The 54,408-nt window shown below is 63.9% G+C and carries 58 protein-coding genes and 3 tRNA genes (2 of these 61 cut by a window edge); 20 read left to right on the top strand and 41 right to left on the bottom strand.

What is annotated here, in order from left to right; translation table 11 throughout:
* Positions 1-353: the 5' portion of a hypothetical protein gene (locus AC58NV_RS09380; RefSeq protein WP_497226885.1), read on the bottom strand. 229 nt of this gene lie to the left of the window's left edge; the window shows 353 of its 582 coding nt (coding positions 1-353); the start codon lies at positions 351-353; the stop codon falls past the left edge of the window.
* 152 nt (positions 354-505) lie between these two features.
* Between AC58NV_RS09380 and AC58NV_RS09375 the strand changes: the two genes are divergently transcribed.
* Complete coding sequence (locus tag AC58NV_RS09375) at positions 506-832, top strand: hypothetical protein (RefSeq protein ID WP_497226884.1); 327 nt, start codon at positions 506-508, stop codon at positions 830-832.
* A gap of 227 nt (positions 833-1,059) precedes the next feature.
* Here the strand turns inward: AC58NV_RS09375 and AC58NV_RS09370 are convergent.
* Both AC58NV_RS09370 and AC58NV_RS09365 read right to left on the bottom strand, forming a co-directional pair.
* Positions 1,060-1,136, bottom strand: a tRNA-His gene (locus AC58NV_RS09370).
* A 176-nt stretch (positions 1,137-1,312) separates the two neighbouring features.
* Positions 1,313-1,810: a GNAT family N-acetyltransferase gene (locus tag AC58NV_RS09365; RefSeq protein ID WP_497227046.1), complete on the bottom strand. Its 498-nt coding sequence runs from the start codon at positions 1,808-1,810 to the stop codon at positions 1,313-1,315.
* Positions 1,811-1,900: 90 nt separating this feature from the next.
* Between AC58NV_RS09365 and AC58NV_RS09360 the strand changes: the two genes are divergently transcribed.
* Complete coding sequence (locus AC58NV_RS09360) at positions 1,901-2,086, top strand: DUF6324 family protein (RefSeq protein ID WP_019294714.1); 186 nt, start codon at positions 1,901-1,903, stop codon at positions 2,084-2,086.
* A gap of 125 nt (positions 2,087-2,211) precedes the next feature.
* Complete coding sequence (locus tag AC58NV_RS09355) at positions 2,212-3,759, top strand: hypothetical protein (protein ID WP_497226883.1); 1,548 nt, start codon at positions 2,212-2,214, stop codon at positions 3,757-3,759.
* Positions 3,760-3,859: 100 nt separating this feature from the next.
* Here AC58NV_RS09355 and AC58NV_RS09350 read toward each other — a convergent pair whose 3' ends face one another.
* From AC58NV_RS09350 to AC58NV_RS09325, 6 genes are all read right to left on the bottom strand, one after another.
* A complete protein-coding gene (locus AC58NV_RS09350; protein WP_497227045.1) occupies positions 3,860-4,342 on the bottom strand; it encodes an MmcB family DNA repair protein in 483 nt (160 codons plus the stop codon).
* A gap of 351 nt (positions 4,343-4,693) precedes the next feature.
* The gene (locus tag AC58NV_RS09345) at positions 4,694-5,023 is read right to left on the bottom strand and encodes a hypothetical protein (RefSeq protein ID WP_497226882.1); all 330 of its coding nucleotides are present in this window, start codon (positions 5,021-5,023) and stop codon (positions 4,694-4,696) included.
* A 170-nt stretch (positions 5,024-5,193) separates the two neighbouring features.
* Positions 5,194-5,676, bottom strand: a complete 483-nt coding sequence (gene nusB / locus AC58NV_RS09340) for a transcription antitermination factor NusB (protein WP_065269835.1) — start codon at positions 5,674-5,676, stop codon at positions 5,194-5,196.
* The gene (locus AC58NV_RS09335; protein WP_019294720.1) at positions 5,673-6,224 is read right to left on the bottom strand and encodes a 6,7-dimethyl-8-ribityllumazine synthase; all 552 of its coding nucleotides are present in this window, start codon (positions 6,222-6,224) and stop codon (positions 5,673-5,675) included. Before AC58NV_RS09335 ends, nusB begins: the two co-directional genes overlap by 4 nt.
* Position 6,225: 1 nt before the next feature.
* The gene (gene ribB, locus AC58NV_RS09330; RefSeq protein WP_497226881.1) at positions 6,226-7,353 is read right to left on the bottom strand and encodes a 3,4-dihydroxy-2-butanone-4-phosphate synthase; all 1,128 of its coding nucleotides are present in this window, start codon (positions 7,351-7,353) and stop codon (positions 6,226-6,228) included.
* A 261-nt stretch (positions 7,354-7,614) separates the two neighbouring features.
* Positions 7,615-8,202: a riboflavin synthase gene (locus tag AC58NV_RS09325; RefSeq protein WP_497226880.1), complete on the bottom strand. Its 588-nt coding sequence runs from the start codon at positions 8,200-8,202 to the stop codon at positions 7,615-7,617.
* Positions 8,203-8,380: 178 nt separating this feature from the next.
* Between AC58NV_RS09325 and AC58NV_RS09320 the strand changes: the two genes are divergently transcribed.
* The 3 genes from AC58NV_RS09320 to AC58NV_RS09310 all read left to right on the top strand — a co-directional run bounded on the left by AC58NV_RS09320 (position 8,381) and on the right by AC58NV_RS09310 (position 12,906).
* On the top strand, positions 8,381-9,658 hold the full coding sequence (locus AC58NV_RS09320; RefSeq protein ID WP_497226879.1) for a capsule polysaccharide biogenesis protein: 1,278 nt from the start codon (positions 8,381-8,383) through the stop codon (positions 9,656-9,658).
* Between the two features lie 95 nt (positions 9,659-9,753).
* Complete coding sequence (locus tag AC58NV_RS09315) at positions 9,754-10,887, top strand: polysaccharide biosynthesis/export family protein (RefSeq protein ID WP_497226878.1); 1,134 nt, start codon at positions 9,754-9,756, stop codon at positions 10,885-10,887.
* Between the two features lie 6 nt (positions 10,888-10,893).
* Complete coding sequence (locus AC58NV_RS09310; protein WP_497226877.1) at positions 10,894-12,906, top strand: capsule polysaccharide biogenesis protein; 2,013 nt, start codon at positions 10,894-10,896, stop codon at positions 12,904-12,906.
* A 44-nt stretch (positions 12,907-12,950) separates the two neighbouring features.
* Here the strand turns inward: AC58NV_RS09310 and ribD are convergent, their stop codons facing one another.
* The 18 genes from ribD to AC58NV_RS09220 all read right to left on the bottom strand — a co-directional run bounded on the left by ribD (position 12,951) and on the right by AC58NV_RS09220 (position 30,044).
* Positions 12,951-14,048 (bottom strand): bifunctional diaminohydroxyphosphoribosylaminopyrimidine deaminase/5-amino-6-(5-phosphoribosylamino)uracil reductase RibD, encoded by a 1,098-nt coding sequence (gene ribD, locus AC58NV_RS09305; RefSeq protein ID WP_497226876.1) that lies wholly within the window; start codon positions 14,046-14,048, stop codon positions 12,951-12,953.
* Positions 14,048-14,515, bottom strand: coding sequence for a transcriptional regulator NrdR (gene nrdR / locus AC58NV_RS09300; protein WP_019294728.1), 468 nt, complete (start codon positions 14,513-14,515; stop codon positions 14,048-14,050). Before nrdR ends, ribD begins: the two co-directional genes overlap by 1 nt.
* A gap of 122 nt (positions 14,516-14,637) precedes the next feature.
* Positions 14,638-15,054 carry a secondary thiamine-phosphate synthase enzyme YjbQ gene (locus AC58NV_RS09295; protein WP_497226875.1) on the bottom strand — a complete coding sequence of 139 codons (417 nt, stop codon included), beginning with the start codon at positions 15,052-15,054 and terminating at the stop codon, positions 14,638-14,640.
* A gap of 53 nt (positions 15,055-15,107) precedes the next feature.
* Positions 15,108-15,533 (bottom strand): hypothetical protein, encoded by a 426-nt coding sequence (locus AC58NV_RS09290; RefSeq protein ID WP_497226874.1) that lies wholly within the window; start codon positions 15,531-15,533, stop codon positions 15,108-15,110.
* A gap of 49 nt (positions 15,534-15,582) precedes the next feature.
* Positions 15,583-15,993, bottom strand: coding sequence for a hypothetical protein (locus AC58NV_RS09285; protein ID WP_497226873.1), 411 nt, complete (start codon positions 15,991-15,993; stop codon positions 15,583-15,585).
* Between the two features lie 342 nt (positions 15,994-16,335).
* A complete protein-coding gene (locus AC58NV_RS09280; protein WP_497226872.1) occupies positions 16,336-16,737 on the bottom strand; it encodes a hypothetical protein in 402 nt (133 codons plus the stop codon).
* A 106-nt stretch (positions 16,738-16,843) separates the two neighbouring features.
* On the bottom strand, positions 16,844-17,140 hold the full coding sequence (locus tag AC58NV_RS09275; RefSeq protein ID WP_366659350.1) for a hypothetical protein: 297 nt from the start codon (positions 17,138-17,140) through the stop codon (positions 16,844-16,846).
* Positions 17,141-17,237: 97 nt separating this feature from the next.
* Positions 17,238-17,768 carry a DUF4166 domain-containing protein gene (locus tag AC58NV_RS09270; RefSeq protein ID WP_497226871.1) on the bottom strand — a complete coding sequence of 177 codons (531 nt, stop codon included), beginning with the start codon at positions 17,766-17,768 and terminating at the stop codon, positions 17,238-17,240.
* On the bottom strand, positions 17,765-18,184 hold the full coding sequence (locus AC58NV_RS09265) for a thiol-disulfide oxidoreductase DCC family protein (RefSeq protein ID WP_497226870.1): 420 nt from the start codon (positions 18,182-18,184) through the stop codon (positions 17,765-17,767). Before AC58NV_RS09265 ends, AC58NV_RS09270 begins: the two co-directional genes overlap by 4 nt.
* Positions 18,185-18,242: 58 nt before the next feature.
* Entirely contained in the window at positions 18,243-18,710 is a 468-nt protein-coding gene (locus AC58NV_RS09260; RefSeq protein ID WP_497226869.1) for a hypothetical protein, read from the bottom strand.
* A 49-nt stretch (positions 18,711-18,759) separates the two neighbouring features.
* Positions 18,760-20,745: an RNA polymerase sigma factor RpoD gene (rpoD, locus tag AC58NV_RS09255; protein ID WP_497226868.1), complete on the bottom strand. Its 1,986-nt coding sequence runs from the start codon at positions 20,743-20,745 to the stop codon at positions 18,760-18,762.
* Between the two features lie 132 nt (positions 20,746-20,877).
* A complete protein-coding gene (gene dnaG, locus AC58NV_RS09250; RefSeq protein ID WP_497226867.1) occupies positions 20,878-22,875 on the bottom strand; it encodes a DNA primase in 1,998 nt (665 codons plus the stop codon).
* A gap of 1 nt (position 22,876) precedes the next feature.
* Positions 22,877-23,215 (bottom strand): hypothetical protein, encoded by a 339-nt coding sequence (locus tag AC58NV_RS09245; protein ID WP_497226866.1) that lies wholly within the window; start codon positions 23,213-23,215, stop codon positions 22,877-22,879.
* 37 nt (positions 23,216-23,252) lie between these two features.
* On the bottom strand, positions 23,253-23,798 hold the full coding sequence (locus AC58NV_RS09240) for a sarcosine oxidase subunit gamma (RefSeq protein ID WP_497226865.1): 546 nt from the start codon (positions 23,796-23,798) through the stop codon (positions 23,253-23,255).
* On the bottom strand, positions 23,791-26,736 hold the full coding sequence (locus AC58NV_RS09235; protein ID WP_497226864.1) for a sarcosine oxidase subunit alpha family protein: 2,946 nt from the start codon (positions 26,734-26,736) through the stop codon (positions 23,791-23,793). The genes AC58NV_RS09240 and AC58NV_RS09235 overlap by 8 nt, the downstream gene beginning before the upstream one ends.
* Positions 26,733-27,002 carry a sarcosine oxidase subunit delta gene (locus AC58NV_RS09230; RefSeq protein ID WP_222507852.1) on the bottom strand — a complete coding sequence of 90 codons (270 nt, stop codon included), beginning with the start codon at positions 27,000-27,002 and terminating at the stop codon, positions 26,733-26,735. The genes AC58NV_RS09235 and AC58NV_RS09230 overlap by 4 nt, the downstream gene beginning before the upstream one ends.
* Positions 27,003-27,092: 90 nt before the next feature.
* Entirely contained in the window at positions 27,093-28,346 is a 1,254-nt protein-coding gene (locus tag AC58NV_RS09225) for a sarcosine oxidase subunit beta family protein (protein WP_497226863.1), read from the bottom strand.
* A 267-nt stretch (positions 28,347-28,613) separates the two neighbouring features.
* Positions 28,614-30,044: a Glu/Leu/Phe/Val family dehydrogenase gene (locus AC58NV_RS09220; protein WP_497226862.1), complete on the bottom strand. Its 1,431-nt coding sequence runs from the start codon at positions 30,042-30,044 to the stop codon at positions 28,614-28,616.
* A gap of 381 nt (positions 30,045-30,425) precedes the next feature.
* Between AC58NV_RS09220 and AC58NV_RS09215 the strand changes: the two genes are divergently transcribed.
* Genes AC58NV_RS09215 through AC58NV_RS09205 form a run of 3 tightly spaced genes read left to right on the top strand, consistent with a single transcriptional unit; the run spans position 30,426 to position 33,148 of the window.
* Positions 30,426-32,000: a TadE/TadG family type IV pilus assembly protein gene (locus AC58NV_RS09215; protein ID WP_497226861.1), complete on the top strand. Its 1,575-nt coding sequence runs from the start codon at positions 30,426-30,428 to the stop codon at positions 31,998-32,000.
* Between the two features lie 8 nt (positions 32,001-32,008).
* Positions 32,009-32,533, top strand: coding sequence for a TadE/TadG family type IV pilus assembly protein (locus AC58NV_RS09210; protein WP_497226860.1), 525 nt, complete (start codon positions 32,009-32,011; stop codon positions 32,531-32,533).
* 3 nt (positions 32,534-32,536) lie between these two features.
* A complete protein-coding gene (locus AC58NV_RS09205) occupies positions 32,537-33,148 on the top strand; it encodes a TadE/TadG family type IV pilus assembly protein (protein WP_497226859.1) in 612 nt (203 codons plus the stop codon).
* A 30-nt stretch (positions 33,149-33,178) separates the two neighbouring features.
* Here the strand turns inward: AC58NV_RS09205 and AC58NV_RS09200 are convergent, their stop codons facing one another.
* Both AC58NV_RS09200 and AC58NV_RS09195 read right to left on the bottom strand, forming a co-directional pair.
* Positions 33,179-33,652, bottom strand: a complete 474-nt coding sequence (locus AC58NV_RS09200; protein ID WP_497226858.1) for a hypothetical protein — start codon at positions 33,650-33,652, stop codon at positions 33,179-33,181.
* A 103-nt stretch (positions 33,653-33,755) separates the two neighbouring features.
* Positions 33,756-34,712, bottom strand: coding sequence for an NAD(P)-dependent oxidoreductase (locus AC58NV_RS09195; protein WP_497227044.1), 957 nt, complete (start codon positions 34,710-34,712; stop codon positions 33,756-33,758).
* A gap of 121 nt (positions 34,713-34,833) precedes the next feature.
* Here AC58NV_RS09195 and AC58NV_RS09190 point away from each other — a divergent pair, with 121 nt between their 5' ends.
* Together AC58NV_RS09190 and AC58NV_RS09185 are read left to right on the top strand one after the other, a co-directional pair.
* The gene (locus tag AC58NV_RS09190; RefSeq protein WP_497226857.1) at positions 34,834-35,709 is read left to right on the top strand and encodes a LysR family transcriptional regulator; all 876 of its coding nucleotides are present in this window, start codon (positions 34,834-34,836) and stop codon (positions 35,707-35,709) included.
* 54 nt (positions 35,710-35,763) lie between these two features.
* Positions 35,764-36,936: a 4Fe-4S double cluster binding domain-containing protein gene (locus tag AC58NV_RS09185; protein ID WP_497226856.1), complete on the top strand. Its 1,173-nt coding sequence runs from the start codon at positions 35,764-35,766 to the stop codon at positions 36,934-36,936.
* Between the two features lie 71 nt (positions 36,937-37,007).
* On the opposite strand, the gene AC58NV_RS09180 is transcribed toward AC58NV_RS09185, so the two are convergent.
* Positions 37,008-38,195 carry an adenylate/guanylate cyclase domain-containing protein gene (locus tag AC58NV_RS09180; RefSeq protein WP_497226855.1) on the bottom strand — a complete coding sequence of 396 codons (1,188 nt, stop codon included), beginning with the start codon at positions 38,193-38,195 and terminating at the stop codon, positions 37,008-37,010.
* A gap of 216 nt (positions 38,196-38,411) precedes the next feature.
* Between AC58NV_RS09180 and AC58NV_RS09175 the strand changes: the two genes are divergently transcribed.
* Together AC58NV_RS09175 and AC58NV_RS09170 are read left to right on the top strand one after the other, a co-directional pair.
* Positions 38,412-39,323 (top strand): pirin family protein, encoded by a 912-nt coding sequence (locus AC58NV_RS09175; protein WP_497226854.1) that lies wholly within the window; start codon positions 38,412-38,414, stop codon positions 39,321-39,323.
* A 70-nt stretch (positions 39,324-39,393) separates the two neighbouring features.
* Positions 39,394-39,696: an antibiotic biosynthesis monooxygenase family protein gene (locus AC58NV_RS09170; RefSeq protein WP_497226853.1), complete on the top strand. Its 303-nt coding sequence runs from the start codon at positions 39,394-39,396 to the stop codon at positions 39,694-39,696.
* A gap of 8 nt (positions 39,697-39,704) precedes the next feature.
* Here the strand turns inward: AC58NV_RS09170 and AC58NV_RS09165 are convergent, their stop codons facing one another.
* Together AC58NV_RS09165 and AC58NV_RS09160 are read right to left on the bottom strand one after the other, a co-directional pair.
* On the bottom strand, positions 39,705-40,184 hold the full coding sequence (locus AC58NV_RS09165; RefSeq protein WP_497226852.1) for a GNAT family N-acetyltransferase: 480 nt from the start codon (positions 40,182-40,184) through the stop codon (positions 39,705-39,707).
* Positions 40,181-40,768 carry a TetR/AcrR family transcriptional regulator gene (locus AC58NV_RS09160; RefSeq protein WP_366659379.1) on the bottom strand — a complete coding sequence of 196 codons (588 nt, stop codon included), beginning with the start codon at positions 40,766-40,768 and terminating at the stop codon, positions 40,181-40,183. Before AC58NV_RS09160 ends, AC58NV_RS09165 begins: the two co-directional genes overlap by 4 nt.
* Before the next feature lie 167 nt (positions 40,769-40,935).
* Here AC58NV_RS09160 and AC58NV_RS09155 point away from each other — a divergent pair, with 167 nt between their 5' ends.
* The 6 genes from AC58NV_RS09155 (at position 40,936) to AC58NV_RS09130 (ending at position 46,009) form a co-directional block, all read left to right on the top strand.
* On the top strand, positions 40,936-41,190 hold the full coding sequence (locus AC58NV_RS09155) for a hypothetical protein (protein WP_497226851.1): 255 nt from the start codon (positions 40,936-40,938) through the stop codon (positions 41,188-41,190).
* 115 nt (positions 41,191-41,305) lie between these two features.
* On the top strand, positions 41,306-42,592 hold the full coding sequence (locus tag AC58NV_RS09150) for a homoserine dehydrogenase (protein ID WP_497226850.1): 1,287 nt from the start codon (positions 41,306-41,308) through the stop codon (positions 42,590-42,592).
* Positions 42,593-42,748: 156 nt separating this feature from the next.
* Positions 42,749-43,735 (top strand): class II fructose-bisphosphatase, encoded by a 987-nt coding sequence (glpX, locus tag AC58NV_RS09145; protein WP_497226849.1) that lies wholly within the window; start codon positions 42,749-42,751, stop codon positions 43,733-43,735.
* A gap of 112 nt (positions 43,736-43,847) precedes the next feature.
* Positions 43,848-45,587, top strand: coding sequence for a single-stranded-DNA-specific exonuclease RecJ (gene recJ / locus AC58NV_RS09140; protein WP_497226848.1), 1,740 nt, complete (start codon positions 43,848-43,850; stop codon positions 45,585-45,587).
* 104 nt (positions 45,588-45,691) lie between these two features.
* Positions 45,692-45,766: transfer RNA gene (locus AC58NV_RS09135), tRNA-Glu, on the top strand.
* A 168-nt stretch (positions 45,767-45,934) separates the two neighbouring features.
* Positions 45,935-46,009: transfer RNA gene (locus AC58NV_RS09130), tRNA-Glu, on the top strand.
* Between the two features lie 138 nt (positions 46,010-46,147).
* Here AC58NV_RS09130 and AC58NV_RS09125 read toward each other — a convergent pair.
* From AC58NV_RS09125 to AC58NV_RS09105, 5 genes are all read right to left on the bottom strand, one after another.
* Positions 46,148-47,200, bottom strand: a complete 1,053-nt coding sequence (locus AC58NV_RS09125) for a diguanylate cyclase domain-containing protein (protein WP_497226847.1) — start codon at positions 47,198-47,200, stop codon at positions 46,148-46,150.
* Positions 47,197-47,784, bottom strand: a complete 588-nt coding sequence (locus AC58NV_RS09120) for a heme NO-binding domain-containing protein (RefSeq protein WP_497226846.1) — start codon at positions 47,782-47,784, stop codon at positions 47,197-47,199. The genes AC58NV_RS09125 and AC58NV_RS09120 overlap by 4 nt, the downstream gene beginning before the upstream one ends.
* A 386-nt stretch (positions 47,785-48,170) precedes the next feature.
* Positions 48,171-49,730 (bottom strand): trimethylamine methyltransferase family protein, encoded by a 1,560-nt coding sequence (locus AC58NV_RS09115; protein ID WP_497226845.1) that lies wholly within the window; start codon positions 49,728-49,730, stop codon positions 48,171-48,173.
* Between the two features lie 231 nt (positions 49,731-49,961).
* The gene (locus AC58NV_RS09110; RefSeq protein WP_497226844.1) at positions 49,962-50,651 is read right to left on the bottom strand and encodes an HAD family hydrolase; all 690 of its coding nucleotides are present in this window, start codon (positions 50,649-50,651) and stop codon (positions 49,962-49,964) included.
* A gap of 57 nt (positions 50,652-50,708) precedes the next feature.
* Positions 50,709-50,993: a DUF3572 domain-containing protein gene (locus tag AC58NV_RS09105; protein ID WP_497226843.1), complete on the bottom strand. Its 285-nt coding sequence runs from the start codon at positions 50,991-50,993 to the stop codon at positions 50,709-50,711.
* A gap of 115 nt (positions 50,994-51,108) precedes the next feature.
* On the opposite strand from AC58NV_RS09105, the gene AC58NV_RS09100 reads away from it, so the two are divergent.
* A complete protein-coding gene (locus AC58NV_RS09100) occupies positions 51,109-52,503 on the top strand; it encodes a diguanylate cyclase domain-containing protein (protein WP_497226842.1) in 1,395 nt (464 codons plus the stop codon).
* On the opposite strand, the gene AC58NV_RS09095 is transcribed toward AC58NV_RS09100, so the two are convergent.
* The 4 genes from AC58NV_RS09095 to AC58NV_RS09080 form a co-directional block, all read right to left on the bottom strand.
* A complete protein-coding gene (locus AC58NV_RS09095; protein WP_366659395.1) occupies positions 52,491-52,982 on the bottom strand; it encodes a GAF domain-containing protein in 492 nt (163 codons plus the stop codon). The two genes, AC58NV_RS09100 and AC58NV_RS09095, sit on opposite strands and share 13 nt — an antisense overlap.
* Before the next feature lie 298 nt (positions 52,983-53,280).
* A complete protein-coding gene (locus AC58NV_RS09090; RefSeq protein WP_497226841.1) occupies positions 53,281-53,748 on the bottom strand; it encodes a periplasmic heavy metal sensor in 468 nt (155 codons plus the stop codon).
* 20 nt (positions 53,749-53,768) lie between these two features.
* Positions 53,769-54,143 (bottom strand): hypothetical protein, encoded by a 375-nt coding sequence (locus AC58NV_RS09085; RefSeq protein WP_497226840.1) that lies wholly within the window; start codon positions 54,141-54,143, stop codon positions 53,769-53,771.
* On the bottom strand, positions 54,136-54,408 hold the 3' end of the coding sequence (locus AC58NV_RS09080; protein ID WP_497226839.1) for an RNA polymerase sigma factor. 309 nt of this gene lie beyond the right edge of the window; 273 of the gene's 582 nt are visible here — the last part of the coding sequence; its start codon lies beyond the right edge, outside the window — the gene reads right to left on this strand; its stop codon occupies positions 54,136-54,138. The genes AC58NV_RS09085 and AC58NV_RS09080 overlap by 8 nt, the downstream gene beginning before the upstream one ends.

Below are 54,408 nucleotides of genomic sequence, written 5' to 3'. Positions count from 1 at the left end.
CTCTCCGGATCGCGGTTCTGGCGGGCGAGCCGTTTCAGCCGCCCTGAAGTGTCCTGCAGAACGCCGCGCACCTCGTCATAGTCGGTGCCCTTGGGGATCCTGTCTGCCGCGGCCTCCAGCCGTTCGGACAAACAATCCACCTGCAGTGCCGAATCACCGGTGGCACGGCAGAAGGCCTTGGCCGCCTCCAGCGTCCCCAGCAGTTCCGCCAGGAAAGCTGGAGAGCCGAATTCATTACCGGGAACCACCACTGTATAGACAACAGGTCCCGGCACCTGGGCCAGCGCAGGCGCCGCAACCAGGGCCAGACAGGAACTTCCTGCAAAAACCGATTTGACGATTACTTTGAACATATTGCTTCCCTCGCAATGCCCCGGAAACCGCTCATGGCTGCAGCGGTCTGCGCGGTATTTTGCCTGCACGCCGTTGCTGTTGTCACGTTTTGTTGCCCGGCTGAAGGCGGTTGGCTAACGTTAACATACCCCTAATCATAAGGTTGTTATTTATGTATACCAGTATCTTGCGGGCTGTCGCACTGACTCTGCCGCTGACGTTTACTGCAGAGGCCGTTTTTGCCCAGGCAGAAACCGCCCTGGAAGCAGCCCAACGCCGCGCGGTCTGCGGGAACGGCGTTCCGGTTTCCGCCACCTACCTTGCAAACGGGTCGCTGCAGGTCACGTGCCGGACCAGCACAACCGGCCTGCCGGAAACCGGTTTGTCCACGGAAACTGCTGCCGGGGTTCTGGCAGGGACCGTGTTCCTAGTTCTTGTTGCCGATGACGACGACGACACTACCACCACCACCACGACCACAACGACCGGGGGCAGCTAAGGGCACTTGAGCATTCTCCAAGACCGGAGGCTGCACATCCGCTCTGACACCAGCCGGGTCCAAAGGGGCCGCCGCAAAACATGCGGCGGCCCCTTTTGCGCAGTCTTTCCGGAAGGCCGGGTCAGGCAGCAATCCAAAAACAGGGCCGACCACAGGCGCAGCCAGGTCCGGCGGCGGCACAAGACGGGCATCCAAGGCCCGGCAACAGCATTTCTGAAGGAGAGAGATGGTACCGCCTCCCCGGCTTGAACGGGGGACCTCTGGATCCACAATCCAGCGCTCTAACCAACTGAGCTAAGGCGGCACTGAGGGGCCATTTATAGCACGCTCCGGAGGCGTGCAAGAGGTTTTTCATCATTCTGTTTCAGAAATCCGCCGGACTGGACAGTCCCCGGCAAGGCCGCTGGCCCGCAGGAAGGATTTCGCGGAAGGTTATCCACAACCGCTTGCATTTGTTCCCAAATTTCGCTCTGCCCGGTTTCAGGCACCGGCTTCCCGGAACGTCAGGCTCCAGGTCTGCTCCACCAGGTCCTGGCCATAGTTGCGCACCGGCCGGCTGTCCTGCAGCTGCCAGCCGAAAGCGCGGTAAAGCGCACACGCCGTGCGGTGGCTTTCATGGGTCTTCAGCATCATGCCGCGGTAGCCGGCGGCACGGGCAAACTCCATGCAGTCGCGCAACAGCCGCTTGCCCAGCCCCTTGCCGCGCGCCTTGGGCGTCAGCAGGAACAGGCGCAGCTGCGCGGTGTCGTCACTCTTCTTCATGCAGAACACCGTTCCCAGCCGCTCCCTGCCGCTGACAGCCATCCAGCCGCGCTCGCAAACCGGATCATGGTCCGCGCAAAAGCCGTGCACGATATCCGCGACCTGCGTCCCGAAACTGCCGTCGAACCCGGCCTCCTGAGCATAAAGATCCTGGTGGCGGGCCACCAGCCATTGCATGTCAGTGGGGGCGAATCGGCGCAGCGTTACATCCATCATGCAGACAGTGTAGCGCAAACCCGGCTTGCGTTTCAGCCTGCGCCGGGCTAGCACCAGCATTCAAGCGGCTGGCCGCCATTGGAGTGCAAGATGGGCATCAATACCGAACGCGACGTGGAAGCAAACATGCAGATCGGGCCGACCGACCAGGGCATGGTGCGGATCTTCATCGAGGCGGGCGGCGTCGAGATCCCGATGGACTTTGATCCGGAAGAAGCCGAAGAGATCGCCGACGAGCTTCGCGCAGCGGCGCAGGCGGCCCGCACAGTCAAATAAGGCAAGCTTTCGGAAAATCCGCCGCTGTTTTCACGCGAATTTTCTGAACTGCAATTTTAACTATTATATCTATCTAAAGCCCCGGGGCTCACCCTCGTGCTCAACCAGTTATCGGAGTGAGTGCCATGGTGAACCTGACGAGCAGTGCAGCAACCCCCTTTTTCTATTCGGCGCAGCTGACCGCTGTGACCAGCACCGCAAGTGCATCGCTGGACGGGATCAACCCCGCCCTTGGCATGACTGCCGATGACTTGCAGCAGGAGGCCAACGGGCTGTTTGGCGGCCAAGGCCGCCGCGGGCCGGAAGGACTGCCGCCGGCGGCACACGGATGGAAAAAGCCGCAGGCGCAGAATGCAGTCGTGAAGCTGGGCGGCACACCCGCGGCCCCTGCCCACGAAGTTCCGCCGAAACCCGGCGCCCCGGCGGCGCAGCCCGCCCCCGAGGCAAACGTTGCGCTGCAGGCCGCGCCCGCTGCTGCAGTCGAGGTTCTGCCGCAGCAGGAGGTAACCCAGGCCAGCGCCGCTGGCCCGGAGGCAAGTTATTATGAAAAGCGCATCTTTGAGATGGCCAAAGCGCTGCATGCCCTGGCGTCCCAGCCCTGGCCGCAAAACGCGGTGGCACTGATCCTGCTGACCGGCCTGCCGGAGGAACAGCCTGCGGCAACCATGCAGCCGGGAACAGAACAGCAACCGGCGGAACAGCCGCAGGCTGCCGCAGCGCCGCAGCAGGGTATCCCCGCTGCCGTGACAGGCACAGCAGCCACGGCGGGCGGCGACACCGTGGAACTGCGTGCCGATGTCATCCGCAGCGTCGCCACCGGCGACGGGGCCGACACCGTGGCACTGGAGGGGCGCATCGTGCAGGGCGTTCACACCGACCGCACGCCCGCTCAGCCTTTTGAAGGACGAGGTTTCGGATACGGGCGCAGGTTCGCACGCATGCAGGGTCACCCGTTCGGGCAGCAGCAGGCGCCCGGGCGCGGACGCTGGCAGGCGCAGTTCGCCAATGCGGATTCGGTCTCGATCCGCGCCCGCCATGCCCGCAATATCAGCACCGGCGGCGGCGATGACGCCATTGCCATCCAGGCAGGCACCCTGCGCGGGGTTCAGGCCGGCAAAGGCGATGACAGCATTGCGGTTGCAGCCACTCTGGTGTCGCGCATTCGCGGCGGCGCCGGCAACGACGTGATCTCTGTCGCGGCTCAGCGCGCCCTGCGCGGATGGCGGGAGGGGTCGGCCGCGGCGTACAATCCTGATGCCCCCGCGGCTGCCAAGATGCGCCAGGCGCTCAGCACCTATGCCCAGGTGAGCGGCGGCAACGGCAACGATCAGATCAACCTTCAGGTGGGAGAAACCCTGGCCGCGCGCGGCGGCAGCGGCGACGACCGCTTCACCCTCCAGGGCGGCACCGTGGCGCTGCAGTACAGCCACGGCGACGGCCACGACACTGTCGAACTGTCAGATGGGGCTAATGCCGTGGTCCAGCTGCGTGAGATGGGGGCCTCGGCCTACAGCGCCGAACGCGATGGCGACACGCTCACGCTGAGCTTCGATACCGGCGGCAGCATCACCTTCACCAATGTGGCCCAAGGCGGCGCCATCGGTGTCGCCACCGGTCCGAACGCCCCGATTGCCCTGCTGCATCAGCCCGCCGCACTGAACGCGATGGCTTGAGCAAGCGGCCCCGCGAAGACCCGCAGGGCGCTGCCCGGCCCAAGTCTGCCGAGGGGCCCGGCACAGCCGGGGCAGCTGCAGGCGCGGGAGCCGCGCCGGATCACCACTCCGGCTGCTCCTCCGCTGCAACACCAAGAAGCTGCCCGTCCTTGCCCGGGCGCGGATCACGCAAGACCTGCAGCCGGCGGACCGCATCCATGGCAAACTTCTGCACCAGCTTCTTGCGCCGGGCCGGCGCCAGCTTTTCCTCAGGTGCCATGCGGATGATTTCTGCGTCGTAGGGATCGGCGATGATCAGCCCGGTGCCGCCGGGCAGCAGCTCGGTCGGGAAATCCATGTCGACGGCCCAAAAGTAACGGTCGCACCATTCCAGGTAACCCTCCCACTTGCTGTCGGACTGGAAATCGGCGCGGCTGGACTTGCACTCGATCACCCACAGCTCCCCCTTGGGGCCCAGCGCCATCACGTCCACCCGCAGACCGCGGGCGGGCACGAATTCCTCCAGCGGCGCATAGCCCAGAGAGCGCAGGTAGCGCGACACCCCGCGGGCAAGTTTCTGGCCAGGCTGCAGATCTTCCATCATGCCGATGAATGTGAACAATTGGGGAACAAATTGCAATCCTGCGCTTTTGCAGAGAAACGCATGAAGACAGCCGCAGCCCCCTTGTAACGGCGCGCCCGGCAGCTTACTTACGGGCTTGGCGGGTTCTGCCCTTCTCGTGACAGGCAGCATTCCGGTGGCCTTAAGCAATTCCGAGGGAGCTGGCTCTGTCCGGATCCTGGTCCGTTTACCTGGCGCCCACCTGTATATACAGGTCCTCGGGAATCAAAGCCGCACGGTTGACTGGTGGTCCCGCCGCTTCCTCCCCTCCCCGCAAATGAAAACCGCGCCTTCCGGTAAGAAAGCGCGGCGGATATTCAGCAATTGCGCGGATCAGCGGCGGCGGTTCAGCTGGCGCTGCCGCTGGGAGGTTTCCTCCGCAGGGACTCGCACCGGCTGGAATTCATGCGCCGCCGGGGTGCCGCCGCGGGGGCCGCCATCCTTTTCGGCCATGGCCATCACTGCCCAGGCGAACTGCACGCCGGCAAAGACGATGCCGTTCATGAACCACAACAGGAACACCGCCAGCAGCCCCACGTCAGAGGCAGAGACCAGAGCCCAGAGGTTCATCACGTTGAACCACAGGAGCATTGCCACAAAGGCGGCAGCAATCCCAAAACCGATCACCACGTTTCGGATGTACATTTTCACCAGTTCAGGCATCTGAGTCCTCCAGATATACAAGAAGAGGTTATCAGCCTTTGCGGCGGCGTCCAGCGGTTCCGGAAGGGATGAGCGGAATTTGCCGCACCCTTCGCCCGCCTTGACAGCGGCACAAAAAAGCGCGCCCGGAGGCGCGCCTTTTTCAGCTCAATTCAGCGGCAGATGGCGGCTCAGAATGCTTCCGGCCGGGCCTCGCGCGCCATGTGGTCGAGCACGGCGTTGACGAACTTCGGCTCCTTGCCTTCGGGGAAGAAGGCGCGGGCGATGTCGACAAACTCGTTGATCACCACCTTCGGCGGGGTATCGGACTGGGTCAGCTCGGCGCCGGCGGCGCGGAACAGCGCCCGCAGGGTCGGGTCAATGCGGGCAATCGGCCATTTCGCCACCAGGGCACGGTCGGTCATCTGGTCGATCCGTGCCTGGTGGTTCACGGCCTCACGCACCAGCTTGCGGAAAACGGCAGTATCGCCTTCCGCCATCTCGTCACCCTCGTAGACAGCGCCGAAACGGTGATCCTCAAACTCGACGATCACCTTGTCGAAGGTGAGGCCGCTGTGTTCCATCTGGAACAGCGCCTGCACGGCATAAAGCCGCGCTGCCGATCTCATCTGATTCTTGCCGTTGCCCTTGGGGCGGCTGTCCTGGGTGCTCATGCGCTGGTGGATCCGTTGTCTGTACCGGCGACCTGGTATGCCCCTGCGGGCGCCTTGAAGCCGATGCCTTTGGTCTGGGCGCCCCACTTACGCGTGAGTGCGATCAGATGCAAGGCCGCAGCAGCCGCGCCGCCGCCTTTGTTCTGATCGGCGGTATCGGCGCGCACTTCGGCCTGCTTGCGGTTTTCCACGGTCAGGATGCCGTTGCCGATGCACAGGCCCTGCAGCCCCATCAGCTGGATCGCGCGGGAGCTGTCGTTGCAGACAGTTTCATAATGGGTGGTCTCGCCGCGGATCACGCAGCCCAGCGCCACATAGCCGTCGAAGTTGGAGGTGCGGTCGGCAATCGCAATTGCGGTCGGCACTTCCAGCGCGCCCGGCACTTCGACGATCTCGAATGTGCCGCCTGCGGCTTCGATCTCTGCCGCGGCGCCCGCGACCAGATTGTCGGCGATGTCCTTGTAATAAGGCGCCACAACGATCAGCAGTTTTACCGGCTTGTCGAATTCGGCGCGCGGCAGGGTGTAGTGGGTTTCATGTCCAGCCATATCAAGCGTCCTTCAGAATGGGGCGGCTGCCGGTGATGGACAGCCCATAGGCATCCAGCCCGACGTATTTGGTCGAGGGCGAGTCGGTCAGCAGGACCAGCTCATGCAGGCCCAGGCTCGACAGGATCTGGGCGCCGATGCCCGTCTGCTTGATGGTCACCGTGCGCGGGCCTTCGTCCTCGTTCGCATAGAGCGCGTTGCGCGGCTGGCGGAACAGGGTCACGACGCCGCGTCCCTCCTCGGCGATGATCTCCATTGCGCGGGGCAGCTGGCGGGCAGACTTGGGGCCGAGGCCCAGAATGTCGGTCGCCTCATGCAGCGCATGGGTGCGCACCAGCACCGGCTCCGATGTGGTGATGTCGCCCTTGATCATCACCACATGCTCAATGCCGTGGGTCTGGTCGGTGAACAGCCGCATTTCCCATTCGCCGCCGATTTCCGAGGTTACGGTCTCGCGCGAGGTTTCCACCACCAGGTTGTCGTTGCGGGCGCGGTAGGTGATCAGGTCGGAAATGGTGCCGATCTTCAGCCCGTGCTTCTGCGCATATTCCACCAGGTCGGGCAGACGCGCCATGGTGCCGTCTTCCTTCATGATCTCGCAGATAACGGACGACGGGTAGTGGCCCGCCAGACGGGCAACATCGCAGCCAGCCTCGGTGTGGCCTGCACGGACCAGCACCCCGCCCCGGCGCGCGCGCAGCGGGAAGACATGTCCCGGGGTCGCGATGTCGGCGGCGGTTTTCTCCGGGTCGATGGCAGTTGCCACGGTCAGTGCGCGGTCGGCTGCGGAAATGCCGGTGGAGACACCCTCGCGCGCCTCGATGGAGACGGTAAAGGCGGTCTCGTGGCGCGAGGAATTGTGCAGCGCCATCATCGGCAGGCCCAGTTCCTCGATCCGCTCAGCCGGCATGGTCAGGCAGATCAGGCCGCGGCCGTGGGTCGCCATAAAGTTGATCGCAGCCGCATCGGCATGCTGGGCGGGGATCACCAGGTCGCCTTCGTTCTCGCGGTCCTCGTGGTCGACGAGGATGAACATGCGGCCCTGACGGGCCTCTTCGATGATCTCTTCGATCGGGCTGATGGCATCGCGCAATTGCGCCTCAACCGGCCCTGGTGTTTCAAAGCTCATATGGCAGCCTTTCGATGCGCTTGGGCAGCACGCCTGGCACTGCGGGTTCTTTCCCAGCCAGATAGCCCAGGCCAGCGGCAAATGCCAGTCCTGCAAACGGCAACAAGGGGCATGGACGCGTCCTGTGCATGTGCGCACAGGACGCAATACGCTGCCTCAAGAGGCAGGAAAGCCGGGCGCAGGACGCAAAGAGGGGCGCTGCCCCTCAGCCTGCGGCCTCACCCCTGGGTATTTTGTGAAAGATGAAAGCGGCGGACCCGGTCAGCCTGCTTCTTGCAGCCGAGCAACATAACGGGCCAAAGTGTCGATTTCCAGGTTGATGCGGTCGCCCAGCTTCACGTCGCCCCAAGTGGTAACTTCCTTGGTGTGCGGGATGAAGTTGATGCCGAAATCGCAGCCCTCCACATCGTTCACCGTCAGCGAGGTTCCGTTCAGTGCGACCGAGCCCTTGGGCGCGATAAAGCGTGCGAGGTCCTTCTGAGCACGCAGGGTGACACGAGTGCTGTCCCCCTCATCATGCAACTCCACCACCTCCGCAACGCCATCCACATGGCCGGAGACGATATGGCCGCCAAGCTCATCACCCACTTTCAAGGCGCGCTCCAGGTTCACGCGCTTACCCACGGACCAATCGCCCAGGTTGGTTTTGGACACCGTCTCTGCCGAGATCTGCACATCGTACCAGTCGTCGCCCAGCGCGACCACCGTGAGGCAGACGCCATCGGAGGCGATTGAGGCCCCCATATCGATGGTTGCCGTGTCGTAGCTGGTCTTGATGCGGGCGCGCAGGTCGCCTTGCTGTTCCAGTTCGGCAATGGTTCCTACATCGGTGATGATGCCAGTAAACATGGGTGCGCTCTCCGCAGGTGATATGTCATTCCTGCCGCAGAGGTAGCCAAGCCGCGCAGCCTTCACAAGCCCCGGCTTGTTTTTGCAGCCTGCGCAGCCATAGTTTCGCCCCAGTCAAATGTTAATCAAATCCTGAAAACGCTCCCTTAGAAACGTCCTGGCGATGCCGAGCACCCCTATGAAACACCGCAGCTTCCTGTTCCTGCAAGGCCCGCACGGGCCGTTCTTTGCGGCGCTTGGCCGGATGCTGCGCGCCGCAGGGTGCGAGATCGCGCGGGTCGGGTTCAATGCAGGCGACCAGGCGTTCTGGCGCGGCAGGGACAGCTATATCCCCTTTACCGGCTGCCCGCAGGAGTGGCCGGATTTTCTGACCGCTCTGCTGGACAGCCGCGGCGTGACGGACATCGTCCTGTACGGGGACACCCGCCCCATCCATGCCGCCGCGGTTGAGGCTGCACGGCAGCGCGGCATCACCGTGCATGTGTTCGAGGAAGGCTATTTGCGGCCCTACTGGGTGACCTATGAGCGCGGCGGCGCAAACGGGCATTCGCGGCTGATGGAAATGACAGTTCCGCAGATGCAGGAAGCGCTGGCGCTGTCCGACATGGAGGCACCGCTGCCGCCGGCCCATTGGGGCGACATGCGCCAGCATGTGTTCTATGGCGCGCTGTACCATTGGTTCGTGATGTTCCGGAACCGCAAGTACCGAAATTTCCGCCCCCACCGGGCGCTGCCGGTGACCAAGGAGTTCCAGCTCTATCTCACGCGCCTGCTGCTGATGCCTGTCCAGGCGCTGGAGCGGCGGCTGGCGGAGCGGCGCATACGCCATGGCGGCTTCCCCTATCACCTGGCGCTGTTGCAGCTGGAGCATGACAGCTCATTCCAGAAGCATTCCCCCTTTTCAAGCATGCGCGATTTCCTGTCGGAGGTGATCCGCGGTTTTGCCGAGGGCGCCCCGCGCCACCACCATCTGGTGATCAAGGCGCACCCGCTGGAGGATGGCCGCGCCGGGGTGCGGCGCACCTTGCGGCGGCTGGCGCGCGAGCATGGAATTGCAGACCGCGTGCACTACGTCCGCGGCGGCAAGCTGGCGCAACTGCTGAACGAAGCCCGCACCGCGGTGACCGTCAACTCGACCGCGGGGCAGCAGGTTCTGTGGCGCGGCATTCCGCTGCGTGTCTTCGGGCGTGCGGTGTACGCCAAGCCGGAATTTGTCTCGGAACAGCCCTTGGCCGAGTTCTTTGCCGCCGCCTGCCGCCCGGACAGCCGCTCCTACAAGGATTACCGGCGGTTCCTGCTGGAGACGTCGCAGGTGCCGGGGGGCTATTACTCCCGCGAAGGCCGCCGCCAGTTGCTGCGCCAGGTGGCAGACATGATGCTGGCGCCGGAGGATCCCTATGACGCGCTGCGTCTGGGCACAGCGGCACCGCGGCAACAGTTGCGCCTGGTGACCTGACCGGCATTTGCCCAAAGACTGGATTTTTTCCTGCCAGCCGGTTAGGTTGCCGGTAAAACTTGAGGCAAACAATAATTGGTCGAGGAGACCGAGCAGTGAAATCCGTTCCCCTGTGCTGGGCGCGCCCCGTGGCAATGCTGGCGGCTTTGACCCTTGCTGCGTCCTGCGGCCTGCCGAAAGTCGGCCCCAACAAGCGTCAGATCTTTGCCGGCTCGGTGCAGCGCGAAGGCGATGCCTTCATCGTTTCCGTGAATGACCGGGTCGCCCGGGCCACAGCCGTGGTTCCGGCACTTGGGTTTTCCTCCGGCTTCACATCTGCAGGCAAGCTGACCTCCGACACCATCCGCCCCGGCGACGTTCTGGGGCTGACGGTCTGGGAAAACGTCGATGACGGGCTGCTGGCGGCCGAAGCCACCAACGCCACCGTTCTGGAAGAGGTGCAGGTCGACAGCGCAGGCTATATCTTTGTGCCTTACGCCGGCCGCCTGCGGGCCTCCGGCAACACGCCGGACCAGCTGCGCGCATCCATCACCCAAAAGCTTGAAGACCAGACTCCGGACCCGCAGGTGCAAGTGCGGCGCCTGGCGGGTGACGGTGCCACCGTCAGCCTGACCGGCGCGGTTGGCGGTCAGGGCGTTTACCCGATCGAGCGACCGACCCGGACCCTGTCTGCCATGCTGGCCCAGGCCGGCGGCGTGACGATTCAGCCCGAGATTGCCCAGGTCACCGTGATCCGTGGCCAGGAAAAGGGCAAGATCTGGTTCCAGGACCTGTTTGACCACCCTGAGCTGGACGTTGCCCTGCGCGGCGGCGACCGCATTCTGGTGGAGGAGGACACCCGTTCCTTCACCGCCTTGGGCGCAACCTCTGCCCAGGCACGGGTGCCGTTTGAAAGCCAGGACTTGTCCGCGCTGGAAGCCATTGCCCAGGTCGGCGGCCTGATCTCCACCGCCGCAGACCCGACCGGCGTGTTCGTGCTGCGCAATGAGCCTGCCGAGATTGCCAACCAGGTGCTGGGCCGGGACGATCTGATCGGCGCGCAGCGGATGGTTTACGTGCTGAACCTGACCCAGCCGAACGGGCTGTTCATGGCCCGCGACTTTGTGATCCGCGACGACGACACGCTGTATGTGACTGAAGCCCCCTACGCCCAGTGGACCAAGACCATCTCGCTGCTGCTGGCCCCGGTGGGCTCGCTGGCCAGCACCTCCTCAGCGGTTAGCGGCTGAGGCAGCATGAGCCTGAAAGCAGGCCGCCAGGAAGCCGGGAGCAGCGCGTCCCGGCTTTTTGTTTATAACGGCGGATTTTTGACCCAGCGCCGGGTGCGGCGGATTCTGCAGCTGTCGGGCTATGATATCCGGCTGGGCCTGCCCCGGCCGCAGGATCTGGTCGGCATCTGGGGCGCCTCCCCCACTGCGCACCGGGGCCTTGCAGTGGCGCAGCGGCGCGGCTGCGGGCTCTTGCGGGTGGAGGACGCCTTCCTGCGCTCGATACATCCCGGCCGCGGCGGGGAGCCGCCCGCGGGGCTGCTTCTGGATCGGGCAGGAGTGCATTTCGATGCTGGCGTGCCTTCGGATCTGGAGCAGCTTTTGGCCAGCCACCCGCTGGATGACGCGCATCTGATGCGCCGGGCGCGGGATGCGATTGCCCGCCTCAACGCCGCGCATCTCAGCAAGTACAACGCCTTTGATCCCAAGGAGCCGGTCCCGGAGCCTGGCTATGTGCTGGTGGCCGATCAGGCGCAGGACGATGCCTCCGTCACCGCCTCGCGCGCGGACCGGGCCCGGTTTCTGGAGGTGCTGGCCTTTGCCCAAGAGGAGCATCCCGGTGCCCGGGTGCTGATAAAAACCCACCCGGAAACGCTGCGCGGCTACCGGGCAGGCTACTATGACGCAAATGACGCGCAGGGGCGGGTCGAGCTGTTCACCGGCAGCGTGTCGCCCTGGGCGCTGCTGGAGGGCGCTGTCGGGGTTTATACTGTCTCCTCGCAGCTGGGGTTCGAGGCGATCCTGGCCGGCCACAAGCCAAGGGTTTTCGGCCAGCCGTTTTATGCGGGCTGGGGGCTGACCATTGATGATGCCCCGCCCGCGCGGCGGCAGCGGCCGCTGACCCGGGCGCAACTGTTTGCAGCGGCGATGATCCTTTATCCGAAGTGGTACGACCCTTTCCGGGATGAGCTCTGCCAACTGGAAACAGTGCTGGACAATCTGGACGCGCGTGTCGGCGCCTGGCGGCAGGACCGCCGCGGCTGGGCAGCGTCCGGCATGCGGATGTGGAAGCGCAAGCCGCTGCAGAAAGTATTCGGCGCAGAGAAGCGGGTGCTGTTCACCGAGGACCCGGCCAAGGCGCAAGCCAGCGGCCGCAGCTGGATGGTCTGGGCGGGAAAGGCAACTGAGGCCCATGCCGGTGCGGTGCGGGTGGAGGACGGCTTCCTGCGGTCGCGCGGCCTGGGTGCAGAGCTGGTGCCGCCCCTGTCGCTGGTGACCGACCACCGGGGGATCTACTATGACCCGCGCACGCCCTCGGATCTGGACGCGCTGATAGCACGCCGCGTGAACATGACCCAGGCAGAGGAGCTGCGAGCCGAGCGCCTGGTTCAATCGCTGATTAGGGATGGTGTTTCCAAATACAATCTCGGCGGCGCCATCCCGGCCCTGCCCGCAGGCCGCCGCATCCTGGTGCCGGGCCAGGTGGAGGACGACGCCTCAATCCTCTGCGGCGCCGGCGGGGTCCGGACCAACCTGGATCTTCTGCACGCCGTGCGGGCGGCCAACCCGGGCGCAGTGATCGTCTACAAGCCTCACCCGGATGTGGAGGCAGGCCTGCGCAAAGGCCGGGTTGCGGCAGAAGGGCTGGCCGACGTTGTTGCCAGACAGTCAGACCCGATGGCGCTGCTTGGTGAAGTGGAGGAAGTCTGGACAATGACTTCGCTCCTGGGATTCGAGGCACTGCTGCGCGGGGTGAAGGTGACCACGCTGGGAACACCATTCTATGCTGGCTGGGGGCTCACTGCCGACCTGGCGCCGGCCCCCTCCTGGCGGCAGGCGCAGGTGCCGCTACTGGGTCTTGCCCACGCAACCCTAATCGACTATCCCCGCTATTTCGATCCGGTGACCGGCCAGCCCTGCCCGCCGGAAGTGGCGGTCATGCGCCTGCGCGAGGGCCGCCTGCCGCATCCGGGCCTCGGCAACCGGCTGCTATCGAAGATGCAGGGGTTGCTTGCCACTTACGCCCATCTGTGGCGCTGAAGCGGGTCCGGTTGATACCTGATTGACGCCTGAAAATACTGAACTCAGCGCAGCGCCCGGGTCCAGCGGTGCAGGATATCCTTGCCGATAGGCCGGCTTTCAACCAATTCGAAGCGCGGTGCTTCCTCCAGCCGGCCGATGCCCAGCGCACCGATCGAGGGCAGCCCTTCGGCCCCGATGCCAAGACCGGCAGTGAAGCCGATCAGCTCGTCCACCAGATCAAAGGCCAGCAGCGACGCCGCTAGCGCACTGCCGCCTTCGCAGAACACCCTGGTAAGCCCGGCAGCGCCAAGCTGCTGCAGAATATCGCCCGCATCCAGCTGCACCCCGTGCGATGCGCAGGGGATCAGTCTGGCGCCCAACCCCTCCCAGGCGCGGATACGTTCCTGATCGGCGCCGTGGCCATGGCAAAGCCATACCGGCACTTCCTTGGCAGTGCGGGCCAGCTGGCCCATCAGCGGCAGGTCCAGATGACGCGAGATCACCACCCGCACCGGCTGATGCTCCACCCCCAGATCGCGCACCGTTAGCGAAGGATCATCCGCCCGTGCCGTGCCGCCGCCGACCATCACCGCATCGTGGCGGGCGCGCATCGCGTGCACCGCACGGCGCGCCTCCGGCCCGGTGATCCATTTGCTTTGGCCCGATCCGGTGGCAATGCGGCCGTCAAAGCTGCTGGCCAGCTTCAGGGTCACCAGCGGGCGGCCCTGCTCGGTTTTCAGGAAAAATCCGGCATGGTCGCGCGCCGCCTGGGCGCCCCAGACGCCGGTGTCCACCCTGATGCCTGCATCCCGAAGCATCCGGATGCCCTGGCCGGAAACCCGCGGATCGCTGTCCCCGATCGCTGCGACAACCCGCGCCACTCCCGCGTCGATCAGCGCTTGAGAGCATGGCGGCGTTTCGCCCTGATGGGAACAAGGCTCAAGCGTCACATAGGCGGTGGCGCCGCGGGCGGCTTCCCCGGCCTGCGCCAGCGCCTCGGTCTCGGCGTGCGGGCGGCCGCCCGGCTTGGTCCAGCCGCGGCCCACAATCCGGCCGCCCTGCACGATGACACAGCCAACAGCCGGGTTCGGCCAGCAATTGCCCTGCCCGCGCCGCCCCAGGGACAGCGCCAGCGCCATGTAACGGTGATCTGTGTCCATTATTCTTCCGGGGCCACCGGCGGGCGCAGCTCGTGAACAAAATCCTCGAAGTCGTCAGCCGCCTGGAAATTCTTGTACACGCTGGCAAAACGCACATAGGCCACGGTATCGATCCGGGCCAGTGCCTCCATCACGATCTCACCGATTTTCTTGGAGGGAATATCGGTCTCGCCCATGCTTTCCAGCCGCCGCACGATGCCTGAAATCATCTGGTCGATGCGCTCCGGCTCAATCGGGCGTTTCTGCATCGAGATGCGGATCGAGCGCTCCAGCTTGTCGCGGTCGAAGTCCTCGCGCTTGCCGTTGGTCTTGATCACCACCAGATCACGCAGCTGGACCCGCTCATAGGTGGTGAAACGGCCGCCGCAGGCCGGACAGAACCGGCGCCGGCGGATCGAAACATGATCCTCGGCGGGGCGTGAATCCTTGACCTGAGTGTCGATATTTCCGCAAAATGGGCAGCGCATCCGCCTGCTCCCTCAATCCTGTCAGCCTGCTTTTTGTGCCGGAATTTCTCCGGTTATCCACAACTATAGGCCACCCTCCAGAATTTGGGTAGGGGGCATTTTCCGCCGCTAGATAAAGAGGTTCAGGCCAAGTGTGCGGCGACCTGCCGCCGGTGCGGCGCATCGCGGTGTTCAAACATGTAGATGCCCTGCCAGGTGCCCAGCACCGGAGCACCGCTGCGGACCGGGATCGACAGGCTTACGGGCATGATCGCGGCCTTGATATGGGCAGGCATGTCGTCCGGCCCTTCATAGGTGTGGCGCAAATAGGCCATCGACGGATCGGATGACGGAGGCACCAGGCGGGCAAAGAAGGCCCGCAGGTCACCCTGCACCTCCGGGTCTGCATTTTCCTGAATCAGCAGGGAGCAGGACGTATGGCGGACAAACAACGTCAGCAGCCCGTCCTGAAAGCCAGTGGCAGACACCCAAGCCTGCACTTCGCGGGTAAACTCATAAAGACCCTGCCCGCGTGTCGGAATGGAGAAATCATGCTGCATAAGGTCTTTCTGGCGGAAGCACCGTGTTCAGGCAACCCTATGCCCGCGGCTAGCTACGGCAGCCAGCGGTCGCGCCCGGGCAGCCGGTCGAAACAATAGTTCTGCGCCGAGGTCACCCGCAGGCTGTCGCCGGCCTCGCGCACATTCAGCGACAGGCTGCCGGAGCGGTCGGGAACCCCTGGCGGCAGGCCAAAGGCAAACTGCACTGCCTTACGCCCGGGCCGGTTCACCGACGGCCCCTCGCCGCGCCAAACATAAATGCGCTGGTTCGCAGGCGCCCGCAGCTGACGGATGGCATAATCAGCGATACTGCACCAATAGTCCTGCGCGCCGGAGCGGCTCCGCGCCACCACTTCCCACACGCCTTCTGATACCGGCAGCACCTCATTCCGGTTGATCGCGCGCCAGGCGGATGCAGGCACCGGAATAGCCAGAATCAAGAACAGCACTCCTGACAGCCACAGTTTCTTGCTGATCATCTCAACCTCCTACTCCGCTGTTCCGGGCAGGCCGCGGGTTCAAACAAATTCACGGCCGTCCGAACGGCACAAAACAATAATCAAAGGCTCTCTGAACACTCATTGTATCACCAGCTTGCAGGCTGTTAACAGACCCGTATCCGCCAGCAGGCGGCGGCACAGCCAGATTTGCATCCACAGTGTACTGAACCGCGGAGCGGCGGCCGGTGGTTTCGCTGGGCCCCAGCCCGCGGGTGATATGCAACTTGGCGCTCCAAGGCACCCGCAGCACGCGATGGGCATAGTCCGCAGCCCCGCACCAGAACAGAATACCTTTACCGGTTCTGGGGATGACTTCGAATATGCCGTCAGACACCGGATTCACACGGATGCTATGGCGGCTGGCATTTGCCTCCAGGCTTACCGGAATGGCCATCATCAGCGACGTGGCAGCGATTGCGGCGGCGGCAACAGGTTTCATGACGGCTCCCTTTCGACGAGCGGGGCACAGACCGGTGCGCCCCCATCACTAGGATAGGGAGAATTGACACACGGACCATTCACACTGCCGTGCGGCGGCGCCGTGGCACTTGCCTGCAATGGGGCAGTCTGACGAAACAAGGGCTGTCCGCCCCAAGAAGTGCTCCCCATTCGGATTCTTAAGCCGGCCTCAAGACGCTTGACCTCGCCCGACTCCGGTGCGGTAAAATGTTTGGGAGTATTTGAGGCAGCCGTTTTCGCACTTCGGCCGGCCTGCAGGAACACGTCGCAGTGGCCGTTTGTGAACACCCCGCACCTGTGGCGCCCGCCTGCAGGCTGCCGGTTAAAGCGGCGACGCCTGCGAGCAGTAGCCATAGCCTTGCTGCACCGACAAACTGTCGCCGGGACGGAAGCCCAAAGACAGCCAGCCGATCCTGGACGTCACCCCTGCCCGCTCCGGATAAAGAGTGAACTGCACCGAGGAGCGGCGTCCGGTTGTAACGCTGATATCGCGGCCGCGCACAACGTAGTAACGATCGGTCCAGTTCGCGCCTAGCACGCGGCGCGCATACTCGGCAGCGGCGCACCAGTATTCCCAAGTGCCTCCCGAACGGCCCGGCACAACCTCGAAGACAATGTCATTGACCGGCAGAACCCGCACGCCGCGGTTTGCCAGGAAAGTATCCGCCGCAGCGGGAACGGCAGTGATGCAGGCCAGCGCAGCCGCGGTGATGAGGTTTTTCATCCGGAAGTATCCCTTGGTCCGTCTCAACATAGGGAATGGCCGCGACGCCTCCAAGGGCTGTTTGCAGGCTTGGCGCCGGCCTCTCGCAAATGTGTGGCGGCCGGCGTCAGGCGCGGACAGGAAAGGGAATGATTTCAGCGCTCTCCTGCTGATGGCCCAGCACCTCCTCCAGAATGGCCAGAACCGCTGCATCAGGCGCACTTCCGGTTTCGGGGTGAAACCGCGCCCGGGCCTGACGGCGCAGCATGTCCCGGGTGCGGTCACTGCTCATCTGCTTCAGCTGCTCTCCCTGCCCGGCCATTGCCTCAACCATGAACTGGTTGGCGCGCACCAGGTCATTCAGTGACTTGAGCTTGTCGTGCAGCGCATCCAGCGCCCCGTTCAGATCGGCATGTGCAGACATCTTCTTCCCCCCGGAAGGTAAATGCGGATGCTGCAAGTGTACGGAGCGGACAACAGCCGGGCAACGTCACGGTTAGCAAATGGTTAACGGCGGAGGTTCAACTCAGGCAGCGCAATGTGGCCGGTGTAACGCACCAAAAGGCCAACCCGGGGCAGTCTGGCGGAGATGTCGAGCCCAGTTGGCCTTGCGGTGTTTCAAATTCCATTGACGCGCTCTCAGGGCACAGCGCGCGCGGCAACGGCAGCCCGAGCAGACTGGCCTTTTCGACCGTGATCACCAAGGTACCCTGCTGCGCCTTGACCGCAAGCTCCAGCTCAACGGGTCCGAAACGCTCCAGCACCCGGCCCTTACGCGCATCAAAACGCAGATAGGAGCGGGTTTGATGCTTGCCGAACACCCGCCGCCAAAGATGGCCCTTCCCGTGCTGCGCGACGTCGAGGCGGAACCGGCTCTGCGGCATCGGCGGCGGGAACCCCGCCAGCCCGGCCAGCAGCCGCGCCCAGCGGTTGCCGCCCTCGACCGAAACCACGCCCTGGCTGCGCTCCGGCGGCTGCGCATGGAACCGCAGCAGGGCTGGCGGCACCTCAAGCTTCTGCGCCGCGATGATCTCGCCAAAGGCGTCCCTCATGCACCAAAGCCCCCTGCGGCAAAGCGGGCGCGGATTTCCGGGCCGGGGACCATGCAGCGGTCATACCGGCCGAACAGCCGGTAGCGGTTGCGGGCGATGCAGGAATAGAGCGGATCCTTCAGCCATCCCGGCAGAAACCGGCAGACCGACAGCACTGGCCACGGCCAGGGCAGCGCCCGCATCGCCGCGGCAAAAACATCGAGCCGCTGGTGGGAGCAGCCGTCGACGATCACCAGGTTGGTCTCGAACTCCTCCGCAGGCAGCCCGTGTTCGCGGTAAAGCTGCTGCTCCAGCGGCGATTGCGCGGTGGCAAAGGCAAACTGCTCCGCCCGGTCATGGCGCAGCATGAAGCGGAAGAAGCCAGAGCACAGCACGCATTCGCCGTCGAAGACGATGAGATCACTGGATTCCGACATTAGCTAAGCGCCTGTCTGTTCAAGTCGATGCCTCGCCTGCTGTATAGCTGACCGCTGACTAACGCGTCATGTTTGCAAACGGCAACTTTCCATACTCATCCATAAAGGCCGAAATCAGGCCTTTTTCAGCCAGAAGCGGTTCTTCAGAAGTGCGTTTCCATTGAACCGTCAGATCCATTGCGCCAGCCAGTTGCCAGATCAGCCGCCCGCCATAATGTCCAACCGGTCGTCCCGCCCCGAACTTGGCATACAACAAAATACGGTCCTTCAATGTGGTTCTCAGACCGGTGCCACCTGCCTTGCCGAAGTACAGGATGTCAGCACCCTCGACCCATTTCTCTTGCAGCCTGCGGATCGGCACCGTCGGGTCTCTGCCCTTGAATCGGCCTCCGGTGCTGCAGGGTAAGAACGAAACCTTGAAGCAACGCGGTATCACAACCGCATAGACCCCTTGTTCCTGGGGTAATTCCACCGCTCCTGGCAACAGGCCCGCAAAGGAAGTTTTCCCCTCCCATCCATCAAGCATGATGCACTGCCTCCAACAAGAAAAGGCGCCCCGCGGGGCGCCTTTCATATTACTGATCCAGGAAGCTGCGCAGCTTGCGCGAGCGGCTGGGGTGCTTGAGTTTCCTGAGGGCCTTTGCCTCGATCTGGCGGATCCGTTCGCGGGTCACGCTGAACTGCTGGCCGACTTCCTCCAGCGTGTGGTCGGTGTTCATGCCGATGCCGAAACGCATCCGCAGAACCCGCTCCTCACGCGGCGTCAGGGACGCCAGCACCCGGGTGGTGGTTTCCTTGAGGTTTTCCTGAATGGCGCTGTCCAGGGGCAGCACGGCATTCTTGTCCTCGATGAAATCGCCCAGCTGCGAATCTTCTTCGTCGCCGATCGGGGTTTCCAGCGAGATCGGCTCCTTGGCGATCTTCATCACCTTGCGGACCTTCTCCAGCGGCATCTGCAGCTTGTCGGCCAGTTCTTCCGGGGTCGGCTCGCGGCCGATCTCGTGCAGCATCTGGCGGCCGGTGCGGACCAGCTTGTTGATGGTCTCGATCATATGGACCGGGATCCGGATGGTGCGGGCCTGGTCGGCAATCGAGCGGGTGATCGCCTGGCGGATCCACCAGGTCGCATAGGTCGAGAATTTGTAGCCGCGGCGGTATTCGAACTTGTCCACCGCCTTCATCAGGCCGATGTTGCCCTCCTGGATCAGGTCCAGGAACTGCAACCCGCGGTTGGTGTATTTCTTGGCAATCGAGATCACCAGGCGCAGGTTGGCCTCGACCATTTCCTTCTTGGCCTGGCGGGCCTCTTTCTCACCCTTTTGGACCTGCTGCACGATGCGGCGGAATTCGGAGATGTCCAGACCGACATACTGGCCCACCTGGGCCATGTCGGCGCGCAGTTCCTCGACCTTATCGGTGGAGCGCTCAATGAACATCTGCCAGCCGCGGCCCGGCTTTTCGCCCATCTCGGCCAGCCAGTTCGGGTCCAGCTCGCGGCCGCGGTAGGCGTCGATGAACTCGCGGCGGTTGATGCGGGCCTGGTCGGCCAGCTTCACCATCGAGCTGTCGATCTGCATGACGCGGCGGTTGATGCCGTAGAGCTGGTCGATCAGCGCTTCGATACGGTTGTTGTGCAGGTGCAGGCCGTTCACCAGTTCGACGATTTCCGCGCGCAGCGACTGATAGCGGGCCTCATCGTCTGTGCTGAAGGAGCCGTCTTCGTTCAGGGTTGCCGAAATCCGGCTGTCCTGCATTTCGCTGAGTTCGGCGAAGTCGGTGGAGATCCGCTCCAGGGTGACCAGTACCCGGTCCTTGAGCGCGGCTTCCATCGCGGCCAGCGACATGTTGGCCTGATCGTCGTCGTCGTCATCGTCGTCGCTGGCAATCGGGTTGCCGTCTGCGTCGAGTTCCTGGGTCTCTTCCTTGGCGGGCTTGGCAGCAGCAACCGCCGAGGTGTCGACAACCGGCTCTTCCTCTTCGCCGTCCTCGTCCATCTGGTTGCCGAAAGTGGCCTCCAGGTCGATGACGTCGCGCAGGAGAATGTCCTCGGACAGAAGTTCGTCGTGCCAGATGGTGATCGCCTGGAAGGTCAGCGGGCTTTCGCAAAGCCCCGCAATCATCGTGTTGCGGCCCGCCTCGATGCGTTTCGCAATCGCGATCTCGCCTTCACGGCTCAGCAGCTCAACCGAGCCCATCTCGCGCAGGTACATGCGCACCGGGTCGTCGGTGCGGTCCAGCTTTTCGGTCTGGGCGCCGGCCAGCGCAACCTCGCGCGGGCCTTCGGTGGTCACAAGGTCGGTGGTGCCCTTGTTTTCCTCTTCCTCGGCCTCTTCGTCCTCGATGATGTTGATGCCCATCTCGCTGAGCATCGACATCACGTCTTCGATCTGTTCCGAGCTGACCTGATCCGGCGGCAGAACCTGATTGAGCTGATCGTAGGTGATGTAGCCTTTCTCGCGGGCCTCCGCGATCATCTTCTTGACCTGAGCCTGGCTCATATCAAGGGAGATTTCGGCGTCCTGATCGTCAGGTTTGCGGTCGTCGGTGTCTTTGGCGGCCATTCAATGCTCCTACTCAGGGGCTGCGGGGCGGTGCGAATCACGCGAATCATTAGCGCGATCATCCGATTCGTCACCCCGTTTACCCAATTTTCCTGTGCTCTTCCTTAGCAAAACGCAGAATCACCCTGCGTGTTACTTCTCTGAAAAGCCGATCCGGTCCAAAAGGGCACCGAAAGCGTCGCGCTCATCCCGGTTGAGCCGCGCGCCATTCTTGCCCACGTCATACGTCGCTTTGTCCTCGTTTTCGCTTCGCACGGCCTTGTTCTTGGCCTCTGCCGCCTGCCGCAGCCGCCAGGTCAGCGCCTCGTCCGCAAGCCCGTGCAAATCCTCTTCGGCCTCAGCCAATTCCGCATCCAGCCCGCGCCGCGCTTCGAGTTTTGCCAGCTCTTCGGCCAGCGTCATGCTGGCCAGTTCGGTATCGCCGGGTTTGCGCAGGCAGGGGATGATTGCAACGTGGCGAAGGGCAAAGAGGTTTTCAAGGGCATGAGGCCCCAAAGACCAGTCGATTTCCTCGCGCAGCCGCTCCGGCGCGCTGATACCGTGGCGCAGCACTATGTCGCGCAGCGCCGCCAGATCCGGGTCGGCGCATTGCAGGCGCTCCAGGCTGGTCTCGAATTCCGGGATCACTTCGGGCGTGGTGATGGCTGTTGCCAGGATCACCGCCTCCCGCATCGCAGCAAAGGATTCATCATCTGCCCCTGCCACCAGCGAGGCGCGGGTGGTTGCGCGCGGCTGCGGGATCGCGCCGAAGCCCTTGCCCGGCTTCCATGGAGCGCGGGCACCATCGCGGAAGCCGCCGCCCTTGCCGCCGCGCTGCTGGTAACCGCCCTCGCCGCCGCCCCGGCTGCCGCGGAACAGCTGCCAGCGCATTTCCTTGACGTCCTCGCCATAGTGCTTGCGGATCGACGGATCGCGGATCAGCTTGATCTTTTCCCGCAGCGCCTTGTCCAGCGCAGCCTTGCGCTCGGGGCTGTCAAAGACTTTTCCTTCAGTCTCGCGCTGCCACAGCAGCTTGACCATCGGGATCGCCTGATCCAGCACCGCCTGCACCGCTTCCGGCCCTTCGCTGCGTATCATGTCGTCCGGATCCTTACCCTCAGGCATGATGGCAAAGCGCAGCGACTTGCCCGCCTCCAGCAAGGGCAGCGCCAAGTCGATCAGCCGCATGGCCGCACGGATACCCGCGGTATCGCCGTCCAGCGCGATGATCGGCTCATCCGACATACGCCACAGCATCTGCAGCTGGTTTTCGGTGATCGCGGTTCCCAGCGGCGCAACGGATGACTGAAAGCCACCCTCTGCCAGCGCGATTACATCCATGTAACCTTCGGCCACAACCAGTGTGGAGCCGCGCCCCGAGGCCGCCCGCGCAGGACCGTGATTGTAAAGGCTGCGGCCCTTGTCGAACAGCTCAGTCTCAGGCGAGTTCAGGTATTTGGCGTTGTCATTCGGATCCATCGCCCGGCCGCCAAAGGCAATCGCCCGTCCGCGCGCGTCGCGGATCGGGAACATGATCCGGTTGCGGAAGGTGTCATAGGGCTTGCCGCCCTTGTTCGACGGCTTGGCCAGCCCTGCGCCGATGATCAGATCCTCAGACACGTTCTTGCCGCGCAAGGCATCCCACAGGTTCTGCCAGCCATCGGGGGCAAAACCGATTTCCCATCGGTCCAGCGCCTGCGCCGTCATCCCCCGCCGCTGCAGATAAGCGCGGGCATCCTGGGCGGCATTGGTTTTCAACTGCAGGCGGAAGAACTGCACCGCCTGCTCCATCACGTCAGCCAGCAGCGTCCGGCGGTCCTGTTTCTCCTGCGCGCGCGGGTCGCGCTTGGGCATCTCCATGCCCGCCTCACCCGCCAGGATCTCCACCGCCTCCATGAAACCGACGTTTTCGGTCTCCTGGACAAACTTCAGCGCATCACCCTTGGCGTGGCAGCCGAAGCAGTAATAGAAGCCCTTGCGGTCCTCGACGTGGAAAGACGCTGTCTTTTCATGGTGGAAGGGGCACGGCCCCCAGTAGTCCCCCTTGCCCGGCTGCGACTTGCGCTGGTCCCACATGACTTTGCGCCCGACAACATCAGATATGCTGATGCGGGTGCGCAGTTCATCCAGAAAACCGGGCGGCAGGGACATATCAGTTAGACTTCAGCTGTTTCTGCATCGCCTGGATCTGATCCCAGTTCTGCAGGCACTGCTGTTCGAACAGCGCGCCGAGGTCGGTCTCCTTCAGGTCGCGCCGTTTCATCGAGTAGACATGGCTAGCGAGCTGCGGGATCGCATTGGAATAAGCCTCGGGCCATTCCGGATTGCTGTCCAGAATGGTCTGCTCCACCTCTTCCTGCTTCACCCGGTCCAGCCGCGCCTGCTGCACTGCGGCCATGACCTGGCCCTGGTATTTGCAGCTTTCTTCTTTGGTTTCAGAAGCATAGGCCGGCGCCGCCAGCAAGGCGGCTGCAAGGGCGATGCGGATCATAGATGCGCTCCGGGAATCAGTTGGTGATTCCCGAAGATTACCCCCGCGCCGCGACAGCTTCCATGGCTGTTTTCAGATCATGCACCAGCGTCTTCGCCATTGAGCGGAACACCATGATCTGAAAAGCCTGCTGGCCGGTACGGGTCACCGAGGCCATCATGTGCTTGAGTTCCGCCCGCACGGTGTGGCCGCGCTTGAAGACCTGGTTACGCATATCGACCGGCACCAGCCGCGCTAGTACATCCTCGGCACCGGCCCCCTCAAGCTTCAACACGGCCCAGGCATCGCTCTGGTCTGTCAGCGCGGCGTGTTTGGCCAGACCGGCGTCGGGTGCAGGCCCTATAAGAAGCGCCATGTCCCGGCCGAACCAAACAGCCCGGCTGCCCGCCTTGCCGGTGGCGCGGTTTGCTGCCGGGAACGCCATGCCGTGGGCGGTCTCCAGCGCCTTGCTCAGTGCCTTTTCCTGACCCTTGAAGGGCGCCACAGCCCACATACTGCCGGGGTGTTCCTCGGTCAGGCTCAAACCGCCGATGGTTGCCGGAACCAGCCCCTCACAGGGGCTTTTTGCAATCAGTTCAGCCACGGGCACGCCCTCCCTCAGGGTCAAAGAACACAGGCGAGACAACCTCGCACAGGGTATCGACGCCGCGCATATGGTCGACCAGGCGCACGGTCTCGCCAATCCGCTCCAGCCCCTCTTTCAGGAAAGCCAAGCCAATCGGATACCCCAGCGTCGGCGAATACCCGGCCGAGGTCACATAGCCCTGGTCATAAATCCGCTCCACCGGGTCGCCCGGCGTGAACAGATGCGCCCCGGCGGTGATCTCCTTGGCCGCACCCACGGGTTTCAAGCCCACCAGACGCATCCGGTCCTCGGCCATCAGGCCCTCGCGGGTGGACATCGCCTTGCCCAGGAAGGCCTTCTTCTTGGACATCATTCCCTGCAGGCCCAGGTCAAAGGCCGTCACCGTGCCATTGATCTCAGCATGGGTAATCAACCCCTTCTCGATCCGCAGAACGTTCAGCGCCTCCATCCCATAGGCACCGCCGCCCATCGCCTCGGCCCGCTTCAGCAGCTCGCGGAACAGGCTCTCGCCATAGCGCGCGGGCACGGCCACCTCATAGGCATGCTCGCCCGAGAAGGAGATCCGGAACAGCCGCCCCTTGACGCCCAGCACGGTCGCTTCGCCGCAGCCCATGAAGGGCCAGGTCTCGCCGTTCACGTCCTCGTCCAGCAGCCCGTTCAGCAGCTCCTGCGACTTGGGGCCGGCGACGGCAAACTGCGCCCATTGCTCGGTCACCGAGGTAAAGCGGACATCCCATTCCGGGCACAGCGCCTGAGAGACGAACTCCATATGCGCCATCACCTGCCCTGCTGCGGCGGTGGTGGTGGTCATCACGAAATGGTTCTCGCCCAGCCGCGCGGTGGTGCCGTCGTCCATGACAAAGCCATCCTCACGCAGCATCAGCCCATAGCGGACCTTGCCCACCTTCAGTGTGCTGAAGGTGTTGGTGTAGAGGAAGTCGAGGAACTTGCCCGCGTCGGCACCCTGGATGTCGATCTTGCCCAGGGTTGAAACATCGCAGATGCCAACTGCCTTGCGCACCAGCGTGACCTCGCGGTCGCAGGACTGACGCCAGTTGGTTTCGCCCTGTTTCGGGAAATAGGCAGCGCGGTACCACAGGCCGACCTCCAGCTGATGCGCCCCGCGGGTGTCAGCCTCGCCGTGCGAAGTCAGGAAGCGCTGCGGCTTGAAGCCCTCATCCGTGGCCCCCGCCCCCATCGCACCGATGGACACCGGCACAAACGGCGGGCGGAAGGTGGTGGTGCCGGTCTCGGGGATTGTCCGCCCGGTTGCATCCGCCAGCACCGCCAGCGCGGCGACGTTGGAGTTCTTGCCCTGATCCGTCGCCATGCCCTGGGTGGTATAGCGTTTCATATGCTCGACTGAGCGGAAGTTCTCCACCGCTGCCTGTTTCACATCCTTGACGGTTACGTCGTTCTGGAAGTCGAGCCAAGCGCGCCCCTTGCCCGGCACCGCCCACAGCGCGGCGATGCGGTAGGGATCGTCCTCAGCCTCCGGCAGATCGGCGGCAGCAGGTTTCAGGCCCAGCGCCTCCAGCACCTTCGCCGCGGCCTCCGCGCCTTCGCGCATTGCGCCTGCGGAGGAGAAAGTGCCGTTGCAGGCGCCGGCTGTGACCATGCCGGGCACGGCGCCATCCGCCGGCACAAAGGCCAGCGCCTCACGCTTCCAAACAGGCCGGCTGTTCAAATGGCAGGTCAGATGCACCGAGGGGTTCCAGCCGCCGGACATCGCCAGGCAATCGGTCTGGATCTTCTCCTCGCCCTTGACCGAGCGCACGGTGATGCTCTCCAGCCGCTGGCGGCCGGCGGAGCCGCAAACTTGCGCGCCCTTGATCACCTGATAAGGTCCGCCATCCGGCGCCTCATGGCGGCTGTCGATCACCGCCGCGATATGCACGCCAGCGTCATGCAGGTCGCGCGCTGTGCGGTGCGCCTGATCGTTACTGGCAAAGACCGTGACCCGCTCGCCGGGCGCCACGCCCCAGCGGTTCAGATAGGCTCGCACCGCGCCCGCCATCATAATGCCGGGCCGGTCGTTGTCGCGGAAGGCCACCGGGCGCTCGATGGCGCCCGCCGCCAGCACCGCGTGTTTGGCCGCAATCCGCCAGAAGCATTCGCGCGGCAGATGGCTGCCCTTCAGCGAATGGCGCCGCGGCAAGTGGTGCGAGACCCGCTCCAGCGCGCCATAGGTGCCCTGGTCATACGCGCCGGTGACGGCGGTGCGGGCCATCAGCCGCACATTGTCCATCGCCTCCAGCTCCGCCAGCACCTCCGCAGCCCATTCATGCCCTGGCTTGCCGCCGATCTCCTCGCGCTCCGCCAAAAGACGCCCGCCCATGCGGCTGTCTTCCTCGGCCAGGATCACATCAGCCCCGGCCCGGCCCGCGGTCAGTGCCGCCATCAGCCCGGCGGGGCCGGAGCCGATCACCAGCACATCGCAGAAGGCAAAGGCCTTCTCGTAAGTGTCGTGATCCGCCTCGCCCGACAGCGCGCCAAGGCCTGCCGCATTGCGGATCAGCGGCTCATAGACTTTCTCCCAGAACGCCGCCGGCCACATGAAGGTCTTGTAATAGAACCCCGCACCAAAGAATGGCGCCGCCAAGTCATTCAGCGCCATCACATCGCGCTCAACCGAGGGCCAGCAGTTCTGGCTGCGCGCCTCCAGCCCCTCGAACAGCTCCTGCTGGGTGGCGCGCACGTTCGGATCCTGCTGGCCGCCGGTGCCGATGGTCACCAGCGCGTTCGGCTCCTCGCTGCCCGCTGTCAGCACCCCGCGCGGGCGATGATACTTGAACGAGCGCCCGACCAGATGCACACCGTTGGCCAGCAGCGCCGCCGCCAGCGTGTCGCCCTCCAGCCCCATCATGTGGCGGCCGTTGAAGGCAAAGGTGATCGGCTTGGCGCCCTGGTTCAGCCCTTTTCCGGGAAGTCTCATTTCTCACCTCCCAGCCCGGCCTCGGAGGCCAGCTGCACCGCCAAAATCTCGTGGGTCGCGGTATCCCGGGTCACCTTAAGCCAGGAATTGCAGCCCATCTCGTGATACCAAAGCTCGTCCAGCGGCCCGGCCGGGTTCTCCCGCAGGTTCACATATTCATGCCAGGCATCCAGATCCGCGCCCTCCGCCGGGCGCACCAGCGCGGCACCTTTGTAATAGAATTCGCGGCGGTCCCTCTCACCGCAGAGCGGACAGGTAATTCTCATGACCGGCGCTCCTTCATCTTTCTGAAAATACTCCGGGGGTGAGGCCGCAAGGCCGAGGAGGCAGCGCCCCCTGCCGCGGCAGGCACATACTCAGTGCAGGTTATGCTGCGCACCGGTCCCCTCCTCATCCATCAGGCCCACGCCGCTGCGGAAACGGTCGAGCTTGAACTTCGTGGCCGCCCCATGCGGGCGGTCCGTTGCGATCAGATGCGCGTAAACGCTGCCCGAGCCCGGCGTCGCCTTGAACCCGCCGTAGCACCAGCCGCAGTTCAGATAGAGGCCCTCGATCGGCGAATGGTCGATGATCGGGGAGCCGTCCGGGGTCATGTCCATAATGCCGCCCCAGCTGCGCAGAAGACGCGCCTTGCTGACCGCCGGCACCATTGCCACAAAACTCTCCATCGTGTGCTCCACCATCGGCAGGTTCCCCCGCGCGGCGTAAGAACTGTAGAAATCCAGGTAGCTGCCAAAGACCAGCCCGCCCTTGTCAGACTGGCTGATGTAGAGATGCCCCTCGGCAAAGGTGATCACGTGGTCCACGATGGGCTTCAGCCCCTCGGAGACGAAGGCCTGCAGCACATGGCTTTCGATCGGCAGCGTCAGCCCCGCCATCGCCGCTACCTGGCCGGAGCGGCCCGCGGCAGCCAGCGCCACTTTCTTGGCGCGGATGGGCCCGCGGGCAGTCTGCACCCCCACCACCTTGCCGTTCTCGACGTCGATGCCGGTGACTTCGCAATTCTGGATCAGATCCACCCCGCGCATGTCCGCGCCGCGGGCATAACCCCAGGCCACCGCATCGTGGCGCGCGGTGCCCGCCCGGCGCTGCATCAGCCCCCCCATGATCGGGAAGCGGTTGCTGTCAAAATTCAGGAACGGCGCCAGCTGGCGCACCTGCTCGCGGCTCAGGATCTCGGCATCGTCGCCCTGGTTGACGATCGAGTTGCCGCGGCGCACTGCGGCGTCGCGCTGGCCGTCATTGTGGAACAGGTTGATGATGCCGCGCTGGGACATCATCGCGTTATAGTTCAGGTCCTGCTCCATGGTTTCCCACAGTTTCAGAGAGTGGGAGTAGAATTCCGAGTTGCCCGGCAGATAGTAGTTGGCGCGCACGATGGTGGTGTTGCGCCCCACGTTGCCGCCGCCGAGATAGCCCTTTTCCAGCACCGCGACATTGGTGATGCCGTGCTCCTGGGCCAGGTAATAGGCGGTTGCCAGCCCGTGGCCGCCGCCGCCGATGATCACCACATCATATTCGGATTTGGGTTCAGGATCCCGCCAATGGGGCGTCCACCCCTTGTTTCCGGTGAGCCCCTCCCGGAGCACACGCCAGCCCGAAAACCGCATGTCGTCCCTCCCCGTCAAATCACTTCCGCCACCCGGGAAAATTTGTTCCGGGTCTTGGCGGCATTGCTACCCGCTTTCGCGTGCTGCTCCTAGCCCCAAGGCTCAATTAGCGGCACTTCAGCACGGCTTTGCCGCAAGTCACACGAACTGAGCACTTGTGTCTAGTGCTAATTGCGACGGGTTTTGACGTAATGCGGGACCGGCTCGAAAAAACGGGGCGGAGAGTTTCCCCTCCACCCCGCAGCTGCAATGCAGACCCGCGCCTGTTTACAGACCTTTGGCGTGGTAGCTCTTGGCGACCTTGTCGATCGAGACCAGATAGGCAGCGGTGCGCAGGTCGGTCACGTCGTCCCGGCTGTGCCAGACTTCCCGCATCGACTGATAGGCCGCCCGCATGGTGTCATCCAGGCCGGACCGCACCAGTTCCAGCTCGCCCGCGCCTTTCAGGTACTTGTCCTTGAAGTCCGGCGACATCGACCAGGTATTGCCCATCACGTCATCCAGCCGCTGCAATTCGTCGATAACCAGCTGGTGGCGCGCCTCTTCCTGACGGCGCTGCATGCGGCCGAACCGGATGTGGCTCAGGTTCTTAACCCACTCGAAGTAGGAGACAGTCACACCGCCCGCGTTGGCGAACATATCGGGGATGATCACGCAGCCCTTCTTGCGCAGGATCTCATCCGCACCTGCGGTCACCGGGCCGTTTGCGGCCTCGATGATCAGCGGCGCCTTGACGCGTTCGGCGTTGGAGAGGTTGATCACCCCCTCCAGAGCCGCCGGGATCAGGATATCGCACTCTTCCTCCAGCAGCACGGTGCCATCTTCGACATACTGCGCATCCGGGTAACCCGACACGCCGCCGTGCTTGACGATCCAGTTGCGCACCGCCTCAACATCCAGGCCGTCAGCGCTGTGCAGCCCGCCGTCCCGTTCGATGATGCCGGTAATCAGCGAGCCATCTTCTTCGGACAGGAACTTGGCAGCGTGATACCCCACGTTGCCGAGCCCCTGAACAATGATCCGCTTGCCACCCAGTTTCCCGGACAGACCGGCTGCAGCCTTGTCTTCCTCATAACGGAAGAACTCGCGCAGGGCGTATTGCACGCCGCGGCCGGTTGCCTCGACACGGCCGGAAATGCCGCCCGCGTTCAGCGGTTTGCCGGTGACGCAGGCCTTGGCGTTGATGTCGGTGGTATTCATCCGCGCATACTGGTCTGCAATCCAGGCCATCTCGCGCTCGCCGGTGCCCATGTCAGGCGCGGGCACGTTCTGCGACGGGTTGATAAGGTCGCGCTTGGCAAGCTCATAGGCAAAGCGCCGGGTGATCAGCTCCAGCTCATGCTCCTCGTACTCACGCGGATCGATGCACAAGCCGCCTTTTGAACCGCCGAACGGAGCCTCCACCAGCGCGCATTTGTAGGTCATCAGCGCCGCCAGCGCCTCCACCTCGTCCTGGTTCACGGCCGGAGAGTAGCGGATGCCGCCCTTCACGGGCTCCATATGCTCAGAATGCACCGACCGGTAACCGGTGAAGGTGTGCATGGCGCCGCGCAGGCGCACGCCGAAGCGCACCACATAGGTCGCGTTGCAAACTCTGATCTTCTCCTCCAGCCCCGGCGGCAGGTCCATCAGTTTCACTGCCCGGTTAAACATCAGGTCCACGCTCTCGCGGAAGCTCGGCTCTGTGCGGCTGCTCATGAAAAATTTCTCCGTGCTCAAACATCGACTCGCTGCCGATGATGCTCTCACTCTATGCAGAGTTATCTGGGGAGTGCGACCTTTTTGACCATTTGCGGCCCAAAAGAATCATTTCCCGGCATATGACGGGCGATTCGCTATTTCTGGGGAGGGGATTGTCCGCCCCTGCGCCACAACCCCGCGGAATCACATAAGATTGGAATTCCGAGTCAAAACAATCCAAGGCAATTCGGCCAATTCCCGCCGCATTTCCGCCAACTTTACCAAGCAATAATTAATGGAATTCCGCTGCAGAAGCCGAGCTGGCCTGTTCCCCAGCCGGAAGGGGGTATTTAGATGAGTATGCACCACAAGAATTCTACTGCGCTGAGCAATCCGCTCATGCTGCGCTGTTTAGGCAAGGTGAAGTCCTTCCTGCGGGAAGAGGATGGCGTATTGGCAAAGCCGATGATCGCCACCTTGTTTCTCATGCTTGCCATCGGCGGCATCGGCGTCGATCTGATGCGGATGGAGCGCGACCGCACCACCCTGCAATACACGCTCGACCGGGCCGTGCTGGCAGCTGCCGACCTTGATCAGGTGCTGGAACCGGAAGCCGTCGTGCAGGACTACCTCAGCAAGGCAGGCCTCAGCGACTACTACAGCACACCGTCAGTTCAGGAGTCGCTGGGCTACAAAAGTGTTGAAAGCACCGTCAACGCGATGTTCCCGACCCATCTGGCAAAATTCGCCGGTCTCGACGACCTGCCGATCTATGCCAATTCGCGCGCAGAGGAGAGCATCGACGGCGTCGAAATCTCAATGGTTCTAGACGTCTCAGGCTCCATGAGATCCAACAACCGGCTGACCAACCTCAAGATCGCGGCGAAAGACTTCATCGACACGATGGTCGCCAACACAACCGATGGCAAGATGTCGATTTCCATCGTGCCTTATGCCACCCAGGTCTCGGTGCCGGAAGATCTGTACAACCAATACAATATCTCCACTCCGGGTGACACGATCTACTCCCGCTGCGTCAATTTCGCAGCCTCGGATTTCGATTCCGCGTCCCTGTCTCAGACTGAAGAGCTGGAAGGCACCATGCACTTCACGCCCTGGGACAGCACCAGCCGTGACAACCGGACCTATTACTCCAGCCCCAGACTGGTGAGCACTCCGGTTTGCGAAGACGATCCCACCCGGGAGATACTGCCGTTCCAAAAGGATGCCACGGTTCTCAAGAACTACATCGATAGCTTCTGGGGCGGCGGCAACACCTCCATCGACATCGGCATGAAATGGGGCACGACCCTGCTTGACCCCTCTGCCCGGCCCGCCATCAATGCGTTGACCACGGGTTCAGAGGCTTCAGTGCCGGATGATTTCGCGGCCCGTCCTTCGGACTACACAGACGCGGATACCGTGAAAGTCATCGTGCTGATGACCGACGGTCAGAACACATCGCAATACTACGTCGAAAGCGATCACCGCGAAGGTGACTCAAACGTCTGGTACGACGCTGCTTCCGAGCGTTATTCGACTTACAACCCGTCGAGCGGGAAGTACTACTGGCATGATGTCTCCTCCTATTGGAAAGACGAGCCGTACGGTGACAATCCGCAACGGCTAAGCTATCCGGACCTGTTCGCCTACACGTCGCTGAAATACCTTTACTACAATCTCTACCGCGACTGGATGGGCACCAGCTCTGCCCGCAGTGCCTGGTACTACGGCGTCTACGACTATTACGGCAACTCGACCAAGAATGCGCGCACCCGCAGCATTTGCCAGGCCGCCAAGGACCAGGGGATTATCGTCTATACCATCGGGTTCGAAGCCCCCAGCAACGGGGTAGCTGTACTGCAGGATTGCGCAAGCTCCGACTCCCATTACTTCGACGTTAACGGGCTTGAGATCAGCGACGCGTTCGCATCGATTGCAACGTCCATCCGCCAGCTGAGGTTGACCCAATGATTAGACGCATGACACGAAACCTGCGCCAGTTCCGGGCGCGTGATGACGGCAATGCCTCGCTGGAATTCGCACTCGTCATCCCCGCCTTCCTGCTGATCCTTATGACGACAGTAGAACTGGGGCTGATCAACCTGCGCCATTCGCAGCTGGAACGGGCACTCGACCAGACAGTCCGCGACATCCGGCTGACAACGGGTGCCAACCCGCAGCATGACGAATTGCGCGACGAAGTTTGCGACCGCTCAGGCTTCATCGACGATTGCAGCACATCGCTGCGCCTGGAGATGGTGCAAGTCGACCCGTTCAACTGGACGCCGATCAGCTCGACAGCAGACTGCGTTAACCGCATCGAGGATGTCCAGCCTGTCCGGAACTTCGTTAACGGCCAATCGAACGAGCTGATGCTGATCCGCGCCTGCATGAAGTTCAAGCCGCTGTTCCCAGCTTGGGGCCTGGGCGACAGCATGGCCAAGGATGAGGACGGCCGTATCGCCCTGACCGCGACATCTGCATTTGTTCAGGAACCGAGGTGACCCATGCTGACTGCTCTTACACACATCCTGCCCGGGCGTCTGCGCACCTTTCTGCGCCGCACTGACGGCAACGTCTCAATCGAGTTTGCGCTTTATGCTCCGCTCCTGCTCGCAGTATTCGCCGCAATCTATACCTTCTTCGACGCGTTCCGCCGCGACAGCGTCAATCTGAAGGCGGCCTATACGATCTCCGACCTGATTTCCCGTGAGACCACGGCGATCAACGACAATTACCTCGACAGCATGTACGAGATGGTCAAGCTGCTGATCCGTGAGGACACGCAGCTGGGTCTTCGGGTGTCGGTGGTGCACTGGGACGAAGGTGATGCCAAGTATTACGTTGACTGGTCCGAAGTACGCGGCACCTCGAACACCAGTTGGACCGACGGCACGATCAACACGGTTTCAGGCCAACTGCCGGAGATGCCGGATCAAGAGCGGGTAATCCTGGTGGAAACCTTCAACGAAATGGAACCGTTCTTTGATGTCGGCCTGCCTACACTCAACCTGGACAACTTCGTCTTCACCCGTCCGCGCTTTGCTCCGCTGGTTGCCTTTGAAGGAAGCGCCACCGGCACCGGCAGCCACGACGACGACACCGGCGGCACTGACTAAAAGCCGGTTTTAGAAGAAATTGAGAAAGGCTCACTGGCCGCGCTGCACCAGCATCGCGGCCAGTATTTCCGACATCGCCTTGCCCTGCGATCCCGGTGTCACTCCGCCAATGCCGATCCGGCGGCCCGACCGCCACCACAGTCCCGGCATCCAGGCTCTGCCGCCTGGCGTGCCGGTTCGGATCAGAAAGCCGTTGGACGGTTTGAAGGCAAAAAAGCCGCGGTCGATGGTTTCGATATCCTCCACCCGCGCAATCACCTGCCCGTCAGAACAGCGCAACTCCTCCGCCGTCAGTTCGATCCGGTGCACAGTGGCCTGCCACATCCGCACCGCCAGCCACAGCGCGGCGCCGCCAACCACCACCAGAAACACCAGCCAGGCCGGCGAGGGTGGCGCCGCAATTGCCACGTAGACCAGCAGGCAGCCGGTCAGCCCCAGCATCGCCGTCCCCATCACGCGCCGCCCGGCCGAGGCCTCGATCGTGGCCAGAACTTCCTTGCTCATCCGCTGCTCCTCTTTGCTGCCTTGCCGGGCATAGACCGGTTTCACCAAAGAAAACAGCCCCCGGCGCACCGGGGGCTGATTGCAGCCAGCAGTTCGGGGAAACTTATTCCGCAGCAGCGCGGCGCACGACCACCTCGTATCCCGGCTCTTCCGGCTCGTCGTCGATCAGTTCCTGCGGGAAGCCCGGCGCGGTGATCGACAGGCCGGTGGCCTCTTCCAGGCGCTCGATCATCCGGTCGGACTGCGCCCGCTCGCCATAGCGGCGCTGGCCGTCCTTCATCATCTCGATCATCAGCGGCGACAGCTCCAGCGGCACGTTGTGGCGGTCAGCCAGGGTCTGGAACAGGCCGATGTCCTTCATCACCAGATCCATGGTGAAGTTCACATCCCGTGAGCCGGACAGGATCAGCTGGCTTTCGGTCTCATGCGCAAAGGACGTGCCCGACGACATCGAGATCGCCTCGAACGTCATGCCCAGATCCATGCCGCAGGCCTTCATCACCGTGAGTGCTTCCATAACCGCCAGCAGGTTCATGTTGGCCAGGTAGTTGGTCATCACCTTCAGGGTCGAGGAATTGCCGATCTCCCCCACATGCAGAATGCGGCGGCCCATGGTGGTCAGGATCGGCAGGATGCGGTCGAAGGTGGCGCGCTCGCAGCCTGCGTAGATCGAGATGTTGCCGGTGCCAGCCCGGTGGCAGCCGCCCGATACCGGACAGTCCACCGGTTCGCCGCCGCGTTCAACGATCAGGGCGCCCAGGCGTTTCACCTCTTCCACGTCGGTGGTGGACATCTCCATCCAGATTTTGCCGGGCTTCACATGCGGCAGCATTTCGGTGACAACCGCATCGGACGCCGCCGGGCTTGGCAGGCACGTGATCACCGCATCGCAATCCTGCATCATCTGCGACGGGGTGCCGCCCGCCTTGGCACCGCGCTCCACAAAGGTCTGCACCAGATCCGCGTCCAGGTCGTGCACGGTCACATCCAGACCGTTGCGCACCAGGCTGCCCGCCAGCTTGCCGCCGACGTTGCCAAGGCCGATGAAGCCGACTTTCATGTCCGTTTTCATGTCCCGTTTCTCCTCCCGGGGTAATCGCTTGGGAAATGGCTAGCTTGACCCAAGCCAAAACAAAAACGAATAATAACGCGACCTGACCCCAAGAATTTTTGCAACGTAAATGTCTGATCTGCCCAACCTCGTCTGGCTGCGCGCCTTTGAGGCCGCCGCCCGCCTGCAGAGCTTCACCGCCGCCGCCGAGGAGCTGGGGCTGACCCAGGCCGCGGTCAGCCATCAGGTGCGCAGCCTGGAAAAGAGCTTTGGCATCACCCTGTTCCTGCGCCGGTCGCGGCATCTGGAGCTGACGCAGCTGGGTCACGCCTACTACCCTTCGGTGGCACAGGCGCTGACCGATATCGCCTATTCCACCCGCGGTTTACTGGGGCATGCGCAGACCCGGACCGTGACCTTGCGGGCGCCGGTCTCCACTGCTGTGCTGTGGGTGGCCCCGCGGCTGGGCGCGTTTCACGCTTCCCACCCACATATCCGCATTCGATTGATTTCAGCCGTCTGGGCTGACAGCACCCAGGACGAGGACGTGGATATCGACCTGCGGCTTGGCCCGTCAGGCTGGTTCGACCGCCGCGCGCATCTGCTGGCCACCGAAAGCGTCATTCCCGTGGCCCAGCCGCAGCTGGCAGCAGAGCTGTATTCTGTGGACCACCTGTTCGGCCAGACTCTGATTCACATTCACGGCTATCAGGACCATTGGCTGCGCCTGTCTGAGCAGGAGGGCATGCCGCTCAGAGACCGCACCGCGCCGCTTTATGTCGACACCTCCTTGGCGGCGATCGAAATGGCTGCCTCCGGCGCCGGTGTCGCCATGCTGATGCGCCGCTATGCCGAACTGCCGTTGTCGCTGGGGCGGCTGGCGCCAGTGCTGGACGCCGAGATTCCCATGGGACAGGGCCACTATCTGATGCCCGCCGCCGGCGAGGCCCCCAACAGCGCTGAGGTCGCCATGGTGCGCGACTGGGTGGTCTCCTTGTTCTGTTGAGAAAGCGGCCCAGCACATCTTGCCCGGCGACCGGGTGCCGGATACCGTCCGGCCATGCCCTGGCCCCAGAACACCCCGCCCCAGCGTGACGGCGATGCAGCCGCAGGGATCGAAGTCACCGATGATTTCGAGCGGTTCCCGCAGCGCAACGACATCTTCACCCGCGCCTTCTGGGATGAGCGGGTAAAGTCCAAGCATACCGCCAAGTTCTTTTCCTCCTACCGTATGGAAGCCGCACCCCGACGCGGCGACGGGTTCACCCAGCGCGATTTTGCCCTGCGCAACGCGGCCTGGCTGATCTCCGACGTGGTTTCCTCCCGCCGCGCGCAGGACGGCATCCGCGAGGGATTCCAGGCCGCCATCCGCCCTGACACGCCAGTGGCCAAGGACCGGCTGGAGATTGGCGACCCCGCCAGAATGTCCGCCGAGGTCAAACGCATCGCCAATTTCTTTGGCGCCGATCTTTGCGGCATCACTGATCTGGACGAGCGCTGGCTCTACACGTCCAGGGTCGATGCCCGCGACATGTCGGAAGCACCGCATGACCTGCCCGAGGGGCTGACCAGCGTGATCGTGCTGGGGCATGAAATGGACAAGGAACTGGTCGCCACCTACCCCTCCGCCCTGGCGGGGGCGGCGACGGGGCGGGAGTACAGCCACGAGGCTTCCATCGTGATGCAGCTGGCGGCCTATATCCGCAACCTGGGCTATGAGGCGGTGCCGTCGATGAACGATACCGGCCTCGTCATCCCCTATGCGGTCAAGGCTGGCCTCGGCGAATACGCCCGCAACCAGATGGTGATCACCCCAGAATTCGGGCCGCGCCTCAGGTTTTCAAAAATCTTCACCAGCCTGCCGTTGGCCCACGACTCCCCGCAGCCGCTGGGGGTGAGGGCGTTCTGCGATATCTGCACCAAATGCGCCGACGCCTGCCCGGTGAAGGCGCTGCCCTACGGTCCGCCCTCGACGGAAACTGCCAATGCCTCAGCGATCAAGGGGGTCCGGAAATGGACCTCGGACGCCGAGAAATGCTTTTCCTTCTGGGCCAAGATGGCCTCTGACTGCGCCATCTGCATGCGGGTCTGCCCGTTCAACCGCGACTATTCCAGGCGGCGCAACCGGCTGTGGCTGAAGCTGGCGCTTGGCCCGCTGCGCAAGCTCGCACTGCGGCTGGCAGGGAAACACGGGCAGCGGCGCAAACCGGCGGAGTGGTGGAACGAAGCCTGAAAACATTGCACGGACCGCGCCTGCCTGCCCGCCCGGCAGGCACCGCCTTTTGACGAATTCCCAGACCGCGCTCACTCCAGCGCAACCGCAAATACCTCCTCCGGTGCCTGCAGCCCCTTCAGCCGCTGTTCTCCCAGCGACCGCCCCACAAGTCCCGCCCGCTGCCGGAACTCGGACGACACCAGCAAACGCTCATTCTTAGCACCGCACAGCTCCGCCACCCGCGCCGCCAGGTTCACGTCGCGGCCAATCACCGTGTAATCCAGCCGCATCCCCGACCCCACGTTGCCGAACGCCACCTCGCCGAAGTGCAGCGCAGCGCCAACCTCGAACTGCGGCTGGCCCGAACGGGCGGCAACCCGCGCCAGGCCTTCACGGGCGGCGGCCAGTGCTTGGGCACAGGTCTGAGCCCAGTCCTCCCCGGCGCGGAACACCGCCAGGATGCCATCGCCGATCAGTTTCAGCACCTCGCCGCCCGCCGCCTCCACCGGCGGCACGATGCAGTCGTAATAGGCATTGAGCAGGCCGGTCGCCTGTTCCGCGCTCATTCCTGCGGTCAGTTCGGTAAAGCGGCGCATGTCTGCGAACAGGATGGCGGAGCGGATCCGCATCACCTCGCCCCGGTGCACGTCACCAGACAGGATCCGCCGCTGCGGCTCCTCGCCGACGTAGATCCGCAGAACTTCCTTCATGGTGCGGGCGGTGGACAGCACCTCCTGACAGGCGGCCAGTGCCGGAAACACCGCCCGCAGGAAACGGATATCCTCGTCAGAAAACCCTTCCGGTGACTGGGTGGCAAAGCTGAAGATGCCTGCCGTGCCGATCCCCATGAACACCGGCGCCATTATGTAATGGGTGTACCCCTCCGCCTTCAGGTCCGGGACGATGCCATAGCGATCGTCCGGCGTGTCCGGCAGCCACAGGATCACCCATTCGCCGGTGCTGTGCACATCGGCAGCGGGGGAGCGCGCATAGCCATCGCCGCTGTCCTCGTTGAAGGGAAACAATTCGCTGCGGGTGCCCTTCCCGTGTTCCCAGAAGCGGGCGCTGGCCACCGCCTCGGCATGCAGCAGCTGCACGATGGAGGCGGCCCGCTGCAGCGGCACCCCGACCGCACGGATCAGGCTGCACATCTTCTCCAGCACCTGATCCGGATCCACGGCGGAGCGCCCGTGCTCCAGCATGTAGGAGATCAGCCGCAAGGCGCCCTGCAGGCGGTCCGGCGGCAGCTGCAGCAGGGGATCGGGAGCTTGTGTCATCTGCTCAGGCTACCCCGCACGCACTGCGCCCGGCAACGGCAATGCTCCCGCCCGTCCTGAGGACCTGCGGCACCGCGCCCCGTTGGGCCGGGCAGCCCTTCGGGCTGCGGAGGGCGTCTGTTCACCTGCGCACAGTCCGCGTGTCCGGCGACAGGTTTCACGGTGGCGGCGCACATCCTATCTTAGCCGCAGTCAACGTTTACAGGAGGCATTGAGATGTCCCTCAGACCCATTCTCGAAACCCGCGCTGCCCAGCCCCACACCGAGGGCGCCGGCGTCAAGCTGCACCGCGCCTTCGGCTTCCAGGATCCGTCGGAGCTGGACCCGTTCCTGCTGTTCGACGACTTCCGCAACGAAAACCCGGAGGACTACCTGCGCGGCTTCCCCTGGCACCCGCACCGCGGCATCGAGACCATCACCTATGTGCTGGCCGGTTCCGTGGAACATGGCGACTCGCTGGGCAATGCGGGCACTTTGGGTGCGGGCGACGTGCAGTGGATGACCGCCGGGTCCGGCATTCTGCACCAGGAAATGCCCACGGGCAACGCCAAGGGCCAGATGCACGGCTTCCAGCTGTGGGGCAACCTGCCCGCCAGCCAGAAGATGACCGCGCCGCGCTATCAGGACATCAAGGGCACCGACATCCCCGAGATCATCGACGACGACGGCACCCGGGTGAAAGTGATTGCCGGCGATTTCTGGGGCAAGCGCGGCCTGGTCGACGGCATCGCCGCCGACCCGCAGTACTTGGACGTTCACGTTCCCGCTGGCGTCAAAAAGTCCCTGCCGATCGACACCTACCGCCGCGCCTTTGCCTATGTGTTCGAGGGCGAGGCTGCGTTTGCCGATGCCTCAGCCCCGCAAGGCGTGCTGCTGGAGAAAGAGGTCGCAGGCCAGGAGGTCAACATCCGCGATCTGTCCGGCGACCGCACCCTGATCCGTTTCGGCACCGGCGACGAGATCACCGTGCAGGCGGGCCCCCAAGGCGTGCGCTTCCTGCTGATCGCCGGCGCGCCGATCAATGAGCCGGTGGCCTGGCACGGGCCAATCGTGATGAACACGCAGGAGCAGCTGCACCAAGCCTTCCGCGACCTGCGTAACGGGACGTTTATCAAGCCCGCGCACTAACCGGATCGCCTGCCAATCGGCGCCACTGATGTGCTATACTCCCCCTGTCCAGTAACCGATGGGGGGAGTGATGATCATCCGGGTGTTCCGTGCCACCGTCCGCGACGACAAGATTCAGGATTTCAAGAATTTTCTGACTGATACCGCGGTGCCGCATGTGCGCCGCCAGCCCGGGCTTGTGTCGGTGACCGCCGGGCTGCCGCGGCCCGAGTCTCCCGCCACATTCTGTGTGGTGATGGTCTGGGAAAGCGTCGAGGCGCTGCAGGCCTTCGCAGGCGAGGACTGGGAGCAGCCGCATGTGCTGCCCGAAGAGGACCCGATGGTGCTGAGCCGCCAGATCGATCACTACGACATGATCGGGCTGCTGAGCTGACCCGGGCTTCAGCCGCCTTCAGCCCAGCTGTAGACAATCTCCTCACCGGCGCGCTTTGGCGAAAAACCAGCTTTTTCCAGAACCCTTGCGGAGGCCGCGTTCTCCCGCATGACACCACCGGACAAGGTGATGCCGCTGCCGCGGAAATACGCCTGCAAGCCGCTGATGAGCTCGCTCGCCAGGCCCTGCCCCCAGGCATCCTCGGCAAACAGATAGCCAAGGTTGCGGGTTTTGCTGCCGTCCTCAGGATAAGACAGGATGACCAGCCCGATACCCTCACCTGCCGTATTGCTCAATGCCACCGCTTCGGCCTGCTGCGACACCGCTTGCAGAAAGGCCTGCCGCGCGCCGTGGTCCTGCGCCGTCTGAAACCCGGCAGGCAGCCACTGCACCACCTTCGGGGCAAACAGCCCCGCCAGCTCCACTGCCGTCAGATCCTGCCACGGCGCCGCCTGAAGCCGCTTGGTTTTCAGCTCTAGCAGACTCATGTGCTGACCGCCTTTTCCACCATGCCCCAATAGACCCGCTCCACCTCGTCCAGCGACAGCCGGCCTTCAGAGCGGTACCAGGTGTTGACCCCATTCAGCATCGCAATCACCGCCAGTGTCGCGATCTTGGTGTCGGGAATGGCAAACTCACCCTGCTCCACACCTTCCTTCAGGATCCCTTCCACCCCGTTCTCGTAATCCCGGCGCAGCGATTCGATGACGGTGAAATTCTCCTCCGTCAGGTTGCGCAGTTCCATATAGGCGATGAACACCGCATCCGGGCGCTCCAGGTGAAAGCGGATGTGAAAGCCGGTGAACGCGCGCAGCCGCTCCAGCGCGCTTTCCGCCCGCGGCACCGCGTCCCAGGCGGCCTGCAGCTCTTCCATGTGGCTGGACATCAGGCTGAACAGCAGGCTCTGCTTGTCCGGCGTGTAATTGTAGAGCGCTCCGGCCTGCACCCCGACCTCCTTGGCGATCTGGCGCATTGAGACAGCAGCATAGCCATGCTGCGCAAACAGCCGCAAAGCCGCCTCTCGGATGCGCGGGCCGGTGATATCGGAATGGGAACCTTGGGTACGTGCCATGGGCCGACAATAACTGAACAGATGTTCAGAAAAAAGAGCGAATGCCGCCGGTTCGCTTATCTGTCAGCACACTGCCGCCGGACCATCCCCCGGAAGCTGCGGGAAATCAATTGTGCCAGCCCGCAGGAGCCCCTAAAACCGGTCCTGCAGAGCATGGGGATTGGGCAATGCAGTTTTGCACACGGATCGCACTTATTCTGACGGTGACGGCAGCCGCTGCCTGCACCCGTGTGCCTGAGCTGGAGGACCGGCTGACGCCTGACCTGCGCGGCGCGGATTATCCCCGCCTGCTGCCGCTGGATGACGCGCTGGAGCCGCTGGACCCGCCGCAGCAGGCCAGCCAGGAGCTTCAGGATGAGCTTGATGCCCGCAGCGCCCGCCTGAAACGGCGCGCTGAAGCTGTCAAAAACGCCGAACTCTGACCGCTTCGCGGCATTCCTGCCTGCATCTCTCTGCCTTGTTCCGCAGCGGCGTTGCACGCTTGCGCCGAACCCGCTAAGGCGGGGCGGACAAGTTTCGGACAAAGGACCTCCAGCCATGACAGAACCGCTACGCCTAGGGATTGCAGGCTTGGGCACCGTCGGCATCGGCGTGGTGAAGATCGTCCGCCGCCACGCGGCGCTGCTGGAGGCGAGGACCGGACGCCCTGTCGTGATCTCCGCGGTTTCAGCACGGAATCCGAACAAGAACCGCGGCGTGTCGCTCAAGGACTACGCTTGGGAAAACGACCCGGTGGCGCTGGCCGTGCGCGATGACGTCGATGTGTTTGTCGAGCTGATGGGCGGCCATAACGGCGCTGCCAAGGCCGCGACCGAGGCCGCGCTGGCCGCAGGCAAGGATGTGGTCACTGCCAACAAGGCGCTGCTGGCGGTCCACGGCCAGGAACTGGCGGAACAGGCAGAGGCCGCAGGCCGGGTGATCCGCTTCGAGGCCGCCGTGGCCGGCGGCATCCCGGTGATCAAATCCCTGACCGAAGGCCTGGCCGGCAATGAAATCACCCGCGTCATGGGCGTGATGAACGGCACCTGCAACTACATCCTGACCCAAATGGAGGCCACCGGCCAGGGCTACAACGCCCTGTTCGAGGAATGCGGCCGCCTGGGCTATCTGGAAGCCGACCCGAACCTTGACGTTGGCGGCATCGACGCGGGACACAAACTAGCACTGCTGGCCTCCATCGCCTTCGGCACCAAACCGGCCTTTGAAAAAGTGGAACTGGAAGGCATCCAGCGCATCCAGCTGGAGGATATCCGCGACGCTGCCGACATGGGCTACCGCATCAAGCTCTTGGGCGTGGCACAGCGCTCGCCCCGCGGGCTGGAACAGCGCATGTCGCCCTGCCTGGTGCCGGCCGACTCGCCGCTGGGCCAGCTGGAAGGCGGCACCAACATGGTGGTGATCGAAGGCGACTCCATCGAGCAGGTCGTGCTGCGCGGCCCCGGCGCCGGCGAAGGCCCCACCGCCAGCGCGGTGATGGGCGATATCCTTGACCTCGCCCGTGGCCTGCGCATTGCCACCTTCGGCCAGCCCGCCAGCACCCTGCAGGAAGTGCCCGCCGCCCAAACCGGCCTGCCTGCGCCGTTCTACCTGCGCATGGGGCTGCTGGACAAACCCGGCGCGCTCGCCAAAGTCGCGGCCATTCTGGGCGAGGCCGGCGTGTCGATCGACCGGATGCGCCAGTACAGCCATAAGGCGCCGGTGGCGCCGGTGCTGTTCGTGACGCATAAATGCACCCGCGCCACCCTGGACACGGCGCTTGAGGGCCTTTCCGCCACCGATGTGGTCGACGGCACCCCCGTTGCCCTGCGCATCGAAGAGGTCTGATCCGCGCCAAAGGGGCAAAATCGAGCCTATTTACGCGCCGCGGCAGGGATTTCCTGCCGCAGCAGCGCCTATCGCCCCTTGCGAGCCTGCCCCGCCCCGCGCTATTCGGCTTGGAACGCCCATTCACATCTTTTCCGTTGAGACAGGATTTCCGGTATGACATCGAACACCTCTGACGCGCCCTTTCATGACCGCATGCTGTCGCTGGGCCTTGCCCGCGTTGCCGAGCAGGCCGCGCTGGCCTCTGCCTCGCTGATCGGCCGCGGCGACGAGAAAGCCGCCGACCAGGCCGCCGTCAACGCAATGCGCGAGCAGCTGAACCTGCTGGACATCGCCGGCGTGGTGGTGATCGGCGAAGGCGAGCGTGACGAGGCCCCGATGCTCTACATCGGCGAGGAAGTCGGCACCGGCAACGGCCCCGGCGTTGACATCGCGCTGGACCCGCTGGAAGGCACCACCCTGACCGCCAAGGACATGCCGAACGCGCTGACCGTGATCGCCATGGGCCCGCGCGGCTCCATGCTGCACGCGCCGGACACCTACATGGACAAGCTGGCAGTTGGCCCGGGCTACCCCGAAAACGTGGTTTCGCTGGACATGTCCCCGCGCGAGCGCGTCGAGGCACTGGCCAAGGCCAAGGGCTGCGCGCCGTCCGACATCACCGTCTGCATCCTGGAGCGCCCGCGCCACGAAGCGATGATCGCCGAAGTGCGTGAAACCGGCGCCGCCATCCGTCTGATCACTGACGGCGACGTGGCCGGCGTCATGCATTGCGCCGACAGCGATGTGACCGGCATCGACATGTATATGGGCCAGGGCGGCGCGCCTGAAGGCGTGCTGGCTGCCGCGGCCCTGAAATGCATGGGCGGCCAGATCTTTGGCCGTCTGCTGTTCCGCAACGACGACGAGAAGTCCCGCGCCGCCAAGGCCGGCATCACCGATCTGGACCGCATCTATTCCCGTGACGAGATGGTCACCCAGGACGTGATCTTTGCCGCCACCGGCGTCACCGGCGGCTCGCTGTTGCCCGCCATCAAGCGCACCCCGGGCTGGGTTGAGACCACCACCCTGCTGATGCGTTCCAAGACCGGTTCTGTGCGCCGCATGTCCTACCGCACACCGCTGGAACCGCACCAGAAGTGAACCGGCACTGCGCCTGGGAAGCGGCTTACGCCGCTGCCTCCGGCGGGAATATTTGACCAAAGAAGAAGGGCCGGATCCATTTGGGTCCGGCCTTTACATATGGGGGCAGATGATGAGTTTTCTGGGAGTTGAGCAATCCCTGACCGGGCGCCGCTGGGTCGGTCCGGGGGTTGAGGTGGACCGCGCGTCCGAGATGATGGCGCAGCAAACCGGCCTGCCCCGCTCTGTCTGCCAAGTGCTGGCCCGGCGCGGCGTTCCCGCGATGGAGGCCAAGGGGTTCCTGGAGCCCAGGCTGAAGGAACTGCTGCCCGACCCGCGCGAGATGAAGGACATGGAGGCCGCCGCCGGGCGGTTTCTGGAAGCAGTACGGCGCAAGCAGCGGATCGCTGTCTTTGCCGACTATGACGTCGATGGCGGCAGCTCTGCCGCGCTGCTCTTGGTCTGGCTGCGGCAGATGGGATTGCAGGCGACGCTTTACATCCCCGACCGCATCGACGAGGGTTATGGCCCCAACGTGCCCGCCATGCAGGAACTGGCAGCTGCCCATGAACTGATCATCTGTGTCGACTGCGGCACGCTCAGCCACGAGCCGATTGCCGCGGCCAAAGGCGCCGACGTGATCGTGCTGGACCACCACTTGGGCGGCGAAACGCTGCCCGACTGCGTGGCGGTGGTGAACCCCAACCGGCAGGACGAAAGCGGCGACCTCGGCTATTTCTGTGCCGCCGGCGTGGTGTTCCTGATGCTGGTCGAAGCGGGCCGCCAAATGCGCGAGGCAGGCGCCAAGGGTCCGGATCTGATGGCGCTTCTCGATCTGGTGGCGCTGGCCACCGTGGCGGATGTGGCGCCGCTGATCGGCGCCAACCGGGCTCTGGTGCGCCAGGGGCTCAAGGTGATGGGCGCCCGCAACCGTCCCGGGCTGGTGGCGCTTTCCGATGTCTCCCGCATGGATTCGGCGCCCTCCACCTATCACCTGGGTTTCCTGCTGGGACCACGGGTCAATGCCGGCGGGCGGATCGGCAAGGCCGACCTCGGCGCCCGTCTGCTGTCCACCGACAACCCGCATGAGGCCGCCGCCCTGGCCGAACGGCTGGACGAGTTGAACACGGAACGCCGCGACATTGAAAACGCCGTGCGCGCAGCGGCGCTGGAGCAGGCCGAAGAACGGGGGCTGGAGGCCCCTCTGGTCTGGGCCGCGGGCGAGGGCTGGCACCCCGGCGTGGTCGGCATCGTCGCCTCCCGCCTCAAGGAGGCCGCCAACCGGCCCGCCATCGTGATCGGCTTTGACGGCGAAGAGGGCAAAGGCTCCGGCCGGTCCGTGTCCGGCGTCGACCTCGGTGCCTCGATCCAGCGGCTTGCGGCTGAGGGCCTGCTGGTCAAGGGCGGCGGCCACAAGATGGCGGCGGGCCTCACCGTGATGCGCGATAAACTGGAACCGGCGATGGAGCGCCTGTCCGAACTGCTGGCCAAACAGGGTGCAGGCCAGGGCGGCCCGGCAGACCTGAAGCTTGACGGCGCTCTGATGCCCGGCGCTGCCAATGTGGATCTGATCGAACAGATAGAACAGGCAGGCCCCTTCGGCGCCGGCGCCCCTGCCCCGCGATATGCGCTACCGGACCTGCAGGTGCGCTTTGCCAAGAAAGTGGGCGAAAGCCATCTGAAGCTTTCCCTCAGTGACGGTATGGGCGGCGGCGTGGACGCGATCTGCTTTGGCGCCTTTGACACCGCCTTGGGCCCCCGCCTGCTGGAGCATGGCGGTGCCCGCTTCCATTTCGCCGGACGGCTGGAAATAAACACCTGGGGCGGCCGCCAAAGCCCCCAGCTGCGCCTGGAGGACGCCGCCGAAGCGTGAGAATTCAAGCACTTGCAGCCTGTGGATAAGAAAATGAGCGAATGCGTATTTTTCCTCTTGCGGGTTCCAGCGCTTATAACTAAATACCCGCTCACGCACAGAGTGGCCCGTTCGTCTATCGGTTAGGACGCCAGGTTTTCAACCTGGAAAGAGGGGTTCGATTCCCCTACGGGCTGCCACTTCCCCGCCAGACACAGACAGTCCAGACGCGCTGACAACGCGGCTTTTTGCGTTTGTTTTCAGATAATTAGTCCTGCAGGGCGGCACGCAAAAAATCTTCACATTTCTGCAAATATCCTCTTGCGCCCAGCCGGCGCAATCAGTAAACACCGCCTCACAAACAGAGTGGCCCGTTCGTCTATCGGTTAGGACGCCAGGTTTTCAACCTGGAAAGAGGGGTTCGATTCCCCTACGGGCTGCCACTTTTCTCGAACAAAAGAAAAGACGAATGCACAGCGCAAGGGCGATGTGCGGGCAGCTTCTGATCACTTTCATGCCTTAGAATGCTCGTACCTTGCACGCTTCAGGAAGCTGATGCCAGTGCGTGCGTCGGCCCTGCCTCAGGTGGCCGGGCCGCGCGCTGCGGCTGACTGGGACGGCACCGCAGCCTCTTCACCGGCGCCGCCTGCTTTGTCCATGCCCTCCCGGTAGAAGCAATGCTGCGCCCGGCCGGCACGTTTGGCGGCATACAAGGCCAAGTCCGCCTGATTCAGCAGCACCTGGGCGTCCGGCACTTTTTGCCAGGTGGACAGGGTTGTCCCGGCGCTGGCCGATATCCGGCAGGTCTGACCACCAAAGGGGATCGGCTCTTCCAGCCGCTGGATGAGGCGTTTCGCAATCGCCGCCAGCCTGCCGGTGTCCAGGACGCCCTCAAGAATCATCACAAATTCATCGCCGCCAACCCGGGCAACCGTATCCGACTGGCGGGTGCATTCCACCATCAGGCGCGCGGCCTGCTGCAGCACCGCGTCGCCCGCCGCATGGCCCAGCGTATCATTGACCTGCTTGAAGAAATCCAGGTCCAGATGCATCAGCGCAAACTCGCGGCCGCTGCTGATCAGCCGCGTCAGCACATGATCCATCGCCCGGCGGTTCTTCAAGCCTGTCAGCGTGTCGGTAAAGGCCTGCTCCTCCGCGGCGATCTTGGCCCCCTGCAGCCGCAGGTTCAGCTGCCGCGAGGCCTCCATCGCCGCGGATTTCGCCTCCACCAGATACAGCATTTCGATGGTCAGATCGGTGGGGGAAAAATCCGCGCTGGTCAGATCGTAGTCCCGCACCGCCTCCAGCACGGAAATCCCGAAGGACAGGTTGACGAACGCGCCCTGCCCATCCGGCAGCGGCGTGCACACTCCTTTGAGCCCGGTCTGCGGCGTGTCCCGAAATTGCAGGTGAAGCTTGCTGCCCGCAGCTGCCAGCAGATCCTCCACAGAACGCACCGAGCGCGGCCGCGAAAGATCGAAGATGCGGAAGAACCGCCGCCCTTCCCAATGCAGCCGCGGACGCAGCTTTTTCAGGGTCGGCCCGGCGGACACAATCCGGCCCTTGTTGTCCACGATCACAAACATCGGGCAGATTACATCTGCCATTCCGGTCAGTTGCTGGAGTGTCATCATAACGAATGCGCCCCCAGATCGAATTCCCGCCCGGCGGCGAATTTGGTTTCCACCAGGGTGATGGAAATCACCTCGGCGCCGCCATGGATGCCGCTGTGATCCAGAAACACCAGATCGCCATAGTCATCCGCCATAGCCCGCAGAACCCCCATCAGAACATGCGCATACCCCGGCAGCCCCGGCTGGCAAATCAGTTCGAACTGGTCGGGTGCCTGCTCCAGCAGTTCCAGCCCGGGCAGATGCAGATCCGAAACCGCCAGCCGCGCACGGTCCGGCAGATCATCCAGCGAATGCAGGAATTCCACATAGTTCACGCCGCCAAACCGCAGCAGCCGCCGCAGCGCTTCCACCTGCGGGTTGGACACCAGGAAGGTTCCCATGTCCTCCAGCATTTCCGGCAGCGGGCGGGCCAGGACTTTTTCCATCGCCGACAGCATCAGGCCGGATTGTTCTTCGCTATAATACAGCATTGCCTCGAACTCGATAAAACCGAGTCCGGCCTCTTCCATGACCTCTTCCCAGCGGTCAGCCCCGTAGGTACTCGTCACAAAAGCCTGAATCGCCCTGTTGATCAGACCGTGCATGCAATGGCCCCTCTTTGCCCATGGCACAGTCTTGACGCCTGCTGGTTAAGAAAGACCCAACAAAGCAGGAGCACCCGGCAATTAACGCACGAATTTTCCGCTTTTTCTTCCCCTAGCACGAAACCTGCACCCTCAGCATCCGCTACCCCCGCACACCGTCCGGCCATTATATGCCAACCGCTGCGCTGGCCAATCACTTCTGGCGCAGGCAGATCAGATTCACAGCAGCTGCCTCCGGCTCCAAATGACGTTCCACTGCTCACTACTGAACCCGCGGCCCCGCGGTGACAAGCCCGCGGCTGCAAGCCGGCGGTTTCTTACCGTCGGGCTGCGGACACAAAAAAAAGCGGAGGCGCTGCCTCCGCTTCTACTGCCTGATCCAAGGCTCAAAAATCAGTGGGCGCTCCGCCTTCCGCTTTCCTCCGGGCCACAAAATCCGCCAGTTCATCCCGGATCCCGGCATCCATCGGCGGTTCCTCGAAACTGCCGATGATCTCCTTGAACATCTTATGCGCTCGCTCCGCGGTCCAGGTGGCGCCGGCCGCCTCCCAGGCCTCATAGTTGCGCCAGTCGCTCAGGAACGGCTGGTAGAAGGCCGAGGCATAGCGGTCCTGGGTGTGCTGGATGCCGAAGAAATGGCCGTCATTGCCGACCTCCTTGATCGCATCCAGCGCAATCTCTTCCGGCCCGGTGGCAGCAATTTGCGGCTGCATGTAGCGCTCGATCTGCTGCAGGATTTCACAATCCATGATGAACTTCTCGGGGCTGGCGATCAGCCCGCCCTCCAGCCAGCCGGCCGCGTGATAGACCATGTTGGTGCCCGACTGCACCGCTGCCCAAAGCGAATTCGAGGTTTCCCAGACCGCCTGCCCGTCCGGCACATTGGCGGCGCAGACGCCCGACGACCGCATCGGCAGCCCGTAAAAGCGCGCCATCTGCCCGGTCATCTGGGTCGAGCGCATGTACTCCGGCGTGCCGAAGGCCGGCGCGCCCGATTTCATGTCCACGTTCGACGTGAAGGTGCCGATCACGCAGGGCGTGCCGGGACGCACGTACTGGAACAGCGCAATCGCGCACAGGCTTTCGGCAATCGACTGCGCCACTGCGCCCGCCATGGTCACAGGCGCCATTGCACCGGCCAGGGTGAAGGGTGACACCACAATCGCCTGCCCGCGCCGCGCCAGCCGCAGGCAGCCGTCGATCATCGGGAAGTCGTGCTTCAGCGGCGAGGTGGAGTTGATATTGGTGTACATCCGCGGCTTGGCCTCGAACTCCTCGTGGCTCAGGCCACCGGCAATCCGCACCATCTCCATCACATCCTCGACACGCTCCTTGCCCAGCGAATAGGCGTGCATCGCCTTGTCGGTGATGGTCAGCTTGTCATAAAGCACATCCAGGTGGCGGACCGAGGCATGGATGTCCACCGGCTCCACCGGGTAGCCGCCGGCAAAGTGGATGCAGTTGAAGTACTGGGTCAGCTTCAGAAGATTGCGGCACTGCTCCCGGTTGCCTGCCACCTTCTTGTTCAGCTCCATGTCCCAGTAATTCGGCGGCGAGGACACGTTGCCGAACAGGATATGGTTGCCGCCCAGCGGAATGGTGCGGTCCGGGTTCCGCGGCGTGATCGAAAATTCGCGCGGCGCCTTACCCACCATCTCCATCACGAAATCGCGGTCCATCCTGACCAGCTCGCCCTCGACCCTGACGCCGGCCTCTTTGAAGATCTCCAGCGCTTCCGGGTTCAGGAACACCACGCCGATCTCCTCCAGGATCCGCATGGCGCCCTCGTGGATCGCCTGAATGCCCTCCTCGCTCAGCGGTTCGGTCGGCCGGTCGATGTTGACCGGAATCTGCCAGGGCATCTGCTCCAGCACCTCGCTGCCGCGCCGGGCCGCCGCGCCTGCCCTGCCCCCGCCCCGCCGTTTGCGTGCGCCTGTCTCTGCCATGCCGGCCTCCCTGAGTTCGAATTTGCAACGTGCTGCTAGCTGCCAACTGTGCCAGTCCCGCCGTCCTGAACCTGTCCGTTCACGACTTCGGCTGTCGTTTTCACCCTATCAACTGCCGTGGTTGGCCACTTCTGTACACATGTGACTAGTCTGACACATAGAAATGCCGGCGCACAAGCCCAGTACGCCGGCAGTCCTTCAGGAAGTTGCGCGCCGCGGGGCAACAGCGGCTCAGCGGTCCAGCCAGCCGGGGATATGGCCGATGTCCGGCAGCACGGTATCCGCGTGCGGCAGCAGTTCCTCGCGCAGCGCCATGCCGGTCAGAACCCCGATCCGCAGCATCCCCGCGGCCGCGCCGGCCTCCAGGTCGTGGCGGCTGTCGCCCACCATTGCGGTGCGTGCAGGCTCAACGCCTGCCGCCTTGCAGAACGCCAGCAGCGGATCCGGGTCCGGCTTGGCGCCATGGCCGCTGTCGCAGCCCGCGACAAAGGCGAACCGGTCCAGCACACCGGCCCGCTGCAATTGGCTCTTGGCGGAAAACTCGGCGTCGTTGGTCATCACGCCCAGCACCTTGCCGCGCGCCAGCAGGCCGTCGAGAAATTCCGCCAGCGGCACTGCCGGCGCCAAATCCGCGTCCGAGGCGCTCTGCGCCAGGAAGTCCGTCAGCTCTGCAAGGCTCATATGCGCAACATAGGGGGCAAGGGCCTCAGCAACTTCGTCGTTGGAACTGGCAATCACCAGGCTGTCCGGATTGAACGCCTCGCGCTCCAGGTCATAGCTGATCGCCTCGGCCATTGCCTTTTTGGCCGTCTGGTCCCCCCTGGCAAGGGCGTCCAGAAGATCGGCGGCCCAGCCATCCCAGGTGGCGGCAAAGTCGAACAGGGTTCCGTCCTTGTCGAACAGGAAAGCGTCTACCGGCATGGCGGGTCCTTTCTCCGCGGGATTCGGGCAGGACCCTAGGGCCCGCCTCAACCATTCTCAAGTCCAGTTCACCTGCGCACCGCCTGGAAGCGACATCCGCGCCTGCATCGGCAGCTCATAAGCCAGCCCTTCGGAATCGCAGAACTGCATCACCCAGGCATCATCCATCGTTAAGAAATCAAGCACCGAGCCCAGAAACGCCGGTTCCGCCGCCTGTGCCCGCAGATCCGCCTCGCTGGCGCCGGTGGCGCCCAGAAACACCGGTAAAAGCTCATCATTTCCAGCCAGCCAGGCCAAAGCCTTGAGCGCCAGCGTTTCAGCTGCATAAGCGGATATCCGCATGTTCTCCACACTCCTGCCGTTTTGCGGCCAATTTAGTAAAAATCCGAAAGGGTTTTTTAACCAGTCTCAGCAAAACTTCCAGTCATAGGATTTGCAAGGGGCGAAAGGATACCGCGTGCAAGGCACTATCCTGGTCATCGACGGCGTCTCCACCAACCGCATTATGCTGAAGGTGCAGCTGGCGGCTGCCTACTACGATGCCGTCCAGGCCGGCAGCGTGGCTGAGGTGCTGCAAACTGCACGGCAGTGCCGCCCCGACCTTGTGCTCACCGCCATGTCCCTGCCCGATGGCACCGCGGCCGATGTCAAACAGGCTCTGGCAGCGGATGAGGCGCTTGCCGATCTGCCGGTGATTGCCGTCTCCGACTGGGAGGGGCATCAGGCACGGCTGCAGGCGCTGGCTGCGGGTATTGACGATGTGCTGCAGCAGCCGGTGGACGACGTGATCCTGCAGGCCCGCATCCGCAGCCTGCTGCGCGCCCGCAGCGCCAACGAGGAGCTGAACCTGCAGCGCGACGCCTCGCACGGGTTCATCCTGCCGCTGTGCGACCGCGCCTGCTCAGAGAACCTGCGCAATGCCACCGTCGCGCTGGTGGCCGAGGATCCGCGCACCGCCATGGCCTGGCGCGACCATCTCTCGGACCGCCTGCCCTATGCCCTGCGCACCCATGCCATCAGCGACATCCAGGGGCTAATGCAGGCGCCGGTGGCGGATGCCATCATCATTGAACTGAACGAGGCCTCGGCCGGCCCCGGGTTGCGCCTGCTGGCCGACCTGCGCGCCCGCGCCGCCACCCGCAAATCGGTGGTGATCGCGGTGCCCAACCCCGCCGATCCGAACATCGCGGCAGAGGCGCTGGACCGCGGCGCCCATGACGTGCTGCAGACCGGGTTCGACGTCGAGGAGCTCGCCCTGCGCCTCAACACGCAGCTACAGCAGAAAGCCCGCAATGACGTGCTGCGCGACAGCGTCCGCAACGGGCTGCGCGCTGCCAACCTGGACCCGATGACCGGGCTGTACAACCGCCGCTACGCCAAGCCTTTCCTCGACCGTGTGGCGCATTCCGCATCTGAGACCGGCGAGAAGTTTGCCGTCATGCTGGCCGATCTCGACCACTTCAAGCGGATCAACGATGTCTACGGCCACCCGGCCGGAGATGCCGTGCTGATCGAGGCCGCCCGCCGCATGCAGGCGGTGCTGCACCCGGCGGACCTCCTGGCCCGGGTCGGCGGCGAGGAGTTCATGGCGGTGCTGCCCGGCGCCACCGAGGCCGAGGCCGGCCTCGCCGCGATTGCTCTCTGCAACGCCATCAACAGCACCCCGTTCCAACTGCCCGGCGCCGACGAACCGGTCAAGGTGACCATCAGCATCGGTGCGGTAATGGGCGGTGCGGGCCACGACAGCAGCACCGCCGCACTGGTCGAAAAGGCCGATCAGGCGCTCTATGATGCGAAAGACGCAGGCCGCAATCAGGTGACCCTAACGCCCGAGTGCACTCAGGCCGCCTGACCGGCAGCAATCAGCTCCCTGCCAACCGCCTCGCTCAGCGCCGCCATCATTTCCAGTTCAGGTGGCGCAAACGGTTCGCGGGCCTCAATGGCGGTGAAGTTGACCGTTCCCCAAGGCGTGCCGCCGATTTTGATCGGCGCACCGATGTAAGTTTCCAGCCGGAACATTTCGTAACAGGGGTGCCCGGCGATCTCAGAACTGCCCGCCTTGTGAAACGCCAGAGGTGCCTCTGCGTTCAGGGTGTGGACACAATAGGTGTCCCCCAAACCGAATTCGGTGCCGGGATCGACTTCAACCTCGTCCGACACGCAGTACATGACAACATACCTGCAGCCGCGAACATTACTCACCAAGGCCGACGCTGTTTTGAACAGTTCGTTCCCGCAGGCAAGCAGACGTATTATCTTCTCCTGCGGCTTAAGATCCTGACGCTCTGCAATCGCCAGAACATCCGCTGCGGCCTCTTCAATTCCTTCCATTCTGGACCGTTTCCCCTTTTCTTTGGGACTTAAACGGGGCCTGGCACCACTGGTCCTACCCGGTTCGCCAGCTGCCGGGGCGCAGGTGTGCCACGTGCCCCCTAGGCAGATTCTTCTGCAGGAGATCCATCAAAGCAACGGGGGACAGGCTGCACAGCACTTGATCAGGCAATTTGCAATCTGAGGGCGCTGCGCCTTTCAACCGTAAGACGCTACAGTCATCTGATAGGTGAAACGCTGCCGCATTGCTCGTGCAGCCCGCAGCAAACGGCAATGGCGCCCGAGTGATTCTGCCGGCCTATTCCGCCTCGCGCCAGCCGTGCCGCTTGCCCTTTCCGCGGCGCTGCATGCGTTCTTCCATGCGGCCGGCAAACTCCCTCCGCTCCTCCGGCGTCATCGCTTCCAGCTTGCGCACCCAGGCCTCCTGCACCTTGGTGTGGAATTCATGGCGTGCCTCAGCCTGCGCCCGCAACAGCGCCAGCAGGGCCGCACCATCAAACGTCTCGCTGCGCAGCGCCGCAACAACTGCTTCGCCTTCTGCATGACGGCGCCTCACAAAGCTGCCATGGCCGCCGCCGGCTTCCTGCCGCAGCGCCTTGCGGGTGCCGGGGTCCAGCTCGCGGAAGATCATCGCCCCGACCGACGGCGGCCGCTGCCAGTGCCTGTCCTTGCCGCCGAACCGCCAGGCCGCCCCGGCGGCGATGCCGATCACTGCCAGGTTCAGCGCCAGCGAAGCCGCCAGCAGCAGTTTCAGCCACAGCTTCATTCCGGGTTTTCCCTCCGCATTCATTGCAGGTCCTCGCTCAGCATCAGCGCCATGTCATAGCTTTCATCGGCAAACGCGCTGCCGCTGTCCTCATAGCCGGCCAGCGCCACCGGATCCGGCACAAAGGAGGGCGGCGCCACCCCGATCCACAGGCCCGCCGCGCTGGCCGCCGCCAGCCCGCCCATCGCGGGCCAGCCGCCGACCGCCTCGATCAGCTGCCGCCACAGCGGCTGCCGGGCCGCCCGCGCTGGCCGCGCCGCCTGAAAACCCGCTTGCTCCCGCGCTGCGTCCGCCAGGATGGCAGCGCTCAGATGCTCCGGCACCGCGGGCCGCTCGCTGCGTGCCGCGGCAAACAGATCCTCCAGCTCCTCCTGTGCTTTATTCGTGTCAGCCATCGCTATACCCCAACTCTTCGCGCCGCCCGGCCAGTGCCGCGGCCAGCGCCCGTTTGCCCCGGGCGGTCAGACTTTCCACCGCCTCGACGCTGATGTCCATGATCCCGGCAATCTCCGGATTGGAAAGCTCCTCCAGGTGCCGCAGCACCACCGCCTGCCGCTGCCGCTCCGGCAATTGCATCAGGGCGGCCTGCAGCGCAACCTGCCGCGCCCCTTCCTGCATCTGCTCCGCCGCCGAGCGGCCCGGGTCCGGCGGTTCCGGCAC

This window comes from Leisingera sp. ANG49, assembly GCF_059694505.1.
Note: the sequence above shows the minus strand (reverse complement) of the source record. Positions and strands in the feature narration are given on the sequence as shown.

Bases quoted from the DNA above. Each gene is read 5' to 3' on its own strand.
- AC58NV_RS09375 (WP_497226884.1), top strand. From the start codon at position 506: ATGTATACCAGTATCTTGCGGGCTGTCGCACTGACTCTGCCGCTGACG.
- AC58NV_RS09365 (WP_497227046.1), bottom strand. From the start codon at position 1,810: ATGATGGATGTAACGCTGCGCCGATTCGCCCCCACTGACATGCAATGG.
- AC58NV_RS09360 (WP_019294714.1), top strand. From the start codon at position 1,901: ATGGGCATCAATACCGAACGCGACGTGGAAGCAAACATGCAGATCGGG.
- AC58NV_RS09355 (WP_497226883.1), top strand. From the start codon at position 2,212: ATGGTGAACCTGACGAGCAGTGCAGCAACCCCCTTTTTCTATTCGGCG.
- AC58NV_RS09350 (WP_497227045.1), bottom strand. From the start codon at position 4,342: ATGATGGAAGATCTGCAGCCTGGCCAGAAACTTGCCCGCGGGGTGTCG.
- AC58NV_RS09345 (WP_497226882.1), bottom strand. From the start codon at position 5,023: ATGCCTGAACTGGTGAAAATGTACATCCGAAACGTGGTGATCGGTTTT.
- nusB (WP_065269835.1), bottom strand. From the start codon at position 5,676: ATGAGCACCCAGGACAGCCGCCCCAAGGGCAACGGCAAGAATCAGATG.
- AC58NV_RS09335 (WP_019294720.1), bottom strand. From the start codon at position 6,224: ATGGCTGGACATGAAACCCACTACACCCTGCCGCGCGCCGAATTCGAC.
- ribB (WP_497226881.1), bottom strand. From the start codon at position 7,353: ATGAGCTTTGAAACACCAGGGCCGGTTGAGGCGCAATTGCGCGATGCC.
- AC58NV_RS09325 (WP_497226880.1), bottom strand. From the start codon at position 8,202: ATGTTTACTGGCATCATCACCGATGTAGGAACCATTGCCGAACTGGAA.
- AC58NV_RS09320 (WP_497226879.1), top strand. From the start codon at position 8,381: ATGAAACACCGCAGCTTCCTGTTCCTGCAAGGCCCGCACGGGCCGTTC.
- AC58NV_RS09310 (WP_497226877.1), top strand. From the start codon at position 10,894: ATGAGCCTGAAAGCAGGCCGCCAGGAAGCCGGGAGCAGCGCGTCCCGG.
- ribD (WP_497226876.1), bottom strand. From the start codon at position 14,048: ATGGACACAGATCACCGTTACATGGCGCTGGCGCTGTCCCTGGGGCGG.
- nrdR (WP_019294728.1), bottom strand. From the start codon at position 14,515: ATGCGCTGCCCATTTTGCGGAAATATCGACACTCAGGTCAAGGATTCA.
- AC58NV_RS09295 (WP_497226875.1), bottom strand. From the start codon at position 15,054: ATGCAGCATGATTTCTCCATTCCGACACGCGGGCAGGGTCTTTATGAG.
- AC58NV_RS09290 (WP_497226874.1), bottom strand. From the start codon at position 15,533: ATGATCAGCAAGAAACTGTGGCTGTCAGGAGTGCTGTTCTTGATTCTG.
- AC58NV_RS09285 (WP_497226873.1), bottom strand. From the start codon at position 15,993: ATGAAACCTGTTGCCGCCGCCGCAATCGCTGCCACGTCGCTGATGATG.
- AC58NV_RS09280 (WP_497226872.1), bottom strand. From the start codon at position 16,737: ATGAAAAACCTCATCACCGCGGCTGCGCTGGCCTGCATCACTGCCGTT.
- AC58NV_RS09275 (WP_366659350.1), bottom strand. From the start codon at position 17,140: ATGTCTGCACATGCCGATCTGAACGGGGCGCTGGATGCGCTGCACGAC.
- AC58NV_RS09270 (WP_497226871.1), bottom strand. From the start codon at position 17,768: ATGAGGGACGCCTTTGGCGAGATCATCGCGGCGCAGAAGCTTGAGGTG.
- AC58NV_RS09265 (WP_497226870.1), bottom strand. From the start codon at position 18,184: ATGTCGGAATCCAGTGATCTCATCGTCTTCGACGGCGAATGCGTGCTG.
- AC58NV_RS09260 (WP_497226869.1), bottom strand. From the start codon at position 18,710: ATGCTTGATGGATGGGAGGGGAAAACTTCCTTTGCGGGCCTGTTGCCA.
- rpoD (WP_497226868.1), bottom strand. From the start codon at position 20,745: ATGGCCGCCAAAGACACCGACGACCGCAAACCTGACGATCAGGACGCC.
- dnaG (WP_497226867.1), bottom strand. From the start codon at position 22,875: ATGTCCCTGCCGCCCGGTTTTCTGGATGAACTGCGCACCCGCATCAGC.
- AC58NV_RS09245 (WP_497226866.1), bottom strand. From the start codon at position 23,215: ATGATCCGCATCGCCCTTGCAGCCGCCTTGCTGGCGGCGCCGGCCTAT.
- AC58NV_RS09235 (WP_497226864.1), bottom strand. From the start codon at position 26,736: ATGAGACTTCCCGGAAAAGGGCTGAACCAGGGCGCCAAGCCGATCACC.
- AC58NV_RS09230 (WP_222507852.1), bottom strand. From the start codon at position 27,002: ATGAGAATTACCTGTCCGCTCTGCGGTGAGAGGGACCGCCGCGAATTC.
- AC58NV_RS09225 (WP_497226863.1), bottom strand. From the start codon at position 28,346: ATGCGGTTTTCGGGCTGGCGTGTGCTCCGGGAGGGGCTCACCGGAAAC.
- AC58NV_RS09220 (WP_497226862.1), bottom strand. From the start codon at position 30,044: ATGAGCAGCCGCACAGAGCCGAGCTTCCGCGAGAGCGTGGACCTGATG.
- AC58NV_RS09215 (WP_497226861.1), top strand. From the start codon at position 30,426: ATGCTGCGCTGTTTAGGCAAGGTGAAGTCCTTCCTGCGGGAAGAGGAT.
- AC58NV_RS09210 (WP_497226860.1), top strand. From the start codon at position 32,009: ATGACACGAAACCTGCGCCAGTTCCGGGCGCGTGATGACGGCAATGCC.
- AC58NV_RS09205 (WP_497226859.1), top strand. From the start codon at position 32,537: ATGCTGACTGCTCTTACACACATCCTGCCCGGGCGTCTGCGCACCTTT.
- AC58NV_RS09200 (WP_497226858.1), bottom strand. From the start codon at position 33,652: ATGAGCAAGGAAGTTCTGGCCACGATCGAGGCCTCGGCCGGGCGGCGC.
- AC58NV_RS09195 (WP_497227044.1), bottom strand. From the start codon at position 34,712: ATGAAAGTCGGCTTCATCGGCCTTGGCAACGTCGGCGGCAAGCTGGCG.
- AC58NV_RS09190 (WP_497226857.1), top strand. From the start codon at position 34,834: ATGTCTGATCTGCCCAACCTCGTCTGGCTGCGCGCCTTTGAGGCCGCC.
- AC58NV_RS09185 (WP_497226856.1), top strand. From the start codon at position 35,764: ATGCCCTGGCCCCAGAACACCCCGCCCCAGCGTGACGGCGATGCAGCC.
- AC58NV_RS09180 (WP_497226855.1), bottom strand. From the start codon at position 38,195: ATGACACAAGCTCCCGATCCCCTGCTGCAGCTGCCGCCGGACCGCCTG.
- AC58NV_RS09175 (WP_497226854.1), top strand. From the start codon at position 38,412: ATGTCCCTCAGACCCATTCTCGAAACCCGCGCTGCCCAGCCCCACACC.
- AC58NV_RS09170 (WP_497226853.1), top strand. From the start codon at position 39,394: ATGATCATCCGGGTGTTCCGTGCCACCGTCCGCGACGACAAGATTCAG.
- AC58NV_RS09165 (WP_497226852.1), bottom strand. From the start codon at position 40,184: ATGAGTCTGCTAGAGCTGAAAACCAAGCGGCTTCAGGCGGCGCCGTGG.
- AC58NV_RS09160 (WP_366659379.1), bottom strand. From the start codon at position 40,768: ATGGCACGTACCCAAGGTTCCCATTCCGATATCACCGGCCCGCGCATC.
- AC58NV_RS09155 (WP_497226851.1), top strand. From the start codon at position 40,936: ATGCAGTTTTGCACACGGATCGCACTTATTCTGACGGTGACGGCAGCC.
- AC58NV_RS09150 (WP_497226850.1), top strand. From the start codon at position 41,306: ATGACAGAACCGCTACGCCTAGGGATTGCAGGCTTGGGCACCGTCGGC.
- glpX (WP_497226849.1), top strand. From the start codon at position 42,749: ATGACATCGAACACCTCTGACGCGCCCTTTCATGACCGCATGCTGTCG.
- recJ (WP_497226848.1), top strand. From the start codon at position 43,848: ATGAGTTTTCTGGGAGTTGAGCAATCCCTGACCGGGCGCCGCTGGGTC.
- AC58NV_RS09125 (WP_497226847.1), bottom strand. From the start codon at position 47,200: ATGATGACACTCCAGCAACTGACCGGAATGGCAGATGTAATCTGCCCG.
- AC58NV_RS09120 (WP_497226846.1), bottom strand. From the start codon at position 47,784: ATGCACGGTCTGATCAACAGGGCGATTCAGGCTTTTGTGACGAGTACC.
- AC58NV_RS09115 (WP_497226845.1), bottom strand. From the start codon at position 49,730: ATGGCAGAGACAGGCGCACGCAAACGGCGGGGCGGGGGCAGGGCAGGC.
- AC58NV_RS09110 (WP_497226844.1), bottom strand. From the start codon at position 50,651: ATGCCGGTAGACGCTTTCCTGTTCGACAAGGACGGAACCCTGTTCGAC.
- AC58NV_RS09105 (WP_497226843.1), bottom strand. From the start codon at position 50,993: ATGCGGATATCCGCTTATGCAGCTGAAACGCTGGCGCTCAAGGCTTTG.
- AC58NV_RS09095 (WP_366659395.1), bottom strand. From the start codon at position 52,982: ATGGAAGGAATTGAAGAGGCCGCAGCGGATGTTCTGGCGATTGCAGAG.
- AC58NV_RS09090 (WP_497226841.1), bottom strand. From the start codon at position 53,748: ATGAAGCTGTGGCTGAAACTGCTGCTGGCGGCTTCGCTGGCGCTGAAC.
- AC58NV_RS09085 (WP_497226840.1), bottom strand. From the start codon at position 54,143: ATGGCTGACACGAATAAAGCACAGGAGGAGCTGGAGGATCTGTTTGCC.